The organism is Kribbella sp. NPDC049584 (genome assembly GCF_040675555.1).
Taxonomy (GTDB): domain Bacteria; phylum Actinomycetota; class Actinomycetes; order Propionibacteriales; family Kribbellaceae; genus Kribbella.
Window position 1 is genome coordinate 997,155 of record NZ_JBFAPF010000002.1, and the last position, 52,948, is coordinate 1,050,102.

At 68.4% G+C, this 52,948-nt stretch carries 45 protein-coding genes, 2 pseudogenes and 1 riboswitch (1 of these 48 running past the window's edge); of the genes and pseudogenes, 34 read left to right on the forward strand and 13 right to left on the reverse strand.

The annotated features are described in order from the left end of the window. A protein-coding gene (locus AB0J62_RS11490; protein WP_363867586.1) for a hypothetical protein crosses the window boundary here: on the reverse strand, positions 1-104 show its 5' portion. 529 nt of this gene lie to the left of the window's left edge; 104 of the gene's 633 nt are visible here — the first part of the coding sequence; the start codon lies at positions 102-104; the stop codon falls past the left edge of the window. Between the two features lie 77 nt (positions 105-181). Here AB0J62_RS11490 and AB0J62_RS11495 point away from each other — a divergent pair, with 77 nt between their 5' ends. The 5 genes from AB0J62_RS11495 to AB0J62_RS11515 all read left to right on the forward strand — a co-directional run bounded on the left by AB0J62_RS11495 (position 182) and on the right by AB0J62_RS11515 (position 6,377). Next, the gene (locus tag AB0J62_RS11495) at positions 182-799 is read left to right on the forward strand and encodes a helix-turn-helix domain-containing protein (RefSeq protein ID WP_363867589.1); all 618 of its coding nucleotides are present in this window, start codon (positions 182-184) and stop codon (positions 797-799) included. A gap of 147 nt (positions 800-946) precedes the next feature. Continuing rightward, positions 947-2,629: an ABC transporter ATP-binding protein gene (locus tag AB0J62_RS11500; protein ID WP_363867592.1), complete on the forward strand. Its 1,683-nt coding sequence runs from the start codon at positions 947-949 to the stop codon at positions 2,627-2,629. Positions 2,630-2,928: 299 nt separating this feature from the next. After that, a complete protein-coding gene (locus AB0J62_RS11505) occupies positions 2,929-4,542 on the forward strand; it encodes an ABC transporter substrate-binding protein (protein ID WP_363867595.1) in 1,614 nt (537 codons plus the stop codon). Positions 4,543-4,552: 10 nt separating this feature from the next. Then, a complete protein-coding gene (locus AB0J62_RS11510) occupies positions 4,553-5,479 on the forward strand; it encodes an ABC transporter permease (protein ID WP_130446612.1) in 927 nt (308 codons plus the stop codon). Beyond that, positions 5,472-6,377, forward strand: a complete 906-nt coding sequence (locus AB0J62_RS11515) for an ABC transporter permease (protein ID WP_363867599.1) — start codon at positions 5,472-5,474, stop codon at positions 6,375-6,377. Before AB0J62_RS11510 ends, AB0J62_RS11515 begins: the two co-directional genes overlap by 8 nt. Positions 6,378-6,412: 35 nt before the next feature. On the opposite strand, the gene AB0J62_RS11520 is transcribed toward AB0J62_RS11515, so the two are convergent. Further along, on the reverse strand, positions 6,413-7,594 hold the full coding sequence (locus tag AB0J62_RS11520) for a transposase (RefSeq protein ID WP_363867602.1): 1,182 nt from the start codon (positions 7,592-7,594) through the stop codon (positions 6,413-6,415). A gap of 122 nt (positions 7,595-7,716) precedes the next feature. Between AB0J62_RS11520 and AB0J62_RS11525 the strand changes: the two genes are divergently transcribed. The 6 genes from AB0J62_RS11525 (at position 7,717) to AB0J62_RS11550 (ending at position 15,442) form a co-directional block, all read left to right on the forward strand. After that, positions 7,717-8,715 (forward strand): ABC transporter ATP-binding protein, encoded by a 999-nt coding sequence (locus AB0J62_RS11525; protein ID WP_363867605.1) that lies wholly within the window; start codon positions 7,717-7,719, stop codon positions 8,713-8,715. After that, positions 8,715-9,728, forward strand: coding sequence for a dipeptide ABC transporter ATP-binding protein (locus AB0J62_RS11530; RefSeq protein ID WP_363867608.1), 1,014 nt, complete (start codon positions 8,715-8,717; stop codon positions 9,726-9,728). Before AB0J62_RS11525 ends, AB0J62_RS11530 begins: the two co-directional genes overlap by 1 nt. 18 nt (positions 9,729-9,746) lie before the next feature. Beyond that, complete coding sequence (locus tag AB0J62_RS11535; RefSeq protein ID WP_363867611.1) at positions 9,747-11,564, forward strand: hypothetical protein; 1,818 nt, start codon at positions 9,747-9,749, stop codon at positions 11,562-11,564. Positions 11,565-11,618: 54 nt separating this feature from the next. Continuing rightward, positions 11,619-12,365: a 4-hydroxy-tetrahydrodipicolinate reductase gene (gene dapB, locus AB0J62_RS11540; protein ID WP_363867614.1), complete on the forward strand. Its 747-nt coding sequence runs from the start codon at positions 11,619-11,621 to the stop codon at positions 12,363-12,365. Continuing rightward, positions 12,366-12,809: a hypothetical protein gene (locus AB0J62_RS11545; protein ID WP_363867617.1), complete on the forward strand. Its 444-nt coding sequence runs from the start codon at positions 12,366-12,368 to the stop codon at positions 12,807-12,809. A gap of 122 nt (positions 12,810-12,931) precedes the next feature. Then, complete coding sequence (locus AB0J62_RS11550) at positions 12,932-15,442, forward strand: tetratricopeptide repeat protein (RefSeq protein ID WP_363867620.1); 2,511 nt, start codon at positions 12,932-12,934, stop codon at positions 15,440-15,442. A gap of 390 nt (positions 15,443-15,832) precedes the next feature. On the opposite strand, the gene AB0J62_RS11555 is transcribed toward AB0J62_RS11550, so the two are convergent. From AB0J62_RS11555 to AB0J62_RS11565, 3 genes are all read right to left on the reverse strand, one after another. Then, the gene (locus AB0J62_RS11555; RefSeq protein WP_363867623.1) at positions 15,833-17,563 is read right to left on the reverse strand and encodes an alpha/beta fold hydrolase; all 1,731 of its coding nucleotides are present in this window, start codon (positions 17,561-17,563) and stop codon (positions 15,833-15,835) included. A 105-nt stretch (positions 17,564-17,668) separates the two neighbouring features. Then, complete coding sequence (locus tag AB0J62_RS11560; protein ID WP_363867626.1) at positions 17,669-18,280, reverse strand: GNAT family N-acetyltransferase; 612 nt, start codon at positions 18,278-18,280, stop codon at positions 17,669-17,671. 18 nt (positions 18,281-18,298) lie between these two features. Then, positions 18,299-19,486, reverse strand: coding sequence for a DUF418 domain-containing protein (locus tag AB0J62_RS11565; RefSeq protein ID WP_363867629.1), 1,188 nt, complete (start codon positions 19,484-19,486; stop codon positions 18,299-18,301). Positions 19,487-19,648: 162 nt separating this feature from the next. On the opposite strand from AB0J62_RS11565, the gene paaA reads away from it, so the two are divergent. The 5 genes from paaA to paaE are packed head-to-tail and all read left to right on the forward strand — an operon-like array spanning position 19,649 to position 23,138. Next, on the forward strand, positions 19,649-20,557 hold the full coding sequence (gene paaA, locus AB0J62_RS11570) for a 1,2-phenylacetyl-CoA epoxidase subunit PaaA (protein WP_134098423.1): 909 nt from the start codon (positions 19,649-19,651) through the stop codon (positions 20,555-20,557). Beyond that, positions 20,554-20,832: a 1,2-phenylacetyl-CoA epoxidase subunit PaaB gene (paaB, locus tag AB0J62_RS11575; protein WP_131351625.1), complete on the forward strand. Its 279-nt coding sequence runs from the start codon at positions 20,554-20,556 to the stop codon at positions 20,830-20,832. Before paaA ends, paaB begins: the two co-directional genes overlap by 4 nt. Next, positions 20,829-21,563: a 1,2-phenylacetyl-CoA epoxidase subunit PaaC gene (paaC, locus tag AB0J62_RS11580; RefSeq protein ID WP_363867634.1), complete on the forward strand. Its 735-nt coding sequence runs from the start codon at positions 20,829-20,831 to the stop codon at positions 21,561-21,563. The genes paaB and paaC overlap by 4 nt, the downstream gene beginning before the upstream one ends. Further along, positions 21,557-22,024 (forward strand): 1,2-phenylacetyl-CoA epoxidase subunit PaaD, encoded by a 468-nt coding sequence (paaD, locus tag AB0J62_RS11585; RefSeq protein WP_363867637.1) that lies wholly within the window; start codon positions 21,557-21,559, stop codon positions 22,022-22,024. The genes paaC and paaD overlap by 7 nt, the downstream gene beginning before the upstream one ends. 25 nt (positions 22,025-22,049) lie before the next feature. Next, entirely contained in the window at positions 22,050-23,138 is a 1,089-nt protein-coding gene (gene paaE / locus AB0J62_RS11590) for a 1,2-phenylacetyl-CoA epoxidase subunit PaaE (RefSeq protein WP_363867640.1), read from the forward strand. 51 nt (positions 23,139-23,189) lie between these two features. On the opposite strand, the gene argG is transcribed toward paaE, so the two are convergent. Both argG and AB0J62_RS11600 read right to left on the reverse strand, forming a co-directional pair. Next, a complete protein-coding gene (gene argG / locus AB0J62_RS11595) occupies positions 23,190-24,623 on the reverse strand; it encodes an argininosuccinate synthase (RefSeq protein ID WP_363867643.1) in 1,434 nt (477 codons plus the stop codon). A 108-nt stretch (positions 24,624-24,731) separates the two neighbouring features. Beyond that, positions 24,732-25,145 (reverse strand): hypothetical protein, encoded by a 414-nt coding sequence (locus AB0J62_RS11600; RefSeq protein WP_363867646.1) that lies wholly within the window; start codon positions 25,143-25,145, stop codon positions 24,732-24,734. Positions 25,146-25,235: 90 nt separating this feature from the next. On the opposite strand from AB0J62_RS11600, the gene AB0J62_RS11605 reads away from it, so the two are divergent. Then, entirely contained in the window at positions 25,236-25,436 is a 201-nt protein-coding gene (locus tag AB0J62_RS11605) for a hypothetical protein (RefSeq protein WP_363867649.1), read from the forward strand. Between the two features lie 472 nt (positions 25,437-25,908). Then, positions 25,909-26,718 (forward strand): metal-dependent hydrolase, encoded by an 810-nt coding sequence (locus AB0J62_RS11610; protein ID WP_363867652.1) that lies wholly within the window; start codon positions 25,909-25,911, stop codon positions 26,716-26,718. Positions 26,719-26,728: 10 nt separating this feature from the next. Here the strand turns inward: AB0J62_RS11610 and AB0J62_RS11615 are convergent, their stop codons facing one another. Beyond that, positions 26,729-27,139 (reverse strand): hypothetical protein, encoded by a 411-nt coding sequence (locus tag AB0J62_RS11615; protein WP_363867655.1) that lies wholly within the window; start codon positions 27,137-27,139, stop codon positions 26,729-26,731. A gap of 299 nt (positions 27,140-27,438) precedes the next feature. Between AB0J62_RS11615 and dapA the strand changes: the two genes are divergently transcribed. Genes dapA through AB0J62_RS11630 form a run of 3 tightly spaced genes read left to right on the forward strand, consistent with a single transcriptional unit; the run spans position 27,439 to position 31,124 of the window. Beyond that, positions 27,439-28,353 carry a 4-hydroxy-tetrahydrodipicolinate synthase gene (gene dapA, locus AB0J62_RS11620; protein ID WP_363867658.1) on the forward strand — a complete coding sequence of 305 codons (915 nt, stop codon included), beginning with the start codon at positions 27,439-27,441 and terminating at the stop codon, positions 28,351-28,353. Next, the gene (locus tag AB0J62_RS11625) at positions 28,350-30,044 is read left to right on the forward strand and encodes a ribonuclease J (protein WP_363867661.1); all 1,695 of its coding nucleotides are present in this window, start codon (positions 28,350-28,352) and stop codon (positions 30,042-30,044) included. Before dapA ends, AB0J62_RS11625 begins: the two co-directional genes overlap by 4 nt. Positions 30,045-30,095: 51 nt before the next feature. Further along, entirely contained in the window at positions 30,096-31,124 is a 1,029-nt protein-coding gene (locus AB0J62_RS11630; RefSeq protein ID WP_137254606.1) for a LacI family DNA-binding transcriptional regulator, read from the forward strand. Here AB0J62_RS11630 and AB0J62_RS11635 read toward each other — a convergent pair. Both AB0J62_RS11635 and AB0J62_RS11640 read right to left on the reverse strand, forming a co-directional pair. Beyond that, positions 31,101-32,165, reverse strand: a complete 1,065-nt coding sequence (locus AB0J62_RS11635; RefSeq protein WP_363867665.1) for an acyl-CoA desaturase — start codon at positions 32,163-32,165, stop codon at positions 31,101-31,103. The genes AB0J62_RS11630 and AB0J62_RS11635 overlap by 24 nt on opposite strands. 75 nt (positions 32,166-32,240) lie before the next feature. Continuing rightward, a complete protein-coding gene (locus AB0J62_RS11640) occupies positions 32,241-33,320 on the reverse strand; it encodes an acyl-CoA desaturase (protein WP_363867668.1) in 1,080 nt (359 codons plus the stop codon). A 200-nt stretch (positions 33,321-33,520) separates the two neighbouring features. On the opposite strand from AB0J62_RS11640, the gene AB0J62_RS11645 reads away from it, so the two are divergent. Beyond that, a complete protein-coding gene (locus AB0J62_RS11645) occupies positions 33,521-35,047 on the forward strand; it encodes an alkaline phosphatase D family protein (RefSeq protein ID WP_363867671.1) in 1,527 nt (508 codons plus the stop codon). 74 nt (positions 35,048-35,121) lie between these two features. Here the strand turns inward: AB0J62_RS11645 and AB0J62_RS11650 are convergent, their stop codons facing one another. After that, entirely contained in the window at positions 35,122-35,748 is a 627-nt protein-coding gene (locus tag AB0J62_RS11650) for a maleylpyruvate isomerase family mycothiol-dependent enzyme (RefSeq protein ID WP_363867674.1), read from the reverse strand. Positions 35,749-35,802: 54 nt separating this feature from the next. Further along, complete coding sequence (locus tag AB0J62_RS11655; RefSeq protein ID WP_363867677.1) at positions 35,803-37,644, reverse strand: LuxR C-terminal-related transcriptional regulator; 1,842 nt, start codon at positions 37,642-37,644, stop codon at positions 35,803-35,805. Positions 37,645-37,698: 54 nt separating this feature from the next. Here AB0J62_RS11655 and AB0J62_RS11660 point away from each other — a divergent pair, with 54 nt between their 5' ends. The 3 genes from AB0J62_RS11660 (at position 37,699) to AB0J62_RS11670 (ending at position 42,998) form a co-directional block, all read left to right on the forward strand. Continuing rightward, positions 37,699-39,750 carry a prolyl oligopeptidase family serine peptidase gene (locus tag AB0J62_RS11660; RefSeq protein ID WP_363867680.1) on the forward strand — a complete coding sequence of 684 codons (2,052 nt, stop codon included), beginning with the start codon at positions 37,699-37,701 and terminating at the stop codon, positions 39,748-39,750. A gap of 89 nt (positions 39,751-39,839) precedes the next feature. Continuing rightward, the gene (locus AB0J62_RS11665) at positions 39,840-40,811 is read left to right on the forward strand and encodes an alpha/beta hydrolase (protein ID WP_363867683.1); all 972 of its coding nucleotides are present in this window, start codon (positions 39,840-39,842) and stop codon (positions 40,809-40,811) included. Positions 40,812-40,835: 24 nt separating this feature from the next. After that, positions 40,836-42,998: a LuxR C-terminal-related transcriptional regulator gene (locus AB0J62_RS11670; RefSeq protein ID WP_363867686.1), complete on the forward strand. Its 2,163-nt coding sequence runs from the start codon at positions 40,836-40,838 to the stop codon at positions 42,996-42,998. 115 nt (positions 42,999-43,113) lie between these two features. Here the strand turns inward: AB0J62_RS11670 and AB0J62_RS11675 are convergent, their stop codons facing one another. After that, positions 43,114-44,478, reverse strand: coding sequence for an aminotransferase class V-fold PLP-dependent enzyme (locus AB0J62_RS11675; RefSeq protein WP_363867689.1), 1,365 nt, complete (start codon positions 44,476-44,478; stop codon positions 43,114-43,116). 16 nt (positions 44,479-44,494) lie between these two features. Beyond that, positions 44,495-44,608, reverse strand: a riboswitch (SAM riboswitch). A gap of 97 nt (positions 44,609-44,705) precedes the next feature. Here AB0J62_RS11675 and AB0J62_RS11680 point away from each other — a divergent pair. From AB0J62_RS11680 to pgsA, 9 genes and pseudogenes are all read left to right on the forward strand, one after another. Continuing rightward, positions 44,706-45,074 (forward strand): VOC family protein, encoded by a 369-nt coding sequence (locus AB0J62_RS11680; RefSeq protein ID WP_363867692.1) that lies wholly within the window; start codon positions 44,706-44,708, stop codon positions 45,072-45,074. A 42-nt stretch (positions 45,075-45,116) separates the two neighbouring features. Next, the gene (locus tag AB0J62_RS11685; protein ID WP_363867695.1) at positions 45,117-45,647 is read left to right on the forward strand and encodes a DinB family protein; all 531 of its coding nucleotides are present in this window, start codon (positions 45,117-45,119) and stop codon (positions 45,645-45,647) included. A 119-nt stretch (positions 45,648-45,766) separates the two neighbouring features. Then, positions 45,767-48,403 (forward strand): DNA translocase FtsK 4TM domain-containing protein, encoded by a 2,637-nt coding sequence (locus tag AB0J62_RS11690; RefSeq protein ID WP_363867698.1) that lies wholly within the window; start codon positions 45,767-45,769, stop codon positions 48,401-48,403. A 4-nt stretch (positions 48,404-48,407) separates the two neighbouring features. Then, positions 48,408-48,974: a hypothetical protein gene (locus AB0J62_RS11695; RefSeq protein ID WP_363867701.1), complete on the forward strand. Its 567-nt coding sequence runs from the start codon at positions 48,408-48,410 to the stop codon at positions 48,972-48,974. 109 nt (positions 48,975-49,083) lie between these two features. Beyond that, positions 49,084-49,848 carry a helix-turn-helix transcriptional regulator gene (locus AB0J62_RS11700; protein WP_363867704.1) on the forward strand — a complete coding sequence of 255 codons (765 nt, stop codon included), beginning with the start codon at positions 49,084-49,086 and terminating at the stop codon, positions 49,846-49,848. Between the two features lie 251 nt (positions 49,849-50,099). Next, positions 50,100-50,570: pseudogene (locus AB0J62_RS11705) on the forward strand (MiaB/RimO family radical SAM methylthiotransferase); the annotation flags it as partial. 204 nt (positions 50,571-50,774) lie between these two features. Beyond that, positions 50,775-51,566, forward strand: a pseudogene (locus AB0J62_RS11710) (radical SAM protein); the annotation flags it as partial. Positions 51,567-51,842: 276 nt separating this feature from the next. Continuing rightward, positions 51,843-52,073: a hypothetical protein gene (locus tag AB0J62_RS11715; protein WP_363867761.1), complete on the forward strand. Its 231-nt coding sequence runs from the start codon at positions 51,843-51,845 to the stop codon at positions 52,071-52,073. Continuing rightward, complete coding sequence (pgsA, locus tag AB0J62_RS11720; protein WP_363867707.1) at positions 52,070-52,693, forward strand: CDP-diacylglycerol--glycerol-3-phosphate 3-phosphatidyltransferase; 624 nt, start codon at positions 52,070-52,072, stop codon at positions 52,691-52,693. Before AB0J62_RS11715 ends, pgsA begins: the two co-directional genes overlap by 4 nt. The last annotated feature ends 255 nt before the right edge of the window (positions 52,694-52,948 follow it).

The following is a 52,948-nucleotide window of genomic DNA, read 5'->3' on the forward strand; positions in this document are numbered from 1 at the left end:
AGCGTCCCGAGCCAGAACACCGGCCCGCCGATGAACGCGGTCAGTCGTGCGGTGGTGCGGAGTTGCCGACGCAGGCCGGTCGGCGCCGGAAGGGTCTCGGTCATCGCTGCTCCGATTTCACTAGAGTATTGCTCTAGCGAATCACTAGTGCGGCACTCTAGTCAACTGGTAACCTGGCGGCATGAGCGTGAGAGCGGAGAAGGCGCAGGCCAACCGGCAGCGGATGCGGGCGGCAGCGCAGGCCCTGTTCACCAGCCGTGGGTACTCCGCGACGTCGATGCAGGCGATCGCCGACGAGGCCGGCATGGCCGTGCAGACGCTGTACTTCACCTTCCGCACCAAGCGCGCACTGCTCAGCGAGCTGCTCGACGTCGCGATCGCCGGCGACGACGAGCCGGTGCCAACGCTCGAGCGGCCCCGGGTGCTGGCCGCCATCGACAATCCCGATCCGGTGGCGCAGTTGCGGGAGCTGGCCGGGATCGCCCGCGAGATCTATGAGCGGGTCGCGCCGGTTCTCCAGGTCGTCGCGCATGCGGCACCGGGCGACCCCGAGATCCACGAGCTGTGGATGACCAACAACGCCCAGCGTGCTGTAGTGATGGAGCGCTTCATCACAGCCCTCGCCACGAAGACACCGTTACGCGACGGCCTGGACACCGCAATGGCCACCGACATCGCCCTCGCCCTGCAGAGCCCGGAGATGTACCAGTTCCTCACCGCGCACCGCGGCTGGTCACCCACCCGCTGGGAACACTGGACCGCCGACGCCCTGGTGACACAACTCCTCCCACCCCGCTAAGGTCCTTCACGTCACCACGTGATCTGCCACTGGATCCCATCTGAACGGGCGGGGCCCGATTCAGGGATGACACGCATTTGACGGCTGAGGTGAGCGGCGCCGAACACCCGGCGCGGCTCCGGCCTGTCTGCGTGAAAGAGGATCCCTGTGCTGGATGCGTTCCGTACTGCCCGCGATTCATTGCTCGATGCCGTCCGGGTCGCTCCCGGCTGGCTGACGACGTACTCGATGTTGCAACTGGTCCTGGCTGTGCTGCCGGGTGCTCAGGTCGTGCTGATCCGCGCGCTGGTCGACGGCGGCGGGAGCTGGGGGCCGCTGCTGGGGCTGACCGTCGTGGTTGGGGCGATGTATCCGCTGACCCAGGTTTCGAACGGCACCGGACAGCGAATGATGTTGCGTCTGAGACTCGACTATCGCGTCGAGCTTGCGCGCGTCGCGGCGCGGCTGAGTCCGAGCCGGCTGGCTGAGCCTGAGGTCGTCAGGGATCTGGAGGCTGGCCAGGCTGCGACCAATCCGATGAGCGACGTCGCGGGCAAGCCGGTGCAGGTGGTGAGCGCGGCCGTGACGTCGGTGCTGTTGTGCATCACGATCGCCTCGATCAACGTGCTCTCCGGACTTCTGGTGCTCGCCGCGTTGGTGCCGACCGTGCTCGCGTTCACGTTGATCTCGCGGATGGAGGCGACGTGGTGGCCGCGCGTCGGCGAGTACGAGCGTGCCGCTGCGTACGCGACCGAACAGCTGATCCAGCAGCGCTCGGGCACGGAGCTCGCAGTACTCGGGTCCGGGTGGAAGGTCGCCGACCTGATCGCCGACAGCCGGACGCGCGCGACGCTTGTCCTCGATCGGATGATCAGGACCGCGATGAATTTCGAGCTGGCGGCCGCGGTGGTCACCGTCATGCTCTTCGGCGGCGCACTGGTCGCGCTGGTCAGCGGTGGTGCGAACGGGGGAGCGGCCGCGGCGGCCGTCGCCGGCACGATCACCGGTCTCAACGCGATCCGTCAGTGCGGGTACGCGTTCGGAAGCATCGTTACCGCCGCCCCACAAGCCATGATCTACAGGCGTTTCGTCCGCAGCGTGCCGCCTGCCGCGCGACAGCTCGTCGTACCGCAGGTCGAGTCGGTCGCCCTCGAGCATGTCAGCTTCAGGTACGGCGACGTGCCCGTGCTCCGCGATGTCTGCATCGAGGCGCGCCGCGGCGAGCTCGTCGCCCTGGTCGGCGTGAACGGCGCGGGGAAGTCGACCGCGATCAACCTGCTCGTCGGCAGCCTGAGCCCGGCCTGCGGTCAGGTGCTGATCGACGGCAAGGATGCGGCGAACCTGAGCGAGGCGGACCGGCTGGGGTACTTCGGTCTGCTGGTCCAGGAATTCGGTCGGTTCGAGTTCACCCTCCGCGATGCTGTGGGGCTCGGGTCTCCGGAACCGGTGAGCGATCAAGCCGTGCGAACCGCCTTGGCCGGCACCTTTGCGGCGGGCCTTGCCCTCGACACGCAACTGGGTCAGCAGTGGGGCGGCTCGGGGATCTCTGGTGGCCAATGGCAACGACTTGCGCTGGCGCGGATCCGGCTGCGGAACGCCGGTGTCTGGATCCTCGACGAACCGACGTCGGCGATCGACGCGGAAGCGGAGCGCGAGATCTTCGCGGAGCTCCGGCGTACCAAGGAAGAACGCATCACGATCGTGGTCTCGCACCGCGCGTGGACGCTTCGTGAGATGGATCGCATCTACGTCATCGACGGCGGCACGGTGGTGCAGGAAGGAACCTACCCCGAACTGATGGCTCGGCAAACCGGGCGGTTCGCTCGGTTGTTCGCGGCACAGCGGGAGTGAGCGACCACTGCGTGCAGGCGTTCGAATACTCGGTGCAGTGGGGTACTGCGCATTTGTGAGCACATGGCCGAATTGCTGTGATCTCTCCTGTCATCTGATGACTCTGAGGGACTGATCTGATTAAGTGAGGGCTCGCTCCGCAAGGAACGGCTGGTCATCTGAGGTCTTGGCAAAGTAACGCCTACGTTACGCGCCGCCGCTTTGTGCCTGACAACGTTGACATGCGCAGTTTCGACCAGCCACCATGACGCTTGATCCGCCCGCCTAGCGGCCCTCCCGCCGAGGAAGTTGGTTTGACCGTGCGACGTCTGTCTGGGGTAGTGGGGGCGGCACTCGGCTTAGCGCTGGTGCTCGCCTCATGTGGGGACGGCAAGAGCAGCGATGGAGGCTCCGGCAGCGGAGGCGCGAAGAGCGAGGTGATCGCGATCGCCGCCGACCCGCTGGAGTACATCAACCCGCTGAACGAGAACGGCAGTCCGGGGATCCAGATCGCGATGGCGATGTTCGCCCCGCTGGTCACCACGGACCCGAACACCGGCAAGCTGCAGAACGTGATGGCCGACTCGGTCACGCCGGACAAGACCAGCCAGACCTGGACCATCAAGCTGAAGCCCGGCAACACCTTCCAGAACGGCCAGCCGGTCACCGCGAAGGACTACGTCGACAGCTGGAACATGACCGCCGAGGGCTCTAACGCGTGGAAGAACAACGGGTTCTTCTCCAAGGTCGACGGGTACGACGCGCTGAACCCGCCGACGGCCGACGGCGCGACGCCGAAGCCGACCGCGGTGAAGACGCTGAGCGGCCTGAAGCAGGTCGACAACCTGACCTTCACGGTGAAGCTGAAGGTGCCGTTCTCGCAGTTCGGCCTGACCCTGCAGTACCTCGGTCTGGCCCCGCTGCCGGAGGAGGTCCGGAAGAACCCGGACGCCTACAAGCGCAAGCCGATCGGCAACGGCCCGTACAAGCTGGCCGCCGACTGGAACGCCGGTGACGACATCAAGCTGGCCAAGTGGGACGGCTACAAGGCTTCGGCCGCGCCGGAGGCCGACTCGATCACGTACCGGTTCATCCCGAACGCGGACACGGCGTACAACGAGTTCCTGGCCGGCAACGTCGACTTCACCGACGTGCCGTCGACCAAGGTGAAGAGCTTCAAGACCGATGCGCCCGACCAGTGGGTGACCAGCGTCAGCTCCGGCGCGAACTACCTGGTGTTCCCGGCCTGGGACCCGCGGTACAAGAACCCGAAGCTGCGGCACGCGTTCTCGGAGGCGATCGACCGCAAGGCCTTCGCCGATCTCGTCGGCCTGTCCGACCCGGCCAAGGGTCTGATCGCGCCGGACATCAACGGCTACCGCCCCGACGCGTGCAAGTACTGCGACTTCGACGCGACCAAGGCGAAGGCGGACCTGGCTGCGGCCGGCGGCTTCTCCGGTGTGGTCAACATCAGCTACAGCACCACCTCCGCGACCGGGCAGATCTTCGCCGAGGCGATCGGCAACATGCTCCGGCAGAACCTCGGCCTGCAGGTGAAGTACACCGGCAAGCAGGGTTCGGAGATCACCGAGCTGGCCGACAGCCGCAAGCTGGACGGTCTGCGGTTCGGCGGCTGGGGTCACGACTACCCGTCGATCGAGGACTACCTGACGCCGATGTTCAAGTCCAACGGTGACGCGAACTTCGCCGGCTACAGCAACCCGGCGCTGGACGCCGTCCTGGCCAAGGGCGACGCCGAGCCGGACCAGGACAAGGCGATCAAGCTGTACCAGCAGGCCGAGGACATCGCGCTCGAGGACATGCCGCTGATCCCGCTGTACACCAAGTCGAACGCGTACCTGCACTCGGCCAAGATCGAGCCGCGCGTGTCGAAGTACGTCGGTGTCTCGGCGCTCTGGGCCACCTTCAAGTGAGCGCCGCCAAGTGATTCGTTTCGTCCTTCGCCGTGTGCTTGCGGCGATCCCGATCGGACTGGTCGTCACGCTGGGGGTCTACGCGCTCGTCTTCGCGATGCCCGGAGACCCCCTGCGGGAACTGGCCGGCGACAAGCCGATCCCGGCGGCCGTGCTGGCGGCCAAACGGGCCCAGTTCCACCTCGACGATCCCTTCATCGTCCAGTACCTGCTGAGCATGAAGGACATCCTCACCGGGCATTTCGGTACGACGTTCGCCGGGGCCGACATCGCCGATCAGCTCCGGCTGCGGATCCCGGTGACGCTCAAGCTGACACTGCTGGCGAACGCGTTCCAGTGGACGCTCGGGCTGTTCTTCGGCATCTACGCAGGTTTCAAGCGCAACGGCTGGGTGGACCGGTCGTTGCTGCTGACAACATTGGTGCTGCTGGCGGTCCCCGGGCTGGTGGCGTACTTCGCCGCGCAGTACCTGTTCGGGGTCGAGCTGAAGTGGTTCCCGGTGTCGGGTGTGCTCGAAGGCTTCCCGAGGTCGTACCTGCTGCCCGCACTGGTGATCGGCGTGCTCGGGTTCGCCGGGCTGGCCCGGCTGCTGCGAACGTCGATCGTTGAGACGGTCAACGCGGACTTCGTGAAGACCGCGCGGGCCAAGGGGCTGGGGGAGCAGCGGGTGCTGTGGCGGCACATCCTGCCGAACGCGCTGCTCCCGGTGATCACGTTCATCGGGCTCGACCTGGCCGGCATGTTCGGCGGCGCGATCATCACCGAGAGCATCTTCAACCTGCCAGGGCTCGGCCAGTTCATGTTCCAGGCGATCAAGCTGAAGGAGGGCGGGGTCGTGGTGCTGCTGTCGACCCTCGCCTTCATCTCGTTCATCGTGATCAACCTGCTGGTCGACGTGCTGTACGGCGTCGTGGATCCGAGGGTGCGCAATGTCTGACGTCCAACAGATCACCGCGGCCGTCGGCGCCGAGGCGCAGGAGCTCGGCGACGGCCGCACCCTGTCCAACCGCGAGTTGCTGTGGGCGCTGCTGCGCAAGCCGCAGTTCGTGCTGTGCAGCCTGCTGCTGCTGGCGTTCTTCACGATGGCGGCGGTGCCGAAGCTGTTCACGTCCGCCGATCCGCGGTTCTGCGAGCTCGCCAAGAGCCGGCAGGGCCGCGGCCCGGGGCATCCGTTCGGCTTCGACATCCAGGGCTGCGACTATTTCGCCAACGTCATCTACGGCGCCCGTCCGTCGGTGCTGGTCAGCATCTGCGCGAGCTTCGGCGTGTTCATCCTGGCCGGTTCGCTCGGTCTGCTGGCCGGATACTTCCCCGGTTTCGTCGACGGCCTGATCTCGCGGACGGCCGACGTACTGTTCTCGATCCCCGGCATCGTGGTGCTGATCGTGATCCTGAACTCCGTGCAGAACCGGAGCATCTGGATCATCGTCGGCGTCATTTTCCTGATCGGCTGGCCGGGCGGCATGCGGCTGATGCGCGCGACGGTGTTCTCGGTCCGCAACCGCGAGTACGTGCTGGCGGCCCGGTCGATCGGTGTGCCGCCGATCCGGATCCTGCGCAAACACGTGTTCCCGAACGCGATGGCGCCGCTGCTGGCGATGACTACGCTCGGCATCGGCGGCATGGTCGGACTGGAGGCCGCGCTGACCTTCCTCGGCGTCGGTCTGCAGCCCCCGTCGATCTCGTGGGGTTCGCAGTTCGGCGTGGCCGCGTCGTACCGCGACACGCCGCACCTGTTCATCTGGCCGGCGTTGTTCATCTCCACGATGACGATCTCGTTCATGATCATCGGCGACTCGATCCGGGACGCCCTCGACCCGAAGTTGCTGCGTTGACGTCCTCCCCGGCTCGAAGACAGGGATTCCAACTACTACGCGGAGGTAGCGCGTTGAGGTTCACGCTTCGGCGAGACCCGTACGGGCGTCTCTCGGCGTGCGCTGACGGCCCGTCCGGCCGCGATGTTGACGGCCGCGTTCACGTCCGCGTTGGCCCGATGTCCGCAGGCTACGCATCGGAAGACCGCTTGGCTCTCACGGTTCTCCGGCGCGCAATGCCTGCAGACGCTGCAGGTCTGCGATGTGTACGCAGGGTTGACTTGCTCGATGCGGCCGGCGGCCTTGTGTTGCAAACGACGTACCAGAAGCCCCCAGCCGTTGGAGAGGATTCCTCGGTTGAGCCCGGCTTTGGCGCGGCGACCGTTCGGCACGAAGGTACCCGGTCGTTCGGGATCATGTCTGGGTTGTGGTCGCTTGGTCATCTGGGTGATCCGCAAGTCTTCGACGCGGATGAGATCGAAGCGTCGAGCCAGGTCGGTGGTGGTCTTCTCCACCCAGTCCCTGCGACGGTCGCGAGCCCGAGCATGCAGTCTGGCGATCGCGGCTTTCACCTGCCGAGACCGCTGGGATCCGTGGCGGCATCGGGCAAGGCGGCGTTGCAGTTGCTTCAACCGTTCGAGCTCGCGTTCAGACAGTCCAGGACAGATCAGGAGCTCACCGCTGGACAGGGCGGCCGAGACGGCAACGCCGCGGTCGACGCCGATCACCTCGCCCGTGCCTGGTGCGGGGATCGGCTGCGGGATGACGGCGAACGCGATGTGGCAGCGACCTCCCCGATCGCATCTGATGCGGTAGGACTTGGCGTCAGGTACGGCCCGAGACAGCCTGAAGCGCACCCATCCGACCTTCGGGACGTTGACGGCGGCCCATTTCCTGTTGAGTTTGACAACGCGGGACGCTTGAAGGCCGACGATGCGGAAACCTTTGCACAGGCTTGCTTTGCGCCAGGTGGGTCGCCGGTGGGTACCGGAGTAGAAGTTCTTTGTGGCTTGGTCGAAGTCGCGCAGCGCTTGCTGTTGCACGGTCTGCGATCCGGCCCGCAGCCAGCAGAACGCAGCTCGTGCTTCGGTCAGTTGCCGCGCCTGATCGACGTACCCAGGTGTCGGCGGCCTGTCGCGCGTCCACATCGACCATTGTTCCAACGCCAAGTTCCACACGTACCGGGCATGCGCGCATTGCTCGAGCAACCCAGCGTTCTGCGCCGGGGTCGGGTACATCCGGAACCGGGACACGCCAATACCCAATCAGCATGCGCCGACATTTTTGCCCCGATCCCAGAAGGGAGGGAGCGGCGGTTTTTCCTTGCCCTGAATGGCGTGGTCCCGCTGCGACCAGGCCGATGACTACTGGCGAAGTACTGCTCAAGGTCGACGACCTGACCGTCGAGTTCGACACACCACGCGGTCCGGTGCGGGCCGTGGACGGCGTGTCGTGGCAGGTGCGTGCGGGCGAGACGCTGGCGATCCTCGGAGAGTCCGGGTCCGGCAAGAGCGTCTCGACCCAGGCTCTGACCGGCATCCTCGAGATGCCTCCCGGCCGGATCCTGAAAGGTACCGCCGAGTACCGCGGCGCCGACCTGATCCAGATGACGACCAAGGAACGGCGGCGGATCGTCGGGGACCGGATCACGATGGTGTTCCAGGACTCCCTGTCCGCGCTGAACCCGGTCCAATCGGTCGGGACCCAGATCGCCGAGTGCTATCGCGTGCACCGCGGGCTGTCCAAGCGGGATGCGCTCAAAAAAGCCGCGGAGATGCTCGACCAGGTACGGATCCCGGCCGCGGCCAAGCGGGTGAACGACTACCCGCACGAGTTCTCCGGCGGTATGCGCCAGCGCGTGATGCTGGCGATGGCCCTCGCGCTCGATCCCGACGTACTGATCGCCGACGAGCCGACCACCGCGCTCGACGTCACCGTGCAGGCGCAGATCCTCGAGCTGATCGCAGAGCTGCAGGCCGAGCGGCAGATGGGCGTCGTACTGATCACGCACGACCTCGGCGTGGTCGCGGACGTCGCGGACAACGTCGTCGTGATGTACGCCGGGCATGTCGTCGAGCGCGCCGCCACGGCAGAGGCGCTGGAGTATCCCGTTCACCCTTATACCGAAGGGCTTCTGGGCTCGATGCCGTCGGCCGACCTCAAGGGCCAGGAGCTGCCGACGATCCCCGGTACGCCGCCGTCGTTGCGGGCGATCCCGTCCGGATGTGCGTTCCGGACCCGGTGCCCGATCGCGATCGACGACTGCGCCGCCGAGGTGCCGCCGCTGCTCACGGTCGGGCCAGGACGCGACGCAGCCTGCATCCGCCGTACGACGCTCGCCGAGAAGGAGGCGGTGTAATGCCCGACGAGTTGCTGGTGGCTACTAATGTCGTGAAGCACTACGACATCAGCCCGGCGCTGAACTTCGGCGCCAAGACCCTGGTCCGCGCGGTCGACGGCGTCGACCTGACGCTCCGTAAGGGCGAGTCGCTCGGCATCGTCGGCGAGTCCGGCTGCGGGAAGTCCACGCTGGTCCGGCTGCTCGCCGCCCTGGAGAAGCCGACGGCGGGGCAGATCGAGTACAACGGCGTGGACGTCAGCAAGCTCAAGGGCCGCGAGTTGCGGCGCTGGCGGCGCAACGTCCAGGTGGTGTTCCAGGACCCGTACTCGAGCCTGAACCCGCGGATGCGCGTCGGCGAGATCGTCTGCGAGCCGTTCGAGGTACACCCGGACGTCGGCAAGGGCATCGACATCCGCGCGCGGGTCCGCGAGCTGCTCGAGCTGGTCGGTCTGCGGCCGGAGGACGAGACGAAGTTCCCGCACCAGTTCTCCGGCGGCCAGCGGCAGCGGATCGGGATCGCGCGCGCGATCGCGCTCAACCCCGACGTGCTGCTGTGTGACGAGCCGGTGTCGGCGCTCGACCTGTCGGTCCAGGCGCAGGTGGTGAACCTGTTGATGCGGCTGCAGCGTGAGCTCGGTCTCAGCATCATCTTCGTCGCCCACGACCTGTCCGTGGTCCGCCACGTCTCCGACCGGGTCGCGGTGATGTACCTCGGCAAGGTCGCGGAGCTGGGCGAGCACCAGCAGGTGTACGACGTACCCGCGCACCCGTACACGCAGGCGCTGCTGTCCGCGGAGCCCGGGCTGGCCCGCAAGGGCCGCGAGCGGATCGTACTGGCCGGTGACCCGCCGTCGCCGGTGATGCCTCCGTCCGGATGCCGGTTCCACACCCGCTGCCTGCGGGCCGAGGCCAGGTGCAGTACCGACGTACCCGAGCTGCGGGAGATCGCGTCCGGGCAGACCGTTTCGTGCCATTTCGCCGAGGACGCACAGAGCGCCTACTCCGCGGCGGGAGCAATAGCTGTTGAGTGATGGCCTAGGGTGGCGGCCGTGGGTGTTTCCTCGGCGAGCAGGCGAACGGCGCTGCTCGTAGGGGTGATCGTGGTCGCCGGCGGGCTGGCGGCGTGGTGGATCCTGACCGCGGGCCGGGCCGCCAACGAGGGCTTCGACATCACCGACGAGGGCTACTACCTGCTGTCGTACCGGTGGTGGGACAGCAATCCGCTGGCGCTGACCGGGGTGCAGTACCTGTACGGCCCGATCTTCGAATGGTTCGGGTACGACATCGAGCGGCTGCGGCTGTTCCGGCTGTTCACGGTGATCGTCGTCCATCTGCTCTTCGGGTACAGCTTCATGCGCTGGCTCCGCGGCCGGCGGCCGGGGATGCCGGCGACGAAGCTGTGGGAGCCGGCCGGGATGGCGATCATCCTGGCCGCGGGTGGGATGTGTTACGCCTGGCTGCCGCAATCGCCCGGGTACAACGACGTCGTCCTGCTCGGCGCGCTGACGTTGGTGTCCTGTGTGCTGTGGATGGCGACGGCGGTCGACCGCGGTAATCCGGTGCCGGTCTGGATGCCGGGCGTGGCCGGCCTGGTGATCGGCCTGATGGTGCTGGCGAAGTGGACCTCGGTCGTGGTGATCGGGCTGATCGTGATCGCCGCGGTGGTCGTGCTGGCCGGTCAGGGGTGGTGGTCCGTTGCCCGAGGCATCGGTCTCGCCCTGGGTGGGGTCGCGGTGGTGGCGCTCGTCGTCCAGCTGTTCGTGGTCCGGCTCGACGTCGCGGTGCCGGGCATCCTGACCGTCAACAAGTTCATCGCGGGTACGTCGTACTCGCCGACCGAGCTGCTGCAGTTCTACTGGTCCAGCGGCATCAGACTGCTCGGCCGGACCCTCCGCGATCACGGTCTTCTGCTGCTCGCGACCGCACTCACCGTGATCGCCCGCTGGCGCTGGCTCCGGATCGCCGCCGCGGTCCTCGCTATGCTCGCCTTGATCCTGTCCGCACGACGAGTTGTCGTCGACGGCGCCGCCATCGGCGGATCGCGGCACACCGCGACGTACGCCGTGACGCTGCTGGCCGCCGTACTCGTCGCCGTGGTCGCCGCCGCCGGTGCCGTCATCGCTCACCGGTTCGGCCTGACGGAATGCTCGCGGCTGAGCCGGGAGAACGCGCGCACGTGGGTGATCCTCGGTGTCCTCGTGCTGCTGCCGCTGGTGCAGGCGTTCGGGACGAACACCGCGCTGTACACGATCGGGTTCAATGCGTTCGCCGCCTGGGCCGCGGTGATGATCGCAGTACTGACCGGGATCTGGGCCACTCCGATCGTGGCGCGCGTGACGCTCGGACTCGTCCTGGTGGGATCGCTGGTCGCGACCGCCTCGATCGCCTACACCGGATTGTTCCGGTATCCGTACCGTTCGGCCGGGCACTCCCAGCTGACCGCGCCGTCGAAGCTGCCCGCCTTGAAGGGGCTGTACCTTTCGCCGGCCGCCGCGGAGAACTACAGCAAGCTGGCCGACGCACTGCGGCCCTACACCGAGCCCGGCGGCCGGCCGATGCTGGCGTTCGACAAGATGGCCGGCCTGGTGCTGATCCTCGGCGGCAAGCCCCTCGGCGAGGCGTGGATCGCGCCGGCTGAGCGGGCCCGGACCGCGGCAGGCATCGAGGAGGTCTGCCGGAAGGGCCACCCCGAGCGGGCTCCGCTGATCCTTCTGAACCGGCAGATCTCGGATTCGGAGATCACCGCGCTGCAGTCGTGCGGGCTCGACTTCCAGGCCGACTACCAGCAGCTTGCCCCGGCCCAGCAGACGATGGGGCTGCAGGTCTGGGTGCCCAAGGCCGAGCGGGGCGCCCGGTCCCGAGGATGAGATCCTGTTGCCCACAAATCCACGGAGTCGCACAGCCGGACAGGAAGGGTACGCATGATCAAGGTCGGTGTGCTGGGGGCCAAAGGCAGGATGGGCGCTCAGACGTGCCTCGCGGTCGAGGAGGCCGCCGACTGTGAGCTGGTCGCGCGGCTCGACCAGGGCGACGAGCTCGAGGAGCTGACCAAGGCCGGCGCCGAGGTGGTCGTCGACTTCACCCGGCCCGAGGTCGTGATGGACAACCTCGCCTGGTGCATCGAGCACGGCATCAACGCGGTCGTCGGGACCACCGGATTCGACGAGGAGCGGCTGGCCACGCTGCGTTCGCAGCTCGCCGCCAGCCCGTCCACCGGCGTACTGATCGCGCCGAACTTCTCGATCGGCGCTGTGCTGATGATGCAGTTCGCCGCGAAGGCAGCGCCGTACTACGAATCGGTCGAGATCGTCGAGCTGCACCACCCCGACAAGGTCGACGCCCCGTCCGGCACGGCACGCCGTACGGCGGAGCTCATCGCGGAGGCGCGTCGTGAGGCGGGGTCCAAGCCGATCCCGGACGCGACCACGACCGCCCTCGACGGTGCCCGCGGCGCGGACGTCGACGGGATCCGGGTGCACGGCGTCCGGCTCCGCGGCCTGATCGCGCACCAGGAGGTCCTGCTCGGCGACGAGGGGGAGACCCTGACGATCCGCCACGACTCGATGGCCCGTACGTCGTTCATGGCCGGCGTCCTCCTCGGCGTACGCCGCATCGGCAGCACCCCCGGCCTGACCGTCGGCCTCGAACACTTCATGGATCTGTCGTAGATGAGCGCCAAGCGGACGGCGATCGTGCTCGCGGTCGTTTTCGTCGCGTACGCGGTCCTGCTTGGCTGGCGCGGTGTGCTGCTGATCGGGACCGGTGATCCGGTCGCGATCGTGCTGGGGATCGCCGTTCTCGTCATCCCGGTGCTCGGTGCGTATCTGGTGTGGCGGGAGCTGCAGTTCGGCCGGCAGACCGAAGTACTGGCGCGCGAGCTGGAGGCGTCGGGTGGTTTACCGGTCGACGATCTGCCGCGCCGGCCGTCCGGGCGGATCGATCGGGCGGCCGCGGACGAGGCGTTCGGGAAGTACAAGGCCGAGGCGGAAGCAGCCCCCGACGACTGGCGCGTCTGGTTCCGGTTGTCGACGGCGTACGACGCGGCGGGGGACCGGAAGCGGGCCCGCGCGACCATGCGGGCCGCGATCTCCCAGCACGACAGGACCTCGTGAGTTACTTGGGAGTTCAGGGTGAAGGACCCGAGAACACTGACAACGCGGGGCTGAACGGGATACCTTCGTGAAGGTACGTGGCAGCCGCCACGTAAAGGTCGGAGACTGGGTGGGGCCGTCCTGTGCCATCAGAAGGGTCTCGCCGCGGCTCGGACGACGTGCAGGGGGCCGGATTCGGTGGCCTGTTGCGTCGGCACCGGCGTGAAGCCGGGCTGTCGCAGGAGGCGCTGGCCGAACGAGCCGGACTGAGCGTCGACGCGATCGCGGCGTTGGAGCGTGGCCGGCGGCGGGCGCCGCGGGCGCACACGTTGCGCCTGCTCGCTGACGCGCTGCGACTCGGCGATCCCGACCGGTCCCGGCTCACCGCGGCCGCCCGCAAAGAGGCGGACACCACTCGCACGCCGATGCGGCAGCCGCCGGCGCCGGCGAACGAACTGATCGGGCGCACGACCGAGCTGACAGCGACGAGTCGCCTGCTGGGGCAGCGAATCACGCGTTTGCTTACGTTGACGGGGCCTGGCGGCGTCGGCAAGACGAGACTGACGCTGGCCCTGGCGAACGAGGTCGCCGACAGTTTCCAGGACGGCGTCTGCTGGGTGCAGCTCGCCGCGCTCACCGACCCGGCCGGCGTCGTACCGGCGGTCGCCGCGTCCGCCGGCCTGCACCCGCTGGAGAGCACGCGACTGGTCGAGGAGATCGCCGAGCAGATCGGCCGGAGCGCCATGCTGCTGGTCTTCGACAACTGCTCGCACGTGGTGGCGACAGTCGGCCAGATCAGCGCTGCGCTGCTGGAGTACTGCCCGAACCTGTCTATCCTCGCGTCGAGCCGCGAGCTCCTACGACTCCCCGGCGAGAGCGTGTACGTCGTACCGGCGCTGTCGCTGCCGCATGACGAGGACCAGCTGGAGACCTCGCAGGCCGTCCGGCTCTTCGTCGAGCGGGCGACCGCGCGCGGCTACGACACGACCGGCCAGCTCGACCAGATCGCCCGCGTCGTACGGCGACTCGAGGGCATGCCGCTGGCGATCGAGCTGGCCGCCGCGCGGACGAACGTGATGACGATCGAGGAGCTGGCTTCCGAACTCGAAACATCGTTCGGCATCCTGGCCGGCGGTTCGCGGACCGCGTCTCCACGCCAGCAGTCGATGCACGGCGCGATCGAGTGGAGCTATGCCCTTCTCACTCCGGCCGAGCGGGACGTGTTCGCGCAGCTGTCGGTCTTCGTCGGCGGGTGGACGCTGAACGCGGCCGCGACGGTCATGTCCGGGCAGGCGCATCCCGGTCCCTTGGAGCGAGCCGAAGCGCTCGACCTCACCGGACGGCTGGTCGACAAGTCCTTGATCCGAGTCACCCGGCGGCGTGGCGTCACGCGGTACTACATGCTCGCGGTGATCCGGGAGTTCGCGGCCGACCGGCTCATGGCCGCGGGCCGGACGGATGAGGCAGCCGAGCGGCACGCCCAGTTCTACATCAGCCTGGCCGAAGAGGCTGAAGGACATCTGCGCGGTCCCGCGCAGGAGGAATGGCTCGACCGGCTGGAGAACGAGCTGGACAACCTGCGGGCCGCGATGGCGTGGGCACTGCGGACGAGCTCGCCCGCTCCCGCACTGCGGTTGTCCGCCGGGCTGTGGCTGTTCTGCTCGATGCACGGCCACTACGCCGAGGGCGCCCGCTGGCTGGAGCGAGCGTTGGCGCTCGGAGACTCGTTGCCGGCTGACCTCATGGCTGAGCTGGCCCCGGCCTGCGCGAAGGCAAATCTCGGCGCTGGGACGCTGGCCTTCCTCCAGTGCGAGTACGACGCCGCGACCGACCGCCTGCAGACCGCCCTGCGTCAGTACAAGGAGCTGAACGACGCCGCCGGTACTGCGCTGGTGCTGCAGCGTCTCGGTGGAGTTGCTCGCGAACGCGGGGACTACGGCGCCGCGGAGGATCTGCACTGCGAGAGCTACGACCTGTACGAGAGTATCGGCGACCGCGCCGGGATGGCCTGGGCGCACAACCACCTCGGCTTCGTGGCCTGGCTGCGCGGCGACCTGGACATCGGCGGGCGCCGGTGCCGGCGAGCCCGCGACGCCTTCCGGATCGTCGGCGACGGCGAGGGGCTGGCCTGGTCGCTGATCAGCCTCGGCGCGATCGCGCAGTACGGCGGTGAGCTGGTCGAGGCGGAGGATCTGTTGCAGGAGAGTCTCGCGCTGTCGCAGCGGCTCGGGTACCGCGAGGGCGTGGCCTGGTCGCTGAACCAGCTCGGCATCATCGAGCGGCGTCGCGGCTACACCGAGCGCGCCGTACACCTGCTGGACGAGAGCCTCGCCGAGCATCGCGACCTGGGCGATCGGTGGCGGTCGGCCAGTGTGCTCGAGGAACTCGCGGCGGTCGCGCAACAGCGCGAGCGGAGCGAGTACGCCGCGTTCCTGCTCGGTGCCGCTGACGGGGTGCGGGAGGTCATCCGCGCGCCCGTGCCGGTGATCGAGAAGGCTGACTACGAGGCCACGCGAGCCGCGGTCGAAGCGGCGCTGGAACGGCGGGCCTTCCGGGCCGCCTGGTCGGCCGGCCGGGCCGTTCCGCTGGCCGCGGTGGCCGACGGCTACCCGCCCCCCGGCGGCGCCGCGGCCGACTCACCGACCCTGACCTGAACCCTGACCTGAACATGCCTCGCGAGGCACCACGACCTGGGGGATCGACGGTACCCCGCGAGGGATCTGGAGGCGCGGGCGCGCGTTTCGTGACCCGGCCGGCTGTGCCTTCTGTCTGACCCCCCAGGCAGTCCCCCCACCTCACAGCCGGCCGAAGCCACGTCCGCGATGGTCACCCGTCATCGAGCCCTCCCAGTCGACGACCGGTTCCTCCGCGCTGACTCAAGGTTGCCGTTATCACGCTCTGTCGCACAGGGACGTAACCCTGACATCGCCCTGACAAATATGTCCTGACAACGAAAGCAGCGGCCGGAATTCGCCGGTGGTGATCGGAATCTGCCCGTGAGTAGGCGAATTCCGGCCGTCTTCGAGCGCCCGGTCGAATGATCGTCAGTGCAGATAGCCGGAGACAGCTTTTGTGAATCCGGCGATCCTTCGTAACGGAGTTTCCTTGCTGTAGCCGGTGCCGGCTTCGTCGAGGCCGGGCATCAGCTTGTCCGGTGCCGGGATGCCTTCGCCGGCGCAGCTGACGTCCTTGGCCGGCGCCTTCCCCGTGGTCAGGAACGTGTTGACGATCCTGTCCGCGCAACGGTTCACGCCGCCGTACACACCGTGGTCGCCTTCGTTCGTGACGGTCAGCAATCGCGAACCGGCGTACCTGCTATGGGCCGAGACGGCGAGACCGTAACTGGTGGCCGGGTCGTGCACCGACTGCACCATCAGCGTTGTGGGCAAGCCGTTGCCGGTCGGCGTCGGCATGGTGAGGTTCGGGCGGTTCCAGTAGAAGCACGGGTTCTCGGTCATCGTCCAGCCGATCAGCGGGAAGTGCGGACCGAGGCGCGCGGCCAGCTGTGCGCCGGTCTCCGGGCCTTGCGGCCATGCGGTGTCGTTACAGGTGATCGCGTTGAAGGTCGCATCCTCGGAGTCGACCATGCCGAACGTGCCGAACGTCCCGAACGTGCGCAGCCCGACCGGTGCACGGTTCGCCCGCTGCACGAGCTGCTGCTGGCGGGCCAGTGACAAGCCGTCGACCTGGCGCTGCGCGGCCTGCGGGCCACCTTTTGCCTGGGCCGCGGAAAGGTCGCGGATAAATGCCATATCGACCGCGAGAGAATAGAAGTCGAGCTTTGTATACATATCGTTGGACACCATCATGTCCAACGCGTTCTGGTCGTACCTCACCTGAACCGCCGCGTCCAGGAACTCCTCGACCGCGGGCCGCTCCTTGAGCGCCCGCCGCAAGCGTTCGTAGGTCCGGATGACTCCAGCGGGTGACGAACCGAGGTGCAGCTGGTCGTCGTACTTCGCGGCCCACGGCGCGAAGTCCTCGCGGAACCGGCGCTCGAACGCCTGCGGCTGGCTGACGAACGTGTCGAACCAGGTCTTGGTGAAGTCCGTGTTCGAGTCGAGCACGAAGCGGCCGACGTGGTCGGGGAAATAGGTCTGGTAGTACGCCCCGAGCCAGGTGCCGCCGGAGTACCCGACATAGTCGATCTTGTCGAAGCCGAGCAGTTGCCGGATCAGGTCCATGTCCTGCACGGTCTGCGCGGTGGTGATGTAGGGGAGGAGCCCGCGGGACTGGCGGTCGCAGTACGGCTTGACCATGGCCGAGGCCTCGGAGATCAGGGCCTGGTTCGCGGGGTCCCGGTCGCGGGGGTCCATCGTGTACCCGGGGCTGCCGTCGCAGCTGACGTTGGTGCTGCCGCCGGTGCCTCGCGGGTCGAAGCCGACGGTGAGATGGTCCTTGGCCAGCGGCGCCTGGCTCGCGAGGTACGGCGCCATGCCGAGGCCGGCGCCGCCCGGTCCGCCCGGGTTGCCGAACACCACGCGGCTCGGCTTGCCCTTGGCGGGCGCGACCTTGCTGACCGCGATCTGGAGGTCGTTCCCGGAGTACTGGTTGGCCCAGTCGCGCGGCACGGTGATCTTCGCGCAGTACGTGCGGAACTCGGCTTCGCCGCACTGGATCCAGTCGGGTCTCTGCTCGAGGTACTTGTTCGCCACCCGATGCGGCTTGTCGACGACGGTCGCCGTCTGCATCGAAGCGGTGGCCCCGGACCCCGGTACGACGAGAACGGCAGCAGCGGAAATGCCCAGGCCGACGGCCAGGGTCAGGTACTTCATGCAGCACTCCAGCGGATGGCGTTACGTGATCGGACCGTGACAACCTGTCATGTCCACGCCACCCGGTCGAGCACCACCCCCGGCTCGTCGCCGATCGAGCGACTGCTACGCGTCTCCTGGATCGGTGTGCAGCCGGATCTGCTTGATGCGGACCGACTCGTCGCCGTACAGGTCCAGCTCGCGGTGGGCGCCGTCCGGAGCCCAGCCGGCCTCGGTGTAGAAGGCCCTGAGGACGTCATCGGTGGAGTTGACCCAGACGGTCAGCCGGCTGAATCCGTCGGCGCGGATCGTGTCGACGACGGCGTTCAGCAACCGGGAGCCGTGACCCGCCCGGGTCGCGTCCGGCTGTACTGCGAGTTCGGCGATCACGGCGTCCCGCTGCGGGTCGGCGTCCGGGTCGTCCGACGGCGTGATGGCCGCGAAGCCGACCAGCGTACGGCCGGCCAGCGCGACCATCACCCGGTTCCGGGCCTCGCCCGGCGCGAGTAGCGCGGCCCGCCACTGGGCCGCGAACTGCGCCGGGTTGAGGTCGGCCAGTACGTCGGCCGGCAGGAGTCCGGCGTACGCCGACCGCCAGGCCGCGACCTGGATCTCGCCGATCTCGTTCGCCTCCGCCGGCAACGCGAGCCGCACGCTCGACTCGGCCACCGGGTTCTCACCGGCCTGTCCGGAGAGATCGGAGAGGTTGGCGGGTTCCGGTACGCCGAAGTCACTCATGTCCCTCATCCTCGCAAGTCAGTACACGACCCGCCGCAGCAGGGTCTCGGCCGGCCCGCGGTAGGAACGCCTGCTCATCGCGTAGGCGCCGACGACGGAGATGATCCAGACCCCGATCGCGACGAGCGCCGCGGTGTACGCCGTACTCCCGAACCGGAGGTCCAGCGTGAAGGGTGCGAGCAGAACCATCCACGAGACCGACTGGAACAGGTAGCCCGACAGCGACCGCTGACCGAGTGCGGAGATCGCGCGGACCGGCAGGGAAAGCTTGTTGATCCGGGCCACGATCAGCCCGAAGAGGGCGACGTACCCGGGTCCGCCGAACACCCCGCTGACGTGAGACAGGTAGCTGAGTGCGCCGACGGCGGACTCGTCGACGTGCAGCCAGCCGGCGCCGACGAATGCCAACGGCAGTCCGCCGAGGACGGTGAGGCCGAGACCGACCGAGGCAACCGAGACCAGCAAGGGCTTGTGGGCGGACGGGTTCTCGAGGATCTGCTTGCGGGCGGCCCAGATACCCAGCCAGACGATGACGATGAAGCCCAGGACACTGGCGAAGTGCATCGGATACTCGTGCAGCCGGTCGATCATGCTCGCGAGGTACGACGTCGCGGCCAGCGAGGGGTTCGGCTCGTTGGTCAGCGGGTGCGCTGGACCAGAACTGTTGACGACGGCAAGCACGCCCCGGGCCGCGAAGACGACGACCTCGACCGCCACGAACGCCCAGATGCCAAGGACGATCCGGTGGAACTTGTCGCCGCGATTCAGCAGGAACAGCGTGCAGATGATCCCGACGACGCCGTACGCGCCGAGGAAGTCACCGAAGTACAGCAGGGTCGCGTGCAGCAGGCCGAAGGCGACCAGCCAGCCGTTGCGCTTGAGCAGGATCCGCCGTACTGCGCCTGGGGTCGCGCCGGACGTCCGCTGCCGACGGGCGAGCTGGACCAGGCCGTAGCCGAACATCACCGCGAAGACCGGGTACGCGCGGGCGTCGACGAAGGTGAGCTTGAGGAAGTTCAGCATGCGCTCGAAGCCGTGCGGCGTGCTCTCCACGCCGGGCTGGCCGGCGAAGGCGAAGTTCGCACTGTTGGCCAGGCCGATCAGCAGCAGCATCGCGCCGCGGATCAGGTCGGGGGCGAGGGCACGTTCCTTGCCGGTGACCGGTCCGCGATGATCGACGGCCGGTGCGAGCGTTGTGGTAGCCACGAAGGATCTCCAAAACTGTTTAGGTCTTGAACTGTTACTTCGATCCTCCCGGCCGCCGGCCGCCGTACCCAGCGTCCTGAATCCACTCCCGCGGTGGGGCTACCACCATCTTTGTGACACTTGTTGTTGATTCGGACGAAAAGTGTCACATATGCTGCGGGTATGGACTTCCAGGCGACCATCGACGCCGACGGCCGGATCGAGCCGCGGGACGCGATGCCGGACGGGTACCGCAAGACCCTGATCCGGCAGATCGCGCAGCACGCGCACTCCGAGATCATCGGCATGCAGCCCGAGGGCAACTGGATCAGTCGCGCGCCGTCGCTGCGCCGCAAGGCGATCCTGATGGCCAAGGTGCAGGACGAGGCCGGCCACGGTCTGTATCTGTACGCCGCCGCCGAGACGCTCGGCGTGGACCGGGCGGATCTGCTCGACCTGCTGCACAGCGGCCGGCAGAAGTACTCCAGCATCTTCAACTACCCGACGCTGACCTGGGCCGACATCGGCGCGATCGGCTGGCTGGTCGACGGCGCCGCGATCGTGAACCAGGTCCCGCTCTGCCGCTGCTCGTACGGTCCGTACGCGCGGGCGATGGTGCGGGTGTGCAAGGAGGAGTCGTTCCACCAGCGGCAGGGATTCGAGATCCTCTACACGCTGTGCAACGGGACTCCCGAGCAGAAGGCGATGGCCCAGGACGCGCTCGACCGCTGGTGGTGGCCGTCGCTGATGATGTTCGGTCCGCCGGACACCGCGTCGACGCACTCCGAGCAGTCGATGGCGTGGGGGATCAAGCGACACAGCAACGACGAGCTGCGGCAGCGTTTCGTGGACATGACCGTTCCGCAGGCCGACGTACTCGGGCTCCGCGTTCCTGATGACGGGCTGGTGTACGAGGACGGGCACTACCGGTTCACCGAGCCCGACTACACCGAGCTGTACGACGTGGTGAAGGGCAACGGCCCGTGCAACCAGCAGCGGCTGGCGCATCGCGTGAAGGCGCACGAGGACGGCGCCTGGGTGCGCGAAGCCGCGGCCGCTTATGCCGCGAAGAAGGAGGCTCGGGCCGCATGATCGAGCCACTGTGGGAGGTCTTCGTCCGATCGCGTCGTGGGTTGTCGCACACGCATGTCGGCAGCTTGCACGCGCCGGACGCGACGATGGCGTTGCGGAACGCGCGGGACGTCTACACGCGCCGGCAGGAGGGTGTGTCGATCTGGGTGGTGCGCGCCGCAGACATCACCGCGTCGTCGCCGGACGAGAAGGACGAGTTCTTCGACCCGGCCGGCGACAAGGTGTACCGGCACCCGACCTTCTACCAGGTCCCGGAAGGTGTCGAGCACCTGTGAGCGACCTGTTCGTCTACACACTCCGGCTCGGTGACGATGCGCTGATCTCGGCGCAGCGCACCGCCGAGTGGATCGCGGCCGCTCCGCAGCTCGAGGAAGACGTTGCCCTCGGCAACATTGGACTCGACCAGCTGGGGCAGGCGCGCTCGCTGTTGCAGTACGCCGGGTCTCTCGACGGGCGGACCGAGGACGACCTGGCCTACTTCCGCGACGAGCGTGAGTTCCTGAACGCGCAGCTGTGCGAGCTGCCGAACGGGGACTTCGGGTTCGCGATGGCGCGGTTGCTGTACTTCGCGACGTACCAGCACTTGCTGTACGACGAGCTGCGGTCGAGCGCTGACGAGACCTTGGCCGGTGTGGCGGGGAAGGCCGTCAAGGAGGTCGCGTACCACGTCGACCACGCAACGCAGTGGGTGCTCCGGCTGGGTGACGGGACCGAGGAGAGCCACCGCCGCATGCAGGCCGGTCTGGACGCACTGTGGCCCTACACGGCCGAGCTGTTCGAGTCTGATGCGTTGGTGCAGCGCCTTCCGGTCGCGGTGGACCCCTCAACGCTCCACGATGCTTGGCTCCAGCGAGTGCTGGGCGTCATCGACGAGTCCACCTGCGAGCGGCCCTCGTCCTCGTACCAGCACACCGGCGGCCGGCTCGGACGTCACACCGAGCACATGGGCTACCTGCTGGCCGAGCTCCAGCACGTCGCGCGATCCCACCCTGGTGCGACATGGTGACCGACGCAGCCATCCTCGAGGCAGTCGGCGAGGTCCCGGACCCCGAGGTCCCGGTCCTGACGATCGCCGACCTCGGCGTACTTCGCGGTGTCCGCCACGAAGGCGACGAGGTCGTCGTCACCATCACCCCGACGTACTCCGGCTGCCCCGCCATGGACCTGATCCGGCACGAGGTAGAGCTGACGCTGCGGTCGTTGAACGTCGACGGTCGAGTGGAAACCGTCCTCTCACCGGCCTGGACCACCGACTGGATGAGCGAGTCAGGCAAGGCGAAACTCGTCGACTACGGCATAGCCCCACCTTCTGCAGCTGGGCCGGTGATGCTGCGGTTGAGCGTTCGCTGCCCGTTGTGTGGTTCCCCGGACACGACAGAGCTCAGCCACTTCGGCTCCACCTCCTGCAAAGCACTCTGGCGCTGCAACACCTGCCGCGAACCCTTCGACCACTTCAAATCCCTTTGAACACCCAACACAGCAAGGCGATCTGATGACGACGACCGTCGCCCCCCGCCGCCGCGCCACCTTCCACTCGCTGAAGGTCGCCGCGATCGACGCGATCACCGACGACTCGGTCGCGATCACGTTCGCCGTACCGCCCGAGCTGGCGGGGGAGTACGAGTTCACCGCGGGCCAGCACCTGACGATCCGCCGCCGCGGCGAGGAGATCCGCCGGAGCTACTCGATCTGCTCGCCGGCTGATTCCGGCGTACTGCGGATCGGCGTCAAGCGGATCCCCGGCGGCGAGTTCTCGGCGTACGCCGCCCAGGAACTGAAGGTCGGCGACGAACTCGAGGTGATGACCCCCCTCGGCCGCTTCGGCACGGCCCTCGATCCCTCGCAGACCAAGCACTATGCGTTCGTCGCCGCGGGCAGTGGCATCACGCCGGTGCTGTCGCTCGTCGCAACGATCCTCGCCGTCGAGCCGACCAGTCGCGTCACCCTGCTTTACGGCAACCGCAGCGCAGGCTCGGTGATGTTCGCCGACGAGCTTGCCGACCTGAAGGACCGGTACGCCGAACGCCTCCACCTCGTCCACGTGCTGTCCCGCGAGACGACCGACGTCGAGCTGTTCAGCGGACGGATCGACGCTGATCGCCTGCAGCGGATGTTCGCGACGATCCTGCCGCTGGACTCGGTCGACGAGTGGTTCCTGTGCGGGCCGTACGCGATGGTCGTCGGCGCCCAGGAACTCCTGCTGGGCAAGGGGGTGCCGCGCGAACACGTCCACGCCGAGCTGTTCCACGTCGGCGACGAAGCCCCGAAGGCACCGGTCGAGGAAACGACCACGGACGAGGACGCCGCGCAGGTCACGATCATCCTCGACGGCCGCCGCTCGACGTTCCCACTGGGCGAGCACTCGAAGGCCGTGCTCGACGCGACCCTCGCCGTACGCTCCGACGCTCCCTTCGCCTGCAAGGGCGGCGTCTGCGGCACCTGCCGGGCCAAGGTTCTGGAGGGCTCCGTGACCATGGACACCAACTGGGCCCTGGAGCCGGACGAGATCCGCAACGGCTACGTCCTCACCTGCCAGTCACACCCCACAACCCCAACAGTCACCCTCGACTACGACGCATAAGAAACAGCCGGCCTCCCACCTGAAGGAGGCCGGCTGTTCTTTGGGGGTGTGTCAGTCGGTGCCGGATTCCATAGCAGCGCGGTCGAGCAGCTCGTCCTCTTCCGTCGCTTCGCCGCGCGAGGCGATGGCTTCGGCGCCGCCCGTCGGGAGCTCGCCGATGAGGTCGGTGGAGGATGCGAGCGCCGGGTTGGAGCTGCCGAACATCCCGAGGCCGGCGTACTGCTCCAGCTTCGAGCGGGAGTCGGCGATGTCCAGGTTCCGCATGGTCAGCTGACCGATCCGGTCGACCGGGCCGAACGCCGAGTCCTCGATCCGCTCCATCGACAGTTTGTCCGGGTGGTAGCTGAGCGCCGGGCCGGTCGTGTCGAGGATCGAGTAGTCCTCGCCCCGCCGCAGCCGCAACGTGACCTCGCCGGTGACCGCCGTACCGACCCACCGCTGCAGGGACTCCCGCAGCATCAGCGATTGTGGGTCAAGCCAACGACCTTCGTACATCAGCCGTCCGAGCCGCCGGCCCTCGTTGTGGTAGTTCGCGATCGTGTCCTCGTTGTGGATCGCGTTCACCAGCCGCTCGTACGCCGCGTGCAGCAGCGCCATCCCCGGCGCCTCGTAGATGCCCCGGCTCTTCGCCTCGATGACGCGGTTCTCGATCTGGTCGGACATGCCCAGGCCGTGCCGGCCGCCGATCGCGTTCGCCTCCAGGACCAGGTCGACCGCGGAGCCGAACTCCTTGCCGTTGATCGTCACCGGCCGGCCCTGCTGGAAACCGATCGTCACGTCCTCGGCCTCGATCACGACCGACGGGTCCCAGTGCTTCACGCCCATGATCGGGTCGACGGTCTCGAGCCCGGTGTCGAGGTGCTCGAGCGTCTTCGCCTCGTGCGTCGCGCCCCAGATGTTCGCGTCGGTCGAGTACGCCTTCTCGGTGCTGTCCCGGTACGGCAGGCCGTGGGTGACCAGCCACTCGGACATCTCTTTCCGCCCGCCGAGCTCGTGCACGAACTGCGCGTCCAGCCACGGCTTGTAGATCCGCAGCTGCGGGTTCGCGAGCAGGCCGTACCGGTAGAAGCGCTCGATGTCGTTGCCCTTGAACGTCGACCCGTCGCCCCAGATCTGCACGTCGTCGTCGAGCATCGCCCGGACCAGCAGCGTGCCGGTCACGGCCCGGCCGATCGGGGTGGTGTTGAAGTACGTCCGCCCGGCCGACCGGATGTGGAACGCCCCGCACGCCAGCGCCGCGAGCCCTTCCTCGACCATCGCCGAACGGCAGTCCACCAGCCGGGTGATCTCGGCGCCGTACGCCGTCGCGCGACCCGGCACCGACTCGATGTCAGGCTCGTCGGCCTGCCCGAGATCGGCGGTGTACGTGCACGGGATCGCACCCTTGTCCCGCATCCACGCAACCGCAACCGACGTGTCGAGACCCCCGGAAAAGGCAATCCCGACCCGCTCACCAACCGGCAAAGAAGTAAGCACCTTGGACACAGGAAAAGTATGCACCCTCCTGCATGATTATGCAAAGCGCTGCCTAGTGCGTGGCCACCCGGTCACGAACCGCGGTCGTGCAGCCGACAGATGGGCCGGCGAGCGGTCCTACGCCGGCGGAGGTCCGCCGCACAGCGAAAGGCGCGTCGTACGGCGCAGGTCGAGCGGCAGGTGGACGGTAGGGCAGGTGCGGAGGTACTGCGGAGATACACAGGGGACTCGGTTGTACGGCGGAGTGTCGTGCGGCGCGGGTCGTGCGGCGGAGGTGCGACGGTCGTACGACGGAAGGTGCGTCGTACGGCGGGAGATGCGGCGGACGTCCGTCGTACGGCACAGGTGAGGGACAGCGGGACACGTGCGGACGTAGGGCGCAGGGAGGAGCGCGGCGTACCAGGTGCGGTCGTACGCCGGAGGTCCGGCGGTCAGGTGCCGACGTACGGCGGAGATCGCGCGGCGGTACGGCGGGGTCGTACGGCGGACATGAGCGTAGGTGCGCAGGTACGCCGGACGCGCGGAAGGCACGTCGTACGGCGGAGGTTAGGCGGGGCAGGTGCGGACGTAGAGCGGACAGCGAGCGGAGGCACGGCGCGCCAGTGTCCGCTGTAGCTCCGCGTGTCGTCTGTCGAGAGTCCGCGGTACGACGCGAGCCTCTGCGCGTCCGACCAACCTCCGCCGTACAACACGAACCTCCGCCTTGCCGTCGCGCGTGCGCCGTATCTCCGGCGTACGGCGTGGACCTCCGGCGTACCCGTGAACCCCCGGCGTGCGGCGCGGACCCCGGCGTACGGCGAGAACCTCCGGCGTACGGCGTGAACCTCCGGCGTACGGCGTGGATCCCGGCCTACGGGGTGGACCTCCGGCGTACCCGTGAACGTCCGGCGTACGGCGCGAACCCCAGCGTGCGGCGTGGATCCCGGCGTACCGCGAGAACCTCCGGCGTACGGCGTGGATCCCGGCGTGCGGCGTGGATCCCGGCCTACGGGGTGGACCTCCGGCGTACCCGTGAACGTCCGGCGTACGGCGCGAACCCCAGCGTGCGGCGTGGATCCCGGCGTACCGCGAGAACCTCCGGCGTACGGCGTGAACCTCCGGCCTTCGGCGCGGATCCCGACGTACGGCGTGGATCCCCGGCGTGCGGCGCGGACCCCCGCGTGCGGCGCCAGTCCGCGGGTCTGGCGGCGGAGGACCGGAGGAGGTTCACGGAGTGGGGGCCGCGTGGCTGGTGGGGCTGGTGGGGTGGGTGGGGGAGGATGGGGGGTGGCTGAGGGGAGTGGGGTTTCGGATGATGGGGCGGTCGCATGCGTTGTCGGGGTGGTGTGCGGGGCTGGCGGTGGCGCCGTTGGTCGGGTTGACGTCGGTTGCTGAGGTAGTGCCATTCGCGGCGGCCACCGCGGGCTACGCCTTGCTGCCGGACCTCGACCACCCGGGCGCTAGTGCGTCGCGGTTGCTCGGTCCCGTGACCGAGCTGGTCTCACGAGCAGTACGGGCGTTCTCCGGCGTGCTCTACAACCTGACCAAAGGCCCCCGCGACGAACAGGGCACCGGCAAGCACCGCCACGCGACCCACACGCTCGCCGCGGCCGTCCTATTAGGCTTCCTCGCCGCCAACCTCGGCGACCGCGGCAAGTGGGCCGTGCTGGCCGTCGCGGTGACAGCCCTGGTGCTGGCGGCCGACGCGGTGGGGGACTGGATCATCCTCGCGGTCCTCGCCGCAGCAGGCTGGTCTGTCTTCGGCACAGCCGATCCGCTCACACCATTGCCCGGTACGGCGGCGGCCGACGCAGTGCAAGCTGGTCTGGCACAGATCGGCAGCTGGATCGGCGTCGCCGTGGCAGTCGGCATGTTCGTCCACTGCCTGGGGGACAGCCTGACCCGCTCCGGCTGCCCATGGCTCTGGCCGCTCCCGATCCGCGGCGAGACCTGGTACGAACTCCGCCTCCCGCGCCCCCTCCGCTTCAGCACCGACAGTTGGGTCGAGCGGCTGATAGTCGCCCCGATCCTGCTGGTCGCCGGCGTACTCCTTCTCCCCGGAGCCTTCCAAGCGGTCAAGCACCTCTTCGACGCAACCCAGATCTGGATCGCCGGTCAGTCCTGAAGCCGACCGCTCAGGTACGACGGGACGCCGCGGGACTCGAGCGCAGCCGCGAATCTGCGCTGGTTGCGCACCCCGGCCACGCCTCCAACAAGAACAGCGGCAACGCGAGCACGAGCCCGATCAGCACGACCCAGAAACTCTCCACGACGAACGCCAGCGCGACCGACACCAGGAACACCGCCTCGCACACTGCGAAGCGCGTGAAGGTGGAGGTTGTGAACCGCCGCCACGAATCCGCCTCGATCTCGGCCGCCGACCGGGCGGAGTACTCGAGCGGGGGAGTGCGGAAGCCGGCCAGTTCGCAGATCGAATAGGCGCCGACGGCTACGGCAAGCACCACGAGCGGAGCCCAGCTCGCGGGGAAGTCGCCGATACCGTCGGTGGCGAGAACGAACCACAGCACAAGGGTGATCAACGGCATCGCGGAAGCCATTGTGGCGCAGACCATAACGAGGCTTTGGCGGGCGGCGGGAGCGGCAGCAGGTGTCGACACGCCGGTGAGACTAATGCATCGGAAGTCACAGTTTCTGGACCGAATGCAGTCACTTGATCACTCAGAGTATTTCCAGAACTTTTTCCGGACTTTTTTGGAAGAAGCTGTAACGACTCCTGGGCCGGGCCCGATAGGACGAGTGAGCCTGGTGGCTGCCCGGACCCCCGAGCGGACAGCCACCAGGCCTACCCATTTCTCCAGGGCTTGGGAGCGGTAATCTGAGGGCCATGTCCTCGCCAGAATCCACGCCCTCGTCGACGTTGCCGTTCGGCCGTCTGACGACCGCGATGATCACGCCGTTCCGTCCCGACGGGTCCCTCGATCTCGACGCTGCCCAGAAGGTCGCCAAGCACCTGGTGGACGGCGGGAACGACGCCCTGGTGCTGAACGGGACCACCGGCGAGGCGCCGACCACCTCCGACCAGGAGAAGGTCCAGCTGATCGAGGCCGTCCGCGAGGCTCTCGAGGGCCGCGCGAAGATCGTCGCAGGGGTCGGCACCAACGACACCGCGCACACGATCGAGTGCGCCAAGCAGGCCGAGGCGGCCGGGGCCGACGGTCTGCTCGTCGTCACGCCGTACTACAACAAGCCTCCGCAAGACGGGCTGCGCGCGCACTTCACCGCGGTCGCCGACGCCACCGGCCTGCCGAACATGCTGTACGACATCCCTGCCCGGGCCGGTGTGGAGATCAAGACCGAGACGCTGATAGCGCTCGCCGAGCACCCGCGGATCGTCGCGGTGAAGGACGCCAAGGGCGACATCGCCGGGACCACCAAGGTGCTCGCGAACACTGATCTGTTCTACTACTGCGGTGCCGACGAGCTGAACCTCGCTTCGCTGGCGATCGGCGAGGTCGGTATCGCGAGCGTGGTGGCCCACGTCGCCAGCCGCGAGTACCGCCGGCTGATCGACGCCGTGGTGGCCGGCGACCTTGCCACCGCACAGGAGATTGATCGACGGCTGGTGCCCGCCGTCGAGACGATCATGACCAAGACCCAGGGCGCCATCATGGTGAAGGCCGCGCTCAAGCTGGCCGGCGTCATCGAGCATGCGACCCTGCGGTTGCCGCTGGTTGAGGCGACCGCCGAGCAAGTGGACTGGCTCACCACCGACCTCAAGACGGCAGGACTGATTGCATGAGCCATCCCCATCCAGATCTCGACGCGCCCGGACCTCTGACTCCGGGCGCTTTGCGGGTCATCCCGCTCGGCGGCCTCGGCGAGGTCGGCCGGAACATGACCGTGTTCGAGTACGACGGCAAGCTGCTGATCGTCGACTGCGGCGTACTCTTCCCGGACGAGAACCAGCCCGGCGTGGACCTGATCCTGCCGGACTTCGAGCCGATCCGGGACCGGCTCAATGATGTCGTCGCGGTCGTTCTGACGCACGGCCACGAGGACCACATCGGCGGGTTGCCCTACCTGCTGCGTGAGCGGGGCGACATCCCGGTGGTGGGATCGCAGCTCACGCTCGCGCTGCTCGAGGGCAAGCTGAAGGAGCACCGGCACCGCAACGTGCCGCAGCAGATCGTGGCCGAGGGGGAGACCCTGCAGATCGGCCCGTTCATCTGTGAGTTCGTCGCGGTCAACCACTCCATCCCGGACGCGCTCGCGGTCGCGATCAAGACCCCGGCCGGCGTCGTACTGCACACCGGCGACTTCAAGATGGACCAGTTGCCGCTGGACAACCGGATCACCGACCTGCGCGCGTTCGCGCGGCTCGGCGAGGAGGGTGTCGACCTGTTCATGGTCGACTCCACGAACTCCGAGGTGCCCGGCTTCACCACCCACGAGCGCGACATCGCGCCGGTGCTGGACCGGGTCTTCACCAACGCGAAGAACCAGCGGATCATCGTCGCCTGCTTCGCCTCGCACGTGCACCGCGTGCAGCAGGTGATGGACGCGGCCGTGAAGCACAACCGCAAGGTCGCGTACGTCGGACGCTCGATGGTCCGCAACATGGGCGTCGCCCGTGATCTCGGTTTCCTGAACGTCCCCGGCGACACGCTGATCGACATGCGCGAGCTCGACGACTACCCGCCGGAGCGGGTCGTGCTGGTGTCGACCGGTTCGCAGGGCGAGCCGATGTCGGCGCTGTCCCGGATCGCCGCGAACGACCACAACGTCGTACACCTGCAGCCCGGCGACACCGTCGTGCTCGCGTCGTCGCTGATCCCGGGCAACGAGAACTCGGTGTACCGGGTGATCAACGGCCTGATCCGGCACGGTGCGAACGTGATCCACAAGGGCAACGCGCTCGTGCACGTGTCCGGTCACGCCAGCGCCGGCGAGCTCCTGTACTGCTACAACATCGTCAAGCCGCGCAACGTGATGCCCGTGCACGGCGAGGTCCGGCACCTGCACGCGAACGCCGACCTGGCGGTTCAGACCGGCGTACCGCGGGAGAACGTGGTCGTCGTCGAGGACGGCGTGGTGGTCGACCTGATCGACCGCAAGGCCGTGGTGGCGGGCAAGGTCGACTGCGGGTACGTGTTCGTCGACGGCTCGACCGTCGGCGACATCACCGAGACCTCGCTCAAGGACCGCCGGATCCTCGGTGACGAGGGCTTCATCTCGGTCATCGCGGTGATGGACTCGGTCACCGGCAAGCTGACCGCCGGGCCGGAGATCCAGGCGCGCGGGTTCGCCGAGGACGACACTGTCTTCGACGACCTCAAGCCGAAGATCGAGGCCGAGATCGAGAAGGCGATCGGCGGCGGTGTCGACGACATGTACCAGTTGCAGCAGGTGATCCGCCGGGTGGTCGGCAAGTGGGTCAGCGATACCCACCGCCGCCGCCCGATGATCATTCCGGTTGTGGTCGAGAGCTAGGGACTACTCGGTGTAGCGTTCGGCGCGAGCTATCGAAAGGGTGGGCCGGCGATGAGTGTCAGCGGGGTGAACGGGACGGGTCAGCGCCGGCCCACGATGAAGGAGGTCGCCGCCCGGGCGGGGGTCGCACTGAAGACCGTCTCCCGGGTGGTGAACGAAGAGCCGAACGTCAGCCCTGAGCTGACCGCGAAGGTCCAGGCCGCGATCAAGGACCTGAACTACACGCCGAACGAGTCGGCCCGGATGCTGCGCCGCGGCAAGACCGGGACGATCGCCGTCGTCATCCGCGACATCGGCGACCCGTTCTTCGCCTCGCTCGGCCGCGCGGTCGAGCTGTGGGCGCGGTCGTCCGGCTCGGTCGTGATGATCGGGCTGACCGACGAGGACCCGGAGCGGGAGAAGGACGTCTGCCTCGAGTTCGTCGCCCGCCGGCCGGACGCGCTGATCATGGCGCCGATCGGCGAGACGCAGGAGTACCTCGCGCCGCATGTCGACGCCGGGATGGCGGTCGTCACGATCGACCGCCCGGCCCATGGCATCGAGGCGGACGCCGTGCTCGCGGACAACGCCGGCGGGATCGACCAGGCGATCGATCACCTGGTCCGGCAGGGGCATCGCCGGATCGCGTACCTCGGTGACGACGAGCGGATCTTCACCGCGCGGGAGCGCGTCGTCGCCTACCGGGCCGCAATGGCTCGGCACCGCATCGAGGTGGACGAGGACCTGGTCCACCTGTCCGAGCCGACGACCGAGGGCATCGGCATCACGCTGTCCGCAGTACTGGATCGGGCCGAGCCGGCGACAGCGTTGCTGTCGGCAAACAACATGACGACGGCCGAGGTACTGCGTGGCTTGGCCGGCCGCCGCGATCAGGTCGCGCTGGTGTCGTTCGACGACCTGGCGCTGGGGGATCTGCTCAGCCCGGGTCTGACCGCGGTCGCGCAGTCGGCCGACGTGATGGCGCGGACCGCGATCCAGCTGATGACCGAGCGCCTCCCGGAGCCCCACCGCCCCGGACGCACGGTCCGGGTCCCGGTGAAGCTGACGATCCGGGGCTCAGGCGAGATTCCCCCGCGTTGACCGGAGTTCGGCCGCGAGCGGGCAGTCGAACGGGTCGCGTGCTCGCAGGCCGACGTTGTTCAGGTAGGCGACGACGATCCGGTACGACGTGAACAGGCCGACCTCGGAGTACGCGATCCCTTGGAGTTCGCAGTACTCGCGGACGATCGGCTGGACCCGCCGGAGCGTCGGTCGCGGCATGCTCGGGAACAGGTGGTGCTCGATCTGGTAGTTGAGCCCGCCCATCGCGAAGTCGGTGAGGATGCCGCCGCGGATGTTGCGCGACATCAGCACCTGCCGGCGGAGGAAGTCGAGCTTCGACCCGGCCGGGACGATCGGCATGCCCTTGTGGTTCGGGGCGAACGCGGCGCCGAGGCAGACCCCGAACACCGCGAGCTGCAACCCGAGGAACGCGGTGGCCTTTCCGGGGGGTAGCAGGACGTAGAGCGCAGCGACGTACGCCGTGATGCGTGCGGCGACCACGATCGCGTCGATGCGGTCCGCCCGGCCGGCGTCCTTGCGCAGCAGGTGACGCAGGCTGGATGCGTGCAGGCCGACGCCTTCGAGGGTGAGGAGGGGGAAGAAGAACCAGCCTTGCCGAGCGGCGAGCCACCGGCCGATCGGTCCGCGCTCGACGACCGCCTCGGGCGTGAAGGCGAGCACCTTGAGCTGCACGTCGGGATCACGGTCGGTCTGGTTCGGCGCGGCGTGATGCTTGTTGTGCTTGCTGCGCCACCAGCTCGCGCTCATACCGAGGATGCAGCCGGCCAGGATGCGCGCGGTCCAGTCGTTGCGCGCGTTCGAGTGGAAGATCTGCCGATGCGCACTGTCGTGGCTGAGGAAGGCGACCTGCACCAGCACGAGCGCCAACGTGCCCGCGAGCCAGAGCTGGTGCCAGGTGTTGCCGAGCAGGATCATGCCCGCTACCACCCCGAGCAGGGCGCCGCCGACGATGCCGATCCGGGTGAAGTAGTAGCCCTGCCGGCGGCGGAACAGACCCAGTTCACGCACGGTCCGGAGGAGATCCGTGTACATGCTCACGTACTGCTGTTGCTCGGTCACGATGGCCAGGGTGACGTCGGGGCGTAACGCCGGGCGAGCGGCCAGATGGCCCGGCGAGGTCTGCTTGGCAAAGTGCTACCCCCGGTAGGTCGCAACAAGCGGGCATTCGAACGGGTCGCGGGCCCGGAGCCCGACGTTGTTGAGGTAGTCGACGACGATCCGGTACGACGACGGCAGGCTCACCTCGGTGTACTTCACCCCGTGCAGCTCGCAGTACTCGCGCACGATCGGCTGGACGCGCCGCAGGGTCGGGCTCGGCATGTTCGGGAACAGGTGATGCTCGATCTGGTAGTTGAGGCTTCCCATTGCGAAGTCGGTGAACACTCCGCCGCGGATGTTGCGCGACATCAGCACCTGGCGGCGCAGGAAGTCGAGCTTCATGGTGGCCGGGACGAGCGGCATCCCCTTGTGGTTCGGCGCGAAAGAACCGCCCAGGCAGATCCCGAAGATCGCGAGCTGCAACCCGAGGAACGCTCCCGCCTTGCCGATCGGCAGCAGGAGGAACAGCACGGTCAGGTACCCGGCCAGGCGGCTGACCACGATCGCCGCCTCGATCCGCTCGACCTTGGTCGCCGAACGGCGGAGCAGGTGCTGCACGCTCGCGACGTACAGGCTGAGGCCTTCGAGCGTGAGCAGCGGGAAGAACAGCCAGCCTTGGCGACGGGTCAGCCAGGCCTGGAAGCCGGTGCGCCGGCCGACGTGCTCCGGGGTGAACGCGATGACGCCGATGTCGATGTCCGGGTCCTTCTTCAGCTGGTTCGGCGCCTGGTGGTGCCGGCTGTGCTTCGACCGCCACCAACTCGCGCTCATGCCGACGAGTCCGCCGGCCAGCAGTCGCGCGGTCCAGTCGTTCCACTTCGCGGAGTCGAAGATCTGCCGGTGCGCGCTGTCGTGGCTGAGGAACGCGACCTGGGTGAGCACGAGCGCCAGCGCACCCGCCATCAGCAGCTGGAGCCATGAGTTGCCGAGCAGACCGAAGCCGACCCAGACCCCGATGAACGCGGCCACGACGAGGCCGATCCGGATGAAGTAGTACCCCCGACGTCGTCGCAGCAGCCCCAGCTCGCGGACGGTGCGGAGCAGGTCGGTGTACAGGTTCGTATGTCTGTGTTGAGCCCGCAACGGGTCGTGGTCTTCGGCAAGCAGCTGTGACATGAGAAACACTCCGGTTCCAAGTAGTGCATCGGTCGATGCGCTACCAGGTCCGGGGCAGCGTCACGAGAAAGGTGCTGTGGCACTCAACGGAACCACGTCGAGTAGTCGCACACAAGTTGGCGACAGGCTCCCCGGGCGATTTGATACCCAGTTCGCCCGGCTTTCACCTGACCGTCATCAGCGGGGCGCACCTTCGGGTCATGAATCTGAGTCGCCGCCAGCTGCTGGCCGCATCCACGGTCGCCGGAGCCTCCCTCGCCGTACCCGGGATAGCCTCCGCGGCCCCGAACCTGGTCCGCCGCGACCGGCCCACACTGCCGTCAGGCATCGCGAGTGCCGACGTGACGCCGTCCTCGGCCGTCGTCTGGTCGAAGACCGACCGGCCCGGCCGGCTCGTCGTACAACTGACGAGCCACGGCCGTTTCGACCGGGCGATCCACCTGCGCGGCCCGAAGACCTCGGCCGACGACGACTTCACCGCGCGGCTGCCGCTGCGCGGTCTGCGGCCGGGTCAGCGGTACGACTACCGCTTGGGCTTCGAGGACGCGAACGGCCGGATCGGCCAGACGCTCGACGGCTCGTTCACCACCCCGGGCCGCAACCGGCCGGTCTCGTTCGTGTTCACCGGCGACACCGCGGGTCAGGGCTACGGCATCAACCCGGAGCTCGGCGGGATGATCGCGTACAAAGCGATGCACGAGACGCGGCCGGACTTCTTCCTGCACTCCGGCGACAACATCTACGCCGACGGGCCGATCGCGGCCGAGCTGAAAGTTGCCGACGGCACCATTTGGAAGAACCTCGTGACCGAGGAGGTCTCGAAGGTTGCCGAGACGCTGGCCGAGTACCGCGGCCGGTACAAGTACAACCTGATGGACCAGAACGTGCGCGCCCTGTACGCCGACGTACCGCTGGTCGCGCAGTGGGACGACCACGAGACGCTGAACAACTGGTACCCGGGCGAGATCCTCACCGACGACCGGTACACCGAGAAGCGCGTCGACGTGCTCGCGGCGCGGGCGAAGAAGGCGTTCCTCGAGTACCTGCCGATGGAGCACGTGTCCGGGCGTGACCGGATCTACCGCAAGGTGAGCTACGGTCCGCTGCTCGACGTGTTCTGCCTGGACATGCGTACGTACCGCGGCGCGAATCCGGTGCCCTCGACCGTCGGTCCGGTCGCGATGCTCGGCGCCGAGCAGGCCGCCTGGCTGGTGCGCGAGGTTGCGGCGTCGCGGGCGACCTGGAAGGTGATCGCGAGCGACATGCCGCTCGGGCTGCTGGTGCCGGACGGTGACCTGATCGAGGCGGTCGCGAACGGCCTGCCGGGTGCTCCCGGCGGCCGCGAGCACGAGATCGCGTGGGTGCTGAGCCAGTTCAAGAAGCACAAGGTGCGGAACGCGGTCTGGCTGACCGCCGACGTGCACTACGCCGCCGCGCACCACTACGACCCGTCCCGCGCGGCGTTCACCGACTTCGACCCGTTCTGGGAGATCGTCGCCGGTCCGATCAACGCGGGCACTTTCGGACCGAACGCGCTCGACCCGACCTTCGGCCCGGAGGCGGTCTTCGTCAAGGCAGCCGACTTCGCGAGCCAGTCACCGGCCAGTGGAAACCAGTTCTTCGGGCACACCAGCATCGACCCGCGGACCGGCGTCTTCTCGGTCTCGCTCCGCAACCTGTTCGGCGAGGTGTTGTGGAAGAAGGACCTCACCCCGGCCCGCCACTGAGATGGGCCCGTCGGACTCACCCGGCTCCGGTGCCTGTGCGGGATGCCGCCCACCGGAGCGGGTGAGGACGACGCTCAGCTCGGCCCGCTCAATGCGGGCAGTACGACGTTCCGCCCGGTGAGCAGGAGCAGGATCGCGAGTATCGGCCCGCGGAGCTCGGCACCCGCGCCGACGCTCCAATCCGTGTCGGTCGCGACGAGGCGGCACCCGTCGTACGGATGGGGTTTGAAGACCTTCGCCATCCGCCGGCCGCGCCTCGACGCCTGGTAACTCCAGACGCGGTCGGCGGCCAGCGCGGCGACTTCTGGCGGGACCGGAAGCGATCGGCCCAGCGGTACGGCGATGTCCTGGCCGTGGACGACGATGTCGATCAGGGTCTCCAGCGGCGTGACGCCGACGTTGTGGCGGCGGGAGCCGACCATCGCGCGGATCCCGGCAATGAGTTCGTCGGTCGGAAGCGCCGAGCGCTCGCGGACCGAGGCCTGGATCATGTGGTTGAGGCTGCCCGGATGACGTAGCGCCACACGGAGTCCGTCGGCGATCGTCATTTGCTGCTGCGTGAGATGGGCAGCGACATCGCGCACGGTCCAGCCCTCACACAGGGATCGCCGGGCCCAGTCGTCGGGGTCGAGGGTCTCGAGGAAGTCCGTCGTACGGAGCCGTTGGGCGTCGATGGCGGCCCAGAGTTCGTCGTCGCTCATGGCATCAGTGTCGGCTGGGCGCGTCGGGTGCGCATCGTGCGAATTGCTCATTTGCTACTCATGGCGTCGGCCGGCGACCCAGGCAGCGACCTGGGCGCGGTTCACGAAGCCCAGCTTGCCGAGTACGTGCTGGACGTGGTTCTGGGCTGTCCGCTCGGAGATGACTAGGGCTGCGGCGATCGCGCGGTTGCTGAGACCGTCGGCGACCAGCTGGGCCACCTCGTGCTCTCGTGGACTGAGCGGGCCGTCGGGCTCCATGAGCCGCTCCAGACGCTCCACCCAGGGCGTCATCCCCAGAGCCTCCGCCAAGGTGAGAGTCTCCTGGGACGCCTCCTTCAAGACCTCCGCCAGCAGGCACTCCGCCTCGACGGCGAAGCCGGGCGCACCGATCGCCCGGCTCCGTGCAGCGGCCGTCCGGAGATCTGCCACCGCACTGTCCCGGTCGCCCAGGGACGCGGCGCAAATGCCGAGCACCAGCTCGACCGGCCCGAGGAAGTTCGTACCGCCGGCGCCGCCCACGACGTACAAGCCGCGTCGGGGCTCCAGCCGGGCTTGGAAATGCCGTACGTCGTCCGTCACGCCCAGGGCTGCGGCGACCCGCGCAGCCACGGCGTCCACCAACAGCTCAGCTGCACGCCACTCGTGCCAGGTTTGCGGACGACCGCACCGCTGGTAGAGCGCGGCCGCCTCGTCCAGCTGCCCCGCGTCGACGAGCACGAACGCTCGGGCCAAGCGCGCAGACAGGTCCCAGCGAGCATCGGTCCCGAACTGCCACGCGGCTGAAGCCAGCAACTCGTCGGCCCGGCCGCGGTGGTGAGCCAGGAGGATCTTGAACGCGACGTCCGCGCCCTGGGCGGCCGGATGACCGATGCGCCGGAATTCGGCAACCGCGTCGGCGAGCAGGGCTTCGGTCTCGTCGAATTCGGCTCGAGCCAGTGCGAGCGCCGCTCTGGTGATCAGCACGTGCCACCGGCCGTTCGGCCCGCTCGTCCGCCCGGCGCAGCTCGCGATCTGGCCCGTCTCGGCGGCGATCGCGGCCAGGTCCCCGGCGTACCAGAGCGCGTCCACCCGCCACAGGCGCCCCCGCAACTCGATGTCGGCCGACCCGGTCGTCGTACCGAGCTCGATCATCCGCTGCGCGGCGGCGGTCAGCTCGTCGACGTCATCGGGTCCGCTGGTGGCGAGCTGACGAGCGGTGAGCGCCTCGGCGAGCAGATCTGCTTCGCCGGCTGTCTCGGCCCGGTCCAGCGCGTCGCTGCTCGCAGTGAGAGCTTCGCGCCAACGGCCTAGGTAGGTAGCCGCCTGCGACTGCCGAGCGAGCAGGCGGACGTGTGCCCGTGGTGACAGCTCCGGTGAGGCCAGTGCCTCAGCGCACCACTGGTAGATGTCTCCGTCCCACGCGGACTGCCCGACCGGCTCGAGTACGACGGCCGCCTCCACCAGCAGGTCAGCTGCCTGCTCCGAACGCGCTGTTGCGACGACTGCTCGCACAGCGGCATGTGCTGCGACGAGATCGCCGGCCCGCACACATGCTGCCGCCAGCCGGAGCTGCAGTTGCGGCAGACCGGCCGCAGCCGCCCCCTTCCAGTGCCGCACGAGCTCAGCCGGGTCGCTGCCGCCCACCTGCTCCAGTGCTTCCGCCGCACGCCGATGCAGTTCGGCCCGTTCCACCAGAGGCAACTGACTCTCGACCTCCCGTCGGGCTGCCTCATCAGCGAACCAAACTTCACCGACGTCCGGTGCCGCGACGAGCACACCGGTGCGCGCCAGAGTGTCCACGGCGGCCAGCACGTCACCGGCCGGCTTGTCGAGAACCCGGGCAAGGATGTCGAGCCGCACGCGCTCGCCTACCACGGCAGCCGCACGCAGCAGCTGGTCAGCTACGGCATCGCTCACGCTCGCAGTGTGACCGACTCCACCCCCTTCTGCACGCAGGTTAGGTTTGGCCTCATGACCGCTTTCCCCGAGAGCCGCCGCGACGATGTGGTCGAGACACTGCACGGGCAGGAGATCGCCGACCCGTATCGCTGGCTGGAAGATCCTGACTCACCTGACACCCAGGACTGGGTCCGCAGGCAGAACGAGTTCACCGAGGCCGAGCTCTCCGGGTATCCGGAGCGTGCGTGGTTCCGGGCCACGATGTCCGCGATCCTCGCGCGTCCGCGTGCCGGTGTGCCCGCCAAGAAAGCAGGCTGGTACTTCGTCGGCCGCAACGACGGCACGCAGGCCCAGGACGTCATCTACGTCGCTGAGTCGCTCGACGAACTGCTCTCCGGCGGCCGGGTACTGATCGACCCGAACACCCTTTCAGAGGACGGCACCGACTCGCTCGGCTCGTTCACGGTCAGCCCGGACGGAAAGTACTTCGCGTACGGCATCAACGAGAGCGGCAGCGACTGGACGACGTTCCGGCTGCTCGACATCGCCAGCGGCGAGCCGGTGGACGACGTCGTCACGCAGTCCAAGTTCAGCGAGGCGGTCTGGCTGCCGGACAGCTCCGGCTACCTGTACCTGCACTACCCGGTCACCGACGGCAGCGAGGGCACCGAGACGAGCGGTCTGAGCAGCGGCCGCCTGACGCTGCACAAGATCGGCACGCCGCAGTCCGAAGACACGCTCGTGCTGCACTTCGAGGAGCAGAGCACCTTCATCTCGACGGAGGTCAGCGACGACGACCGGTACGTCGTAGCGTTGATCACCGAGGGCACTGACCCCGCGGCGAAGCTGTGGCTGTTCCCGATCACGTCCGACGGCCTCGGCGAGCCGATCAAGGTCGTCGACGAGTACCGGGACGAGATCTTCTTCGTCCGGATGTCCGGTGACCAGCTGGTGCTGCAGACCGACCGTGACGCCTCCCGCGGCCGAGTGGTGCTGTCGACGCTGGACGGCGTCTTCACCGACCTCGTGCCCGAGGGCGAGTCCACGCTGCAGGCGGTCAGCGCGACCGCGCACGGGTTCGTCACGCTGACGCTGGTCGACGCGCAGTCCGTCGTGACCATCTACGCGCTCGACGGCTCCGGTGCGCGGCAGGTCGAGATCTCCGACGGAGCCGTGGTCGGCCTCAACTCCTCTGCCAAGAACGCGGACTTCTTCGTCGGCCTGTCCACGGTCACCGACCCCACGCTCTCGTACGTCGTCTCTGCCTCGACAGGTGCAGCGCGTGCGCTTCCGGAGCTGGTCCGCGGCACCAGCCCGTTCACGCCGCCGGCCGTCACCGTGGAGCGCCGCGTCGCACCGGGGCGCGACGTACCGTACTTCGTCATCACTCGCTCCGACCTCGACTACAGCGCCCCGCGCCCGACCCTGATGTGGGGGTACGGCGGTTTCCGCATCCCGATCCAGACCGACTACCGCCCCGGCTGGTCGGGCTGGCTTGCCGCTGGGGGTGTGCTGGTGATCACCAACCTGCGTGGCGGCGGTGAGTACGGGAGCGACTGGCACGACGCCGGCCGGTTGAAGAACAAGCAGAACGTGTTCGACGACTTCATCGGGGTCGCCTCACACCTGCAGGAGACCGGCGTCACCACGGCGGACCAGCTGGCCATGCACGGCCGCAGCAACGGCGGACTGCTCATCGGAGCGGTCATGACTCAGCGGCCGGACCTCTTCAAGGTCGCGCTGCCCGGCGTCGGAGTGCTGGACATGCTCCGGTTCCACAAGTTCACAGTGGGCGCGGCGTGGGTCTCCGACTTCGGTTCGCCGGAGGACCCTGAACAGTTCGAGGACCTCCTGGCCTACTCGCCACTGCATCGCGTGGCAGCGGGTACGGAGTACCCCGCGACGCTGGTGGTCACCGGTGATCACGACGACCGCGTCGTACCGCTGCACAGCCACAAGTACATCGCCGCCCTGCAGCACGCCCAGTCCGGACCCGCGCCGATCCTCACGCGGGTAGAGGTCAACACCGGCCACGGCTTCGGCAAACCTGCCGCGATGGTCGCGGCCGAGTGGGCCGACCTCCTGGCGTTCGCTGCGCACCACACCGGACTCCGGGTGGGGTAGCCGGTCGGTATTTTGCCGGATGCCTGCTCGGGGTGGCGGCTGGTGGACTCGTTCGCACCAGTCCCCACCCCGAGCAGGGAGGCAGTCCGATGAGCGACGTACCCGACGCCGGCAGCGACCTCAGGATCGAACGCCGGGTCCGCGAGTTCCTGACCGAGCTGAACAAGAACCCCGACCCGTTCTGGCTGCTGCCGGGCGACCAGGTCCGGGCGACGCTGAGCGGCCTGCAGGCGACCGTGCCGGTTGACTTGGGCGGGGTCGACGTCACCGAGCAGGACATCGAGATCGACGGCGTACGGACCAAGCTGTATATCCAGCGCCCGTCCGGAGTCGACGGTCCACTGCCGGTCGTGCTGTTTCTGCACGGCGGGGTCTGGATCGCGGGCGACTTCGACAACCACCAGCGGCTGACGCACGACCTCGTCACCGCGACCGGGTACGCCGTGGTGTTCGTCGAGTACACACCGATCCCCGATGCGGTCTTCCCGACCCAGCTGGAGGAGTGCTACGCGGCACTGCAATGGATCGCTCGCGAGGGTTCGAGCGCCGGACTCGACGCGAGCCGGCTCGCTGTCGCGGGCAACAGCGTCGGCGGCAATCTCAGCGCCGCACTGACCATGTATGCGCGCGACCACGACGGTCCGCAGATCAAGGTCCAGCTGCTGCTCTACCCGGCCACCGACGCTCGCTTCGACACCGAGTCGTACCAGGAGTTCGCCGACGGACGCTTCCTCGCCCTGGACTTCATGAAGTTCGGCTGGGACGTCTACGCACCGGACGAGGCCACCCGGCGCAACCCGTACGCCGCGCCGCTGCAGGCACGTCCGGACCAGCTGCGGGGCCTGCCGCCGGCAGTCATCCACACCTCGGGCAACGACGTACTGCGGGACGAGGGCCAGGCCTACGGGCACAAGCTGGACGAAGCCGGCGTCGACGTGGTCTCGGTGATGTACGTCGGGCAGATCCATGACATGGCGCTGCTGAACCCGATTCACGACCTGCCGTCGGTGCGGGCCGAGTTCCGGCACGCAGCGGCGGATCTGGCGCACTACCTCGAGTGAATCTGGCATATCGTCGCCCCTGAGATGGGGACCCTGCCGGCTGAGCTCACGAGCTTCATCGGACGTCGCCAAGAGCTGCGCGACGTCCGGGCCGTCCTGTCCACCGGACGGCTGGTGACGCTGACCGGGCCGGGCGGTGTCGGCAAGACCCGGCTCGGGCTGCGGACCGCTGCGCAGGTCGCCCGGACCTTCCCGGACGGCGTCTGGCTGGCGGAGCTCGCGGTCGTGCAAGACCCGGCAGATCTCGCCCGGACGGTCAGCGCGGCGTTCGGGCTTCGTGACGCGGACGACGATCCCGTCGGCCGACTGACCAGGTACCTGGAGGACCGGGCGCTGCTGCTCGTCCTGGACAACTGCGAGCACCTGCGCGACGCGTGCGCCGAGCTGATCGAGGTGCTCCTCAAGGCAGCGCCCGGGATCCGCGTGCTTGCAACCAGCAGGCAGCGCCTCGGCGTACGCGGCGAGCGGGTGTACTCGGTGCAGCCGCTCGCGGAGATCACCGAACTGTTCGAGGACCGCGCAGCCGCCGTGGGCTGCAGGATCGACGCCGCCGAGCGGGCACAGGTCGTGGAGATCTGCCGTCGGCTGGACGGGATCCCGCTCGCCGTCGAGCTGGCCGCTGCCTGGTTGCGGGTGCTCTCGGTCGACGACCTGCTGGCGCGGATGGAAGCCCTGGCGCCAGGCCGAGCCCAGATCCTCGACTGGAGCTGGGAGCTCTGTACGCCGGCCGAGCGGTTGCTCTGGTCCCGTTTGTCCGCGTTCGTGGGCGGCTTCGATCTGGCGGCCGCGGAGTCGGTGTCGTGTGCGGACCTCGAGGTGCTCTCCGGTCTGGTCGACAAGTCCATCGTGCAGTCTGTCGGCGGACGGCTCCAGCTGTTGGAGACGGTCCGCCAGTACGGGTTGGAGCGGCTGCGGGCGGACGGCTCGGCGGACGCCGTGCGCGTGCTGCACCGGGACCACTACCTGCGACTGGCCGAGCGATGCAGCCGGGACTGGACCCGCGCGAACGCACAGATCGAGGCGCACCGGTTCACGGAGCCGGAGCATGCCAATCTCCGGGCGGCTCTCGAGTTCAGCCTGAGCACACCGGGCCAGGAGGCGACCGGGCTGCGACTGGTCGTCGCTCTGCACTACCACTGGTTGTTCTGCGGACACCCGGCCGAGGGCCGGCACTGGCTCGAGCGCGCGTTGGCGCAGAATCCGGGGCCGAGCCGTGACCGCGCGCAGGCGTTGTGGATGTGCGCCTTCGCTCGCTGCCTGACCGGCTACGCCTCGACCGTCCGTCCCTACGGCGCCGAGGCTGAGGCCTGGGCACGGGAGAACGGCGACGACGAGGTGCTCGCCCACGCCCTGCTGGTGCTGGGAGGCTACTGGTTCCTGACCGGGGACAGCGCGCGGTGCGAGCCGCTTTTCCAGCAGGCGATCGAGCTGCTGGAGGCGCTCGGGCAGCCCAGCAGTTTGCTGCTTCAGCTGCACTCGGCGCTTGCCCAGCCGTATGTCTGGCAGGGACGCTCCAATGAAGGTTTGGAGCTGGCCCGGCGCGGGCTGACGCTGTGTGAGGCCAGCGGCGAGCAGTTTGCCCGGAGCAGCCTGCTGTTCGCGCGTTCGCTGGCTCAGTGGGCGTTGGAAGCGTACGCCGACGCCGAGGACGGACTCGTCGAGGCCGTCGGGGTGGCCCGCACCTTCAACGACGTACTCGGGACGGTCATCGCGGTCGAGGTCCTCTGCTGGGTGAAGGCTGCCCAAGGGGAGCACAGCCGTGCGGCCGAGCTGCTGGGGATCGCAGACCGGATCTGGTCGACCGGAGGCGCGAGTCCGATGCTGGGGTCGCTGCACATGCGCGAGGCACACGACACGTGCGAGGCTGAGGTCCGCGAGGCAGTGGGTGCCGAACGGTTCCGGCTCGCGTTCGAACGCGGGGCAGCGCTGGCGGCCGACTTCGACCGCGCGATCACGGCCGTCGTCGGCGCCGAACCGGCTTCAGTGGGCCCCGGCCGGACAGGTGGTCCGTTGAGCGCCCGGGAAGAGCAGGTGGCCGAGCTGGTCGCGCAAGGGCTGACGAACAAGGAGATCGCTGCCCGCCTGGTCATCAGCCGGCGGACAGCCGAGTCTCATGTCGTGCACATCCTGGACAAGCTGGGGTTCAGTACGCGCAGTCAGATCGCGTCGTGGGTGGCTCAGCGGTGATGCGGTCCGTCATTCCCGCGCCGGCGCTGGATGTCCGGCTTGGAAGTGAGGACGGCCTGCGGGCGTCGGCTGCTCACCTTTCGCAGGTGTGCTCCTGAGCAGTAGGAGGCTGGGCTCACCAGATCCGCGGAGCGTCGAGGTCGCGGGGGTCGTCGGACGGCTGACAGCCGTGCGCGGTCTCTGCGTACTCCGCCCGCGGGCCACTGGTGGCCAGCGTGCGTACTGCGTTGACGAGCCGGTCCACGTGCTCACGCGTCGTCCCGAGGCCGAGGCTGGCGCGGACCGCCGTACTGTGCTCGGGGGAGTCGGCGAGGAGGTGGCCGACGAGCGGGTGCGCGCAGAACTTGCCGTCGCGTACGCCGACGCCGTACTCCGCGCTGAGCGCTGCGGAAACCAGCGTCGAGGTCAGGCCGGCGATCGTGAAGCAGACGGTGCCGACACGGTCCGCGTCCTCACCGAAGATCGAGTACGTCGTGACGTTGTCGATCTGGGCCAGCCCGGTCCGCAGACGGGCCAGCAGGCTGCGCTCGTGCTGCTCGATCGCGTCGCGGTGCTTGCTGATCGCGGCGCAGGCACTCGCCAGGGCAATCGCTCCGATCACGTTGGGGGAGCCGCCCTCGTGCCGCGCCGGGCCGGTCGCCCACACCACGGTGTCCTCGGTGACGGCGTGCGTCGCTCCGCCGCCGTACAGGTAGGGATCTGCGGCGTCGAGCCAGTCGGAGCGACCGACCAGCGCGCCGGCGCCGTACGGCGCGTAGAGCTTGTGACCGGACAGCGCGACCCAGTCGACATCCAGGGTGGAGATGTCGACCGGACGGTGCGGCGCGAGCTGTGCCGCGTCCAGACAAACTCGTGCGCCGTGGGCCTTGGCCACCTTGGCGATCTCGGCGATCGGGAAGATCTCGCCAGTGACGTTCGAGGCGCCGGTGATCACGACGAGGCGCGGACCGTCAGGCGCCTGGCGTAGGGCGTCGGCGACGCTCGTCACGGCATCGGTCTGGCTGGTCGGCGCTGCGAGGCGAACAGTCCGCTCCGCCGGCCAGGGGAGAAGAGCGGCGTGGTGCTCGGACTCGAACACGATCACGGTCGTGTCCGCCGGCACCGCACGGGCCAGCAGGTTGAGCGCGTCCGTGGTCTGCCGGGTGAAGATCACCTGGTCGTCGGAGCGCGCGCCGACGAAGGCGTGCACCTCTTCGCGGGCCCGCTCGTACCACTGGGTGGTGATGCGCGACGCGTACCCGTTGCCGCGGTGAACCGAGGCGTACGACGGCAGCGCCGCCTCCACGCTGGCCCGCACCGACTCCAGGCACGGCGCGCTCGCACCGTGGTCGAAGTTCGCGTAGTCCGTGACCCGGCCGTCGGCCAGCGGGACCAGGAGGTCCGATCCGACCGTGGCGGGGATGCTGCCGGTGACGAGGCGGGCGACCGTCGGCCGCGCAGTCGTCGTACTGGCAGGCTCGAGGATGGACAAGATCGACATGCTGCTGCTCCCAGGAAGTCCGCACTTGCCGAGCGGGGTATCCGCACGGCCTGGTCTTCACCCGGGGCACCCCACCGCGGAGGAGGGTTGCCGGCCAGCGAGCCGGGGCTTGTCGCTGACACTCATGACCTGCCGAGTACGGTAACGAACCGGCCACGGCGACCGCCAGTGCCTATCTCATATTCCGGGACTGGCGAACGCATCCTGAGACGGCGCAGACTGTGGGCATGATCGGACGACTGCACCACCTCGCGATCGACTGCCCGGAGCCCCTCGAACTGGCGCGGTTCTACTCGGCGCTGCTCGGCAAGCCCATCACCTACCAAAGCGACGACTGGGTGGTTGTCGCCGACAACGACCACACATCTGGCCTGGGCTTCCAGCGCGCCGTCGACCATCGGCGCCCGCAGTGGCCGGACCCGGAGCGGCCGCAGCAGATGCATCTCGACGTCATGGTCGATGACGTGGAGGCAGCCGGGCCGGAGGTGGTGGCGCTCGGCGCCCGCCGGCTCGCCGGGACGGTGTACGAGGATCCCGCCGGTCACCCGTTCTGCCTGATCCCGCGCCCCGGCTGGGCTCCGCCGGTGAACGCCTGATCGATTTCGCCGTCGGCGTTGCCGACGTGTTGGATGGGCGACATGACGTTGGATACCGCCGTGTGGAGAGCACCTGCTGTCGAGCGACCGGACGGCTCGCTGACCGCACCCGAACGCGAGCTGCTGCAGGGCTATCTGAACTTCTATCGCACCACGCTGCTGTTCAAGTGCGCCGGGCTGACGGCCGAGCAGTTGGCGGAGCGGCCGTCACCGCCGTCCAACCTGTCGCTGCTCGGCCTGATCCGGCACCTCACCAAGGTCGAGCGGATCTGGTTCCGCATCCACTTCGCCGATGCACCGGCCGAGCCTCTGTTCGCGCCCGAGCTCGGCAAGGACGCCGACTTCGAGCTGATCGACCCGGCCGACGCGCAGGCGGCGTACGAGGGGCTGATCGGGGAGTGGAAGCTCTCCGACGAGGCCGCCGCCGATCACTCGCTGGACGACCGCTTCACGTTCGGCGGGACCGAGTCGACGCTGCGGATGATCTATATCCACCTGATCGGCGAGTACGGCCGGCACTGCGGTCACGCCGACCTGCTGCGAGAGCAACTCGACGGCACTACAGGCGCGTAACACCACCTACCCGATCCACTTTGGGAGGCGCGTGGTCACGCTGTGACGCTACGGATGGGGCAGCGTGATCGGCGTGTGACACGTGGGACTCAAGGGGTTATCGGGGTAGCCTGACCAATATGGCGACCCGCACGTCTTCCCCGGCGCGGGCGCAGAAGTCGGCAGCCAACCGGCCGAGCACGGCCCGTTCGGCTGCTGGTGGACGCTCCCGTCCGTCCGGCGCCCAGAAGCGTGGGCAGAGCACACAGAGTGGCAGAGGCGCGAAGCGCGGCGGAGGAGGATCCCCCGCGCGGACCAGCACGCCCAAGAACAGCGGACCGGGCCCGTTCGCGGCCGCCATGCTGGCTCTGTGCCGCGGGGTGGTGAAGATCTGGATCGGCATCGCCCATCTGCTCGGCAGCATGGTGCGAGGGATCGGCCACAGCGCCCGCGACCTGGAGCCCGAGCATCGCCGTGACGGTGCGGGCTTGTTCCTGATCGGACTGGCGGTCGTAGTCGCTGCCGCGATCTGGTGGGATCTCCCGGGCGCGGTCGGCAACGGCGTACGCACGGTCGTCGGTGGCAGCATCGGCATGCTCGGTTGGGCGTTGCCATTGATGCTGCTGCTCATCGCAGTCCGCACTCTGCGTCACCCGGACCACAACGGGCCCGCGGGTCGTCAGGTGATCGGTTGGACCGCGGTCTGCCTCGGCGTACTCGGCCTGATTCACATCGCGAACGGTCTGCCCCGGCCGAGCAACCCCGCAGACGGCCCGTTGAGTGCTGCGGGCGGCGCGATCGGGTACTTCATCTCGTCGTTCCTGTCGGACCTGCTCACGCAGTACGTCGCGGCGCCGCTGCTCGTCCTGCTCTCGATCTTCGGCGCGCTGGTCATCACCGGTACGCCGGTGTACACGATCCCGCTGCGGTTCCGCGCGGCCTTCGACGTACTGATGGGACGTACTGCGCTGCCGGAGGACGCTCCGTCCGTGGTGGCCGCGCCGACCGACGACACCGTCCGGCTGACGCGCAAACAGCGTCGTGCGAAGGCGGCAGAGCTCGAGGAGGACGGTGAGCCCACGGTCAAGCCGTACGACTCACCGGTGCTCGAGGGCCGCGAGATCTCCAAGCGCGGCCGCAAGGCGAAGGCCCCGGTGGATGAAGACGCGTATGACGTCGACAGCGCCGAAGCTGCCCCGGCCTCTGAGCCTGCCTTCGAGCCGGCTCCGAGCAAGCCGTCGGCCCCGCCACCCGAGCCGCCGCCGCACACACCGCTGCCGCAGCGCGTCGAGCAGTTGAGCCTGTCCGGCGACATCACGTACACGCTGCCCGACGGGCAGATGCTCAAGCCCGGCTCGGTCCACAAGGCCCGGACCAAGGCATCCGACCAGGTTGTCGACCGGCTGACCGAGGTGTTCGACCAGTTCGGCATCGACGCCCAGGTCACCGGCTACACGCGCGGTCCGACCGTCACACGGTACGAGGTCGAGCTCGGCTCCGCGGTCAAGGTCGAGAAGGTCACCGCGCTGTCGAAGAACATCGCCTACGCCGTGGCGTCGGCCGACGTACGCATCCTGTCGCCGATCCCGGGCAAGTCCGCGATCGGCATCGAGATCCCGAACACCGACAAGGAGATCGTCAGCCTCGGCGACGTGATCCGTTCGGCGACCGCACGCAACGACCACCACCCGATGGTGGCCGGGCTCGGCAAGGACGTCGAAGGCGGCTTTGTCGTCGCGAACATGGCGAAGATGCCGCACCTGCTGGTCGCGGGTGCGACCGGCTCCGGTAAGTCGTCGTTCGTCAACTCGCTGATCACCTCGATCCTGATGCGGGCCACGCCCGACGAGGTGCGGATGATCCTCGTCGACCCCAAGCGGGTCGAGCTGAACAACTACGAGGGCATCCCGCACCTGATCACGCCGATCATCACCAACGCCAAGAAGGCGGCCGAGGCGCTGCAATGGGTCGTCCGCGAGATGGACATGCGGTACGACGACCTAGCGGCGTTCGGGTTCCGGCACGTCGACGACTTCAACAAGGCGGTCCGCGGCGGCAAGGTGAAGCCGCCGCCGGGCTCGGAACGCGTGCTTACGCCGTACCCGTACCTGCTGGTGATCGTCGACGAGCTCGCCGACCTGATGATGGTCGCGCCGCGCGACGTCGAGGACTCGATCGTCCGGATCACCCAGCTGGCGCGTGCGGCCGGCATCCACCTGGTGCTCGCCACCCAGCGGCCGTCGGTGGACGTCGTGACCGGTCTGATCAAGGCGAACGTGCCGTCCCGGTTGGCGTTCGCGACCTCGTCGCTCGCCGACAGCCGAGTCATCCTCGACCAGCCAGGTGCGGAGAAGCTGGTCGGTCAGGGCGACGGTCTGTTCCTGCCCATGGGCGCGAGCAAGCCGATGCGTATCCAGGGCGCGTGGGTCACCGAGTCCGAGATCCGTGGAGTGGTCGAGCACTGCAAGACGCAGCTCGAGCCGACGTACCGCGAGGACGTCACGGTCGCGGCGGGCCCGAGCAAGGATCTCGACGACGAGATCGGCGACGATCTCGACCTGGTGGTGCAGGCCGCCGAACTGATCGTTTCCACCCAGTTCGGCTCGACGTCGATGTTGCAGCGTAAGCTCCGCGTCGGTTTCGCCAAGGCCGGCCGGCTGATGGACATCCTGGAGAGCCGCGGCGTCGTCGGTCCCAGTGAAGGTTCGAAGGCCAGGGACGTCCTGGTCAAGCCTGACGACCTAGAGGACTTCATCACCACCCTCCGAGGAGAGTGACAGCGTGACCGCCGCGAGCGCACTGCCCAGGCAGGAACGTTTCGACGCCGACCCCGAGCCCGTGCCCTTCACCGTGCGCGGATCGCAGAAGGTGCACGGCGGGCTCGCCGTCGGCGCCGCGCTGGTCGCGATCGGGTTCGCCGCGTCCGCGTCCACGAGTCCGACCGGCATTCTGCGCTGGCTCGCCGCGGCAGCCTTCGCCGCTCTCGCTGTGGTGTGTGCCCGCGCTCTGACGGTGGGAGAGATGCTGGTCGCCGACGACGTCGGCATCCGGCTGCGGATCGGCAACGAATGGATCGGCACGCGGTGGGAAGACATCGAAGAGGTGACGGTGCTGCAGCGCCGGCATCCGCTCGACGACGGGCGGATCGCCGTACATCTGCAGGATCCTGGGCCGATCCTCGGCGCGATGCCGAGCTCGACCCGCAAGACAACTGATGCCAACCGTCGGCTGACGGGATCCTCACTCGCGGTACCGTTCGGGTTGACGGCACGGCCGTCGAACGGGGCAGTGGTGCAGGCGTTGCACATGCTCGCGGATGCCAGATGCCCGGTCAGGGAACAACTCTGACTCGCGCGTGACCCCGTCGTACCAAGGCCGTTGACTTGATGTCGGCGGTCCGACGAGCGGCGTCGACAGTCCGCACAGGCGATCGGACGAACGGAAGGACGGTGGGGAAGTGAGCATCGGCAGCGATCTCACGGCGGCCCGCGAGCGGGCCGACATGACGATCGAGCAGCTGAGCGCTGCGACCCGGATCAGAACCGGGCTGCTGATCGCCATGGAGGCGGACGATTTCTCCCGCTGTGGCGGGAACTTCTATGCCCGCGGACACATCCGCGCCATCGCCCGCGTGGTGAAGGCCGACCCCGCTCCGTTGATCGCCAGCTTCGATGCCGAGCATGCCGTCGAGGAGGAGAAGTCCCGCCGCGAGGAACGCGCCGCGGCGAAGGGCCCGACGCTTCGCCCCGCTCGTCCGCGCTGGGCGATCGTGGTGGGCGCGATCCTGGTCATCCTGATGGGCTGGGGGATGGTGCGGCTGTTCACGCTCCCCAGCGACATCGAGGCGAACGCGTCGAAGACCGCCGTCACCACGGCAACGGTCACGACGCCGACCCCGAAGGCAACGCCGCAGCCGACCGTCAAGCCGACCACAAAGCCGACGACCGCCAAGCCGCCGGTGCTGATGACGGCACTGACGCTGACCGCGAAGAACGACGGCACCTACCTGACGGTCCGGGACAAGAAGAACCGCCGCCTCTTCCAGGGCCGCCTGACCCCCGGCATCGCCCAATCCGTGACCAGCTCAGGCGACATCCGGGTAACAGTCACCAGCCCCAAGAACCTCGTCGTAGTCCTCAACGGCAAACGCCTGAACACCACCCTCACCAAATTCACCGCCCACCCCAACGGCACCCTCACCAAGACCGCCACAAGCTCCTAGCTCTCGCCCCGCCTGCCACCCACCACCGCCCCGGCCCGGTCACTCGGTCCGGTCACTCGGCCCGCCTGCCACGCACCGCTACCTCGGCCCGGTCACTCGGCGCGGCGCCGCTCCGCCGGCCTCCGGCTGGCCCCGCACGGCCTCTGCCCTCGGACCCGCGCGGCCGCGTGGGCCTCTCGCCGTACAGCGTGAGCTGTGAGATGCGTTGGCGAGTTAGGCCGCGGACTACACGGCGCGTCATACTCGTAGTGATGAATACGCCACCCACCACTGTCGCCCTGGTCACCCTGGGCTGTGCCCGTAACGATGTCGACTCCGAGGAACTGGCCGGCCGGCTCGAGGCCGGTGGCTTCCGATTGGTCGACGACGCCGCTGAGGCGGACACGGTGGTGGTGAACACCTGCGGATTCGTCGAGGCCGCGAAGAAGGATTCCGTCGACACGCTGCTGGCCGCCGCCGACTACAAGGAGTCCGGCCGCACGCAGGCTGTCGTCGCGGTCGGCTGCCTCGCCGAACGGTACGGCGACCAGCTCGCCGAGGCTCTGCCGGAAACCGACGCGGTCCTGAGCTTCGACGACTACACCGACATCTCGGACCGCCTCCGCTCGATCCTCGCCGGCAACAAGCACCAGCCGCACGTACCCCGCGACCGCCGCAAACTCCTCCCGCTCGCCCCGGCCGACCGCCACTCGGCCCCCGCCCCAGCCGTCCCCGGCCACGGCGACCAGCCAACCACCGCAGGTCAGCCAACGGCCGCAGGCCAGCTTGCCGGCGGTGGGCTCTCGGCGGGTGATGCGCGGGTGGCTGGCGTCGGCTCGCACATTCCCGAGCAGCTCCGGCCCATGGGTGGTGCTCGTTCCGGCGAGCAGGCCGACGGGCTCAAGGGACGCTTCGTCACCGGCGCGCCGGAAGAGCTGAAGATCGACGCCCCCGACCTCGCGGCCGCTCCGGCCAGCGGTCCGCGCGTGATGCGTCGGCGCCTGGACGGCGGCCCGATGGCACCTCTCAAGCTCGCCTCCGGGTGCGACCGCCGGTGCGCGTTCTGCGCGATCCCGATGTTCCGCGGCGCGTTCATGTCCCGCCGCCCCGCCGAAGTACTGCGTGAAGCCGAATGGCTCGCGGAGAACGGCGTACGCGAACTCTTCCTGGTCTCCGAGAACTCCACCTCGTACGGCAAGGACCTCGGCGACCTCCGCCTGCTCGAGACCCTCGTCGGCGAGATCGCCAAGGTCCCCGGCATCATCCGCGTCCGCGTGTCGTACCTGCAGCCCGCCGAGATGCGCCCGACGCTGATCAGCGCGATGACCTCCACCCCGGGCGTCGTTCCGTACTTCGACCTGTCGTTCCAGCACGCATCCGGCCCGCTGCTGCGTCGCATGCGCCGCTTCGGCGACTCCGAACGCTTCCTGGAACTGATCGCCCAGGTCCGCGCCACCGCCCCGACGGCCGGCATCCGCAGCAACGTCATCGTCGGCTTCCCGGGCGAGACCGAGGAAGACGTAGACATCCTCTGCGACTTCCTGTCCCGCGCCGGCCTCGACGCGATCGGCGTCTTCGGCTACTCCGACGAGGACGGCACCGAAGCCGAAACGTACGACGGCAAACTCGACGAAGACACCATCGCCGCCCGCCTCGACCGAGTCACCCGCCTCGCCGAAGACCTAACCTCCGCCCGCGCCGAATCCCGCATCGGCGAACTCCTCGAAGTCCTCATCGAATCCACCGACTCCACCACCGCCGAGTCGTACGACGCCGACTCGGACGACGCCGACTCGATCGACGCCGACTCGGACGACGCCGACTCGATCGACGCCGACTCGATCGACGCCGACTTGGACGGGGTCGAGCTGGACGAGGCCGACTTGGGCGACGCCGGCTTGGGCGACGCCGAGCTGGACGAGGCTGAACTGGACGCGTCCGGGCCGGGCCGGCTCGGGCCGGACGGGTTGGAGCTGGAGGAGTTGGAGCTCGCCGCTGGTCGGGGCCGGGTCGTGGTGGACGGGGTTTCGACGGCTGGGGTTGGGCGAACTGGTGAGGGTCGGGCTGCGCATCAAGGCCCCGAGGTGGATGGATCGACGACGGTGACCGGGCTCCCGGACGGGGTGCGGGTCGGCGATCTGGTGTCTGCGAAGGTGGTGGCGAGCGACGGTGTCGACCTGATCGCCGAGTTCGCCGCGCTCGTGAGCACCCCGGACGCCCGTCCGGCAGCTAACCTGACCGCGTGAGCAACCCGCCGACGAACCCGGCGCCGCGCGCAGCGGGCGGCCCGCTCCACGCGCCCAGCGCCTGGAACGTGCCCAACGCGCTCACGGTTCTTCGGCTGGTCCTCGTACCGCTGTTCGTCTGGCTTCTGCTCCGCGAAGGCGGTCACACCGACAGCAACCGCCTGCTAGCCACTGCCGCGTTCGTCGTCGCGATCGTCACCGACCGCTTCGACGGCGACATCGCTCGCCGCTGGAACCTCGTCACGAACTTCGGCAAGATCGCCGACCCCATCGCCGACAAAGCCCTCACCGGAGCAGCCTTCCTAGGACTCTCGTACCTGGGCGAACTCCCATGGTGGGTCACCATCGTGGTGATGGTTCGCGAGTGGGGAGTCACCGCCCTCCGCTTCTGGGTAATCCGCCACGGCGTCATGCCCGCCAGCCGCGGCGGCAAACTCAAGACCGTCCTCCAGGCAATCGCCCTGGGCCTCTACCTGCTCCCGTGGCAGGAAGTGAAAATCCTCCACTGGACCGCCGTCACGATCATGGCCGCCGCCGTACTCGTCACCATCATCACTGGCCTCGACTACTTAGGCCGAGCCCTCCGCCTCCGCGCCGCCGCCAAACGCCCCCTCCCATAACCCTACGCTCGGAGTCCGCTTCGGCCGCCGCTTCATGCCGCTCCGCAGCTCCTCCCGGCGACGGCGTGCAGCTGCACGTACGTGCATGTCGGCGAGCCGCCGGCGCCGAGCTGGCTGTTGCCCCGGCGGGCCGGCTTGCATGTCGGCTCGTCTGGCTAGCTGTACTGACCAGGCACGTTGGTCGAGATCGTGCGACGACACGAAGTGAATGTTCTTGATAGGTGAAGACCTCCCGGCGTGGAGTGGAGCTGTCTA

Coding starts and splice junctions, on each gene's coding strand:
- AB0J62_RS11495 (WP_363867589.1), top strand. CDS start 182: ATGAGCGTGAGAGCGGAGAAGGCGCAGGCCAACCGGCAGCGGATGCGG.
- AB0J62_RS11515 (WP_363867599.1), top strand. CDS start 5,472: ATGTCTGACGTCCAACAGATCACCGCGGCCGTCGGCGCCGAGGCGCAG.
- AB0J62_RS11520 (WP_363867602.1), bottom strand. CDS start 7,594: ATGTACCCGACCCCGGCGCAGAACGCTGGGTTGCTCGAGCAATGCGCG.
- AB0J62_RS11525 (WP_363867605.1), top strand. CDS start 7,717: ATGACTACTGGCGAAGTACTGCTCAAGGTCGACGACCTGACCGTCGAG.
- AB0J62_RS11530 (WP_363867608.1), top strand. CDS start 8,715: ATGCCCGACGAGTTGCTGGTGGCTACTAATGTCGTGAAGCACTACGAC.
- dapB (WP_363867614.1), top strand. CDS start 11,619: ATGATCAAGGTCGGTGTGCTGGGGGCCAAAGGCAGGATGGGCGCTCAG.
- AB0J62_RS11545 (WP_363867617.1), top strand. CDS start 12,366: ATGAGCGCCAAGCGGACGGCGATCGTGCTCGCGGTCGTTTTCGTCGCG.
- AB0J62_RS11555 (WP_363867623.1), bottom strand. CDS start 17,563: ATGAAGTACCTGACCCTGGCCGTCGGCCTGGGCATTTCCGCTGCTGCC.
- AB0J62_RS11560 (WP_363867626.1), bottom strand. CDS start 18,280: ATGAGTGACTTCGGCGTACCGGAACCCGCCAACCTCTCCGATCTCTCC.
- paaA (WP_134098423.1), top strand. CDS start 19,649: ATGGACTTCCAGGCGACCATCGACGCCGACGGCCGGATCGAGCCGCGG.
- paaB (WP_131351625.1), top strand. CDS start 20,554: ATGATCGAGCCACTGTGGGAGGTCTTCGTCCGATCGCGTCGTGGGTTG.
- paaD (WP_363867637.1), top strand. CDS start 21,557: ATGGTGACCGACGCAGCCATCCTCGAGGCAGTCGGCGAGGTCCCGGAC.
- paaE (WP_363867640.1), top strand. CDS start 22,050: ATGACGACGACCGTCGCCCCCCGCCGCCGCGCCACCTTCCACTCGCTG.
- AB0J62_RS11610 (WP_363867652.1), top strand. CDS start 25,909: ATGGGGCGGTCGCATGCGTTGTCGGGGTGGTGTGCGGGGCTGGCGGTG.
- AB0J62_RS11615 (WP_363867655.1), bottom strand. CDS start 27,139: ATGCCGTTGATCACCCTTGTGCTGTGGTTCGTTCTCGCCACCGACGGT.
- dapA (WP_363867658.1), top strand. CDS start 27,439: ATGTCCTCGCCAGAATCCACGCCCTCGTCGACGTTGCCGTTCGGCCGT.
- AB0J62_RS11625 (WP_363867661.1), top strand. CDS start 28,350: ATGAGCCATCCCCATCCAGATCTCGACGCGCCCGGACCTCTGACTCCG.
- AB0J62_RS11630 (WP_137254606.1), top strand. CDS start 30,096: ATGAGTGTCAGCGGGGTGAACGGGACGGGTCAGCGCCGGCCCACGATG.
- AB0J62_RS11640 (WP_363867668.1), bottom strand. CDS start 33,320: ATGTCACAGCTGCTTGCCGAAGACCACGACCCGTTGCGGGCTCAACAC.
- AB0J62_RS11645 (WP_363867671.1), top strand. CDS start 33,521: ATGAATCTGAGTCGCCGCCAGCTGCTGGCCGCATCCACGGTCGCCGGA.
- AB0J62_RS11650 (WP_363867674.1), bottom strand. CDS start 35,748: ATGAGCGACGACGAACTCTGGGCCGCCATCGACGCCCAACGGCTCCGT.
- AB0J62_RS11660 (WP_363867680.1), top strand. CDS start 37,699: ATGACCGCTTTCCCCGAGAGCCGCCGCGACGATGTGGTCGAGACACTG.
- AB0J62_RS11665 (WP_363867683.1), top strand. CDS start 39,840: ATGAGCGACGTACCCGACGCCGGCAGCGACCTCAGGATCGAACGCCGG.
- AB0J62_RS11670 (WP_363867686.1), top strand. CDS start 40,836: ATGGGGACCCTGCCGGCTGAGCTCACGAGCTTCATCGGACGTCGCCAA.
- AB0J62_RS11675 (WP_363867689.1), bottom strand. CDS start 44,478: ATGTCGATCTTGTCCATCCTCGAGCCTGCCAGTACGACGACTGCGCGG.
- AB0J62_RS11680 (WP_363867692.1), top strand. CDS start 44,706: ATGATCGGACGACTGCACCACCTCGCGATCGACTGCCCGGAGCCCCTC.
- AB0J62_RS11685 (WP_363867695.1), top strand. CDS start 45,117: ATGACGTTGGATACCGCCGTGTGGAGAGCACCTGCTGTCGAGCGACCG.
- AB0J62_RS11690 (WP_363867698.1), top strand. CDS start 45,767: ATGGCGACCCGCACGTCTTCCCCGGCGCGGGCGCAGAAGTCGGCAGCC.